Here is a 56777-nt window from a genome sequence, read left to right as displayed (position 1 = left end):
TTGCACCGAATATCGCGTCGCAGAACCAGCAGCAGGCGATGCCGCGGCCCGAGGACAACACGCGCGTCATCCCGGTGATTCCGCCGAGTCAGCGCGTGCTGACGCTGCCGCAAGCGAGCCGCGATTTTTTGGGTCGATGGGGCGGGCATTTGCAGCGCACCCACAAATACGGCCGCGCCGATTTTCCTGACGACATGGTCGCGAGCCTAACCTTTGGCGACCGCGACGGAAGCGTCGTGCTTGCAACTGACGTCATCGGAAATCGCGACTCGAATGTCCTCCAGACTTCGGCTGACTCTGACGGACCACGCGCGGTCACATTGACCGTACAGAGCCTTGACATCAGCACGCGGCCGGCGCTGCGGCAGGTGAATAAGCTCAGCATCCGGCTGACCTCGAACAACGAATTGGAAGGCGTTCAGCGCGTCGATTTCTATATCACCGGAATTTCGGAGCCGCTCGCCGAAGTAGAGTACGAAGGAACGTTGACGCCGCTCACACCTGAAGCGGATCGGCAGCTGCAGGCTGAGGTCGAAAGCACGGGCAAGGTGCCGATCGGCAAAATTCGCCAGGGAAACCCGCCGCCGCAGGATCAGTATTAGCGCGCAAATTGTCGTCGAAGTGCGGCGGGTGCGAGGTCTCCAGCGTCGGACCTCTCCCTTGCCCTCTCCCAAGATAAGGAGAGGGATTCAGAGAAGAGGAGAGGGAGCCGACAAAACTACTTTAGCGCGCGGACGGAGAAGCCTCTTTCGTTGCAACACAGCAGCGAGCGTTTACCGTCGACCGTGGTTTCGAGGACTACTTCGCGGCCCCATAGGCGTTGCAGGTAGCTGATCGTTTTCTCGGCATATTCCAGCAGCAGGTCGCGCCCGTCGTGATAGTGCTTGCAGTAGAGCGTGCGGGCCTGGCCGAAGTCGGCGTCTTCGACCTTGATCACCGGGATCGAGTTGGTGCCGACGCCCTTGATCAGCGTTTCCTTGACCTCGCGCCATCCGTCGTCGTCGCCGACCTTGCTCACAACCAGTTCATCGCCGCGCGATTCGTACTCGAAGATGTCCATCTCGCGGATCAGTTCCGCGGTGAGATAGCGGCGCAAAAACGATGAGTCGCGCTCGGCCTCGCGCACCTCGAAGAGCTTTTCGTCGCCGCTCTTGGTCGGAGCGCCGTCGCGCTTGATCTCTTCCTTGGTCGGATTGGTCCAGCGCCGGTAGATATCTTCCCAGACCTTGAGGCCCAGGTGATACGGATTTATCTGGCCGGGGATCGGGCGCACAACCTGGTTGTGGCGCACGATAAACTCGAGGTGCAGGCCCTGCTCGAGCGCGAGCGACTCGACGATGCGATGGTGCCAGTAGCTGGCCCATCCTTCGTTCATGATCTTGGTTTCCATCATCGGGATGAAGTACTTGGCTTCTTCGTCGACGATGGTGAGGAGATCCTTTTCCCATTCGGCGAGAAAGGGATTGTGATCGCGGATGAAGAGCAGCAGGTCTTCGTCAGGCTCGAGCGGGACCTTGTGCAGGTCGGCGACGCTGACGTCTTGGCGCGCATGGATTTTCTGGAATGGATCGTAGCGCGGCTGACCGGCTTCGACGGCGCGATCGATCTGCTCCTTGCGATCGAGCTTGCGGATTGCCAGGTTGCGGCGGCATTGCCATGACAGCGCGTGAGCGGCATCGAGGATGCGCTCGACCTTCTCGACGCCGATCGACGGATCTTCGACATAGCGCCGCACGCGGAGCGCATGCGCCTTGAAGGTTTCAACCGTCAGCTCGGCGCGTGTCGATTTGTAGGTGAAATTGTTTTTGAAAAAGTCGTTGTGCCCGTAGACGTGCGCGATGGTCAGGATCTGCAGTAACAAGGTGTTATCGCGCATCAGGTAGGCGATGGCCGGGCTCGAGTTGATGACCATCTCGTAGGGCAGGCCGCTGACGCCGTGATCGTAAAGCGTCTTCAGCTTTTCGTACGATTTGCCGTAGGACCAGTGCGGGTAATGCGACGGCATCCCGGAGTAGGCCATGTAGCCGAGCATCCCGACGTGGTCGCAGAGCTCGAACTCCTGCGGATAGCAGTCGAGTCCGAACGCATCGACCTTCTCGCGAATGAGCTTGTCCCATTCGACAAGGTCGGTGAGTTCGTAGTTAGAAGAGCGAAGCTGTTTTTCGATTTCGAGCGTGCTCATTCCTTGACCCTGTCCTTCGCGAGGAAGGCCTTGAACGATGGCCAGATATCTTCCTTGCGTTCGATCAGCACGGTGTGAAAATTGGGTGCCTGGATGCGACGGAACACGTTGAGCATCGAAGATTCGTAGTATCGCGAGCCGAGCGGTTTGATCTCGCCGTAGCCGAAGAGATTGCAGATTTCCGAGAGCTCCTCGGCGGACTTGAGCGCCGCGGGATTATCGGAATCGAAGTTGTCGCCGTCCGAGCAGTGGAACGCATAGACGTTCCACAGCGACGGATGGTAGCGCTCGGCGATTATCTGCAGCGCGCGCGTGTAGCCCGACGAGATAAACGTGCCTCCCGATTCGCCCTTGTGGAAGAACTCTTCCTCGGTGACCTCGAAAGCCTCGGTATGATGCGCGACGAAAACGATTTCGACGTTGCGATAGCGCGTCGAGATAAACTGGTAGAGCAGAAAGAAGAAGCTGCGCGCGAGGTACTTCTTCATCGTGTCCATCGAGCCGGAGGTGTCCATGATGCAAATCACGGCGGCGTTGGACTCTTCCTTGGTATCGACCTCGATATGCTTGTAGCGCAGGTCGTTCTGATGGAACGGCTGGCGGCGTTTCACCGGCTGGAGCGCGCCGATATTGGCGCGAGGCTGCGTATCGTCGGCCTCGTCGAGCATCTCCTCGGCTTCGGCCTCGAGCTCTTCATCGGGCGATACGCCGCTCGCGTTGTTGGCGCCGTTGCGGCGATTGGCCGCCAGCACGCGCATCACGCGCTGGCGCGCGGTGCGGCGCTTGTCGAGGCGCACGCGGATTCCGACCTTGCGGTAGCCTTTGCGCTTGGTGGAAAAATCGGACTGAATTTCGCGCAGCGCGCGGCGCTCGAGATTGGGCAGCTCGAGATCCTCGAACATGATGTCGATAAGCTCTTCGAGCGTGACGTCGGTCTCGTAGTAATCGACGCCCGGCCGATCGCCCGCGCGCTCGTCGCCTTTACCGGGACCGTCCTTGCCCTGTTTGCCGACGACCTGGCCCGGCTGCGAGTCGCCGTCGCCCTGCGCCGCGCCGGGGGAGTTTTCGCCATAGACGAAGCGATACTCCTTGATGCCGCGCAGCGGGACCTTGATGACGCGGTCCTTGTCTTTGCCGATGATCGATTCCTCGGCAATGATGTCGGCGATGTTCTCGCGGATCGACTCGCGCACTTTCTGCCGATGCCGCAACCGATCACCCGCCGAGCGATCCGATCGCTCCGCATCAGATGGCCGATACTCCCGGAAAATTGTGTCGCCGTCCGTCGCCATCAGAGGGTCACCTCGAGTCGAATTATACGCGCCCGACCGAGCATTCGCATCGTCAGAATCGCTCTCCTTGGCGCAGGTTGGCAGCCCTTCCCGATGCGGAAACGGGCTCGGAGTTTGGATGCCTGATGCTCGTGCCGCAGCTTCGTTTGCAATACAGCCAGCGACCGCGTCGAAGTATGCTCTCGAAAAAAGCGTAGTACCCTATGGGCAATCGATTTAAAAAAAGAACAACCAAACCCCTGTCCCCTTCCCGCATCGGGAAGGGGGACTGTGCGGCGAGCATGTTTTTGGGAATCTGCAATTATTGTGCGGCGATCATTGGCCAGCAGCGAAGAAACTCGCGGGCGTTCGCTCGCTACATTGGTTGACGGCGCACGATCTGCCGCCAAACCGCTCTCGTACTTGCGCGAATGGCGCATAACTAGGGCGAGCTTCTGGCTCCCCTTCCCGATGCGGGAAGGGGCTGGGGGTTAGGTTGGATGCCCGATTTCCGCTTCGTCGCTTCGCTCTCGATCCAATCCACAATCGAATCGAAGTCCCGCTCGATGCTTTCGTTCGGAATCCGAAGGACGCGAATTCCAAGACTCTTGAGCGTGAAATCGCGGCGTCGATCACGCTGCGCATGAAGATCGTGCGAAGCCGAATCTAATTCGAGCACGAGCCGAGCTGCATCGTAGTAAAAATCAACGATGAAGTCGGCGATCACTTGTTGTCGACAGAAGTGAAGGCCATTGAGGGCATTTCGCCTGAGCGCGGCCCAGAGCTTTTGCTCTTGCGGCGTCATCCGCCTTCGCAGCGACTTGGACATCGCATGCTTCGCAGCGGAGACGTTTTGTGTTCGCACCACCTGGTGCGGGCGAGGTTCAGACAACCAACCTAACCCCTGTCCCCTTCCCGCATCGGGAAGGGGAACTTTTGTTCGATGCGCTTTGATGTGCGCGGTAGTTGGTTCAGCCTACTCCTCAATCCTTCCAGAGATTGTTGGCGGCGTATTTCAGGACTACGTCTACGCAGGATTCGCAGTAGCCGTTTTCCAGCAGGTTCTTCACCATCGAGTTGTACTTTTCGCCTTGCTCTTCGTCGCGAGTGCGCGCCTTGGTGATGATGCGTGAGATGTCGCGGACCGAGGTCATCAGCTTCTTTTCGATCGCTTCCTTGAGCGGCTCGTAGCTGCGATAGCTGACCTTCTCGCCGCGGCGCGACGTTGCCCACAGGTATGCGATCACTTCCTGGCGGAAGCCGTCGGCGGCCGATCCGATGATCGCGATCTGCTCTTCGATCGATTTCAGGAAGCCTTCGTCAGGCGCCAGCTCTTCCTTGGTATTGCGATCGCGCACCTTGGTCTTGTTGACGTAGGCTTCGGCGTGATCGAGGTAATTCTGGAACAGCGATTCCGCCTGCTCCTGGTAGGAGTAAACGAATGCGCGCGTGATCTCCTTCTCGAGCAGCTCGAGGTACTCCTTGTGCAGCGTGTCCTGCAGGAACTCGAGATACTGCTTGCGCGTATCGTCGGGCAGGTCGGCTTCCTTGGTCATCGAGATCAGCGCCTCGCGGACGTTGATCGGATTGATGCAGTTGCCACTGACGTTGTCCGACAGCGCGTTGTCGAGCGCCTTCATGATGAAGCGCGTTGAGATGCCGTTCATGCCTTCGCGCTTGGTGTCTTCCTTCAGCTCCTGCACGTCGATCTTTTTCGTGCGCCCCTTCTCGACGACTTCTTCGCCGTTGTAGAGCCGCAGCTTGGTCATCAGATCGCACTTCGAGGTCGGCTCGAGGCGCGACAGGATCGCGAACATCGAGGCCATCTCGAGCGTGTGCGGCGCGACGTGGGCGCGGAAGTCGGAGTTCCGGATGATCTTCTGATAGATCTTCACTTCCTCCGACAGTCGCAGGTTGTACGGCACCTTCACCACGACGATACGATCGAGGATCGCTTCGTTGGTGTGATCGGCCTTGAACTTCTGCCATTCGGCTTCGTTGGAGTGCGCGATGATGCAGGTGTCGACGTACACCATCCCGTGGCGGCCGGGCGCCGGGATGACTTTTTCCTGCGTCGCCGTGATCATGGCGTGCAGGTACTCGGTCTCGTTTTTGAAAACTTCGATAAACTCGACCACGCCGCGATTGCCGACGTTGAGCGCGCCGTTGAGCTCGAGCACGCGCGGGTCGCCTTCGGAATATTGATCGAGTTTCGAGATGTCTTCCGAACCGATCAGCACCGAGGTGTCCTGGTTATTCGGATCGACCGGCGGCACCACGCCGACGCCTACACGGTTGCGCTTTGAGAAGTTGCGCGCGATGACGGGGAATTCCTCGTAGCGCTGGTTGAACTCGGTGCGCAGGCGGTAGCGGCAAACGGGGCACAGATCGCCCTCGATATGCACGCCCAGCATCTTCTCGAATTCCTTGCGCAGATGGCGCGGGATGAGATGCAGCGGCTCCTCGTTCATCGGGCATCCTTCGATCGCATAGATCGAAGACGCCTGCTCGAGGCCGCGCTGCACGCGCTCGACGAGCGAGCTCTTGCCCGAGCCGACCGGGCCCATGAGATACAGCACCTGGCGGCTCTCTTCGCCCTTGAGCGAGGCCGAATGAAAATAGCGCACGATCTGCGCGATCGTGCGCTCGATGCCGAAAAACTCGTCCGCGAAGAAGTTGTAGACCTTGAGTGGCTCGTCCTTGTACAACCGCTTCGTGCGCGGGTCATCGGTGTCATGAATGTTGCTCGAGCCGGGATTCATGATCAGGTCGTAAATCCGCGCGTGCGCAAGCTTGGTCATGAGAGGATCGGCGCGTGCGACATCGAGGTACTCGAGCAAAGTACCGCGCCACTGCTTGGATTCGCGTGCCGCGCGGTCTTCCTTGATCACACGTTCATACGTGCTGAGGTCGGCCATCGGCTATCTCCTTGATTTGCGGGCGTGTGAAAATGAAAGAAGTGTCGCGGAAGATGACGACTCCGTGCCGGGCTGCGAGAGATCTGAAAAAGCCCATGCTGAAAAAAAGTATAACCCTCCGGTGCAGCAGCAACAAGTAAATGATGAAGAAAACGCGAAACGATATCCACGCGCTGTCCACATGCGCGCGCGAGATTGTTGAAGTCGTTGATTGCGTCTCTCAGGTAGCCGAGGCTTCTGCTTGATCGTACATCCGCGCGGGCACCGCCACCGTTTCGCCCAGCGCCAGCCGCCCGTTGTTGCTCTGGACTTTCGCTGCGAACGCCTGGTCATCGTGAGCGAACGATAGCCACCATCCGCGCTCCACAGCGCGACCTAGATAGTGGGCCTTCTGCTCCATCGTCCGCAGCGCATCGAGATCGTAGGACTGATTCCACGCGCCGCGCATGTGCGACCTGGTCGGCACGATATCCGCCAGATGCACGAAGCCCTGGCCGCCGCCGCTCACCACCACAACCTGGTGATCGTGAGTATGTCCGCCAGTCACGATCGCTCGCACGCCGGGAACAATCTCCAGGTCACCTTCGATCGCCTCGACTTGATCGCGCACCGTCGCGAGAATCTCGTCGGCGTGACGATAGGCGCCGCGCAAGCGTTCGTTGGGATGCGCGACGGTGTCGAGCTCGCCTTTCTGCACGATGAAGCGGGCGCGTGGAAACGACGTTTCGAGCACGCCCGACGCGCGCCGCCGGATCGCGCCGCCGCAATGATCGAAATGAAGATGCGACGCGACGACGTGGGTGATGTCGCCCGCCTCCATGCCGAGCGCGCGCAGATGATCTGGCAGCCATCCGTCGCGATGGGCGAAGATCTTGCGCTCCGTCTCGGTCAGCCGGTTGCCGATTCCCGTATCGACCAGAATCGCGTCGCTGCCTTTCATGATTAGCGGGCAGGTGAGGTTGAGCCGGATGCGATTCTGCTCGTCGGGCGGATAATCGCGCTTCCACAACTCGCGCGGCACGACGCCGAACATGCATCCGCCGTCGTTGCGCCAGAGGCCATCGCTCAGAAACGCGATCGTGAATTCGCCGACCTCGATTTTGGGAGGAGCTTCAGCCATCTGCCGCCCTTAGGTTCCCGAGAGCCAGAGTCCGAGCACCAGCGCGACGCTGCCAAGCGCCACCATCGCGAAGTGCGCCCGCACCATGCGTCTGATTGCGCCGGGCAACGCGCCGCGATTGCCGACCACGAGCATTCCACGCGCACGTGTCGCCGCGCGCACTGTGATTGCGAGCGCCGCCGCCATCACCCCGAAGATAGCAAGCTTGGCTGTCAGTACGAACACGAACGCGGCGCGCATGTGATCATGCATCATGGAGTAGAAAACGATATTGGCTGCGCCGGTCACGATCACGATCGCCGCGGCCACGCTCGCGAGCCGATTGATACTGCCGATCGTGCGGCGCACGAAGTCACTTTGTTCGCTGGTGCCGTCTTCGATCGCGAGGCCCGCGATCACAAAACACGCGCACGCAGCGATCCAAATCGCGCCCGCGCCGGCGTGAATCCACAGAATACTATTTCGTACCAAGGCGACCCCCGTCCCCTGGATTAAAGCCTAATCTGACCAGCATCTTTTTTACAGATGCTGCGTGGAATTGGCGCGCTACGATGCTTTGAGCTATCAAGCAGCATCCGGCCGCGGCCGCAGGAGCCTCTCGATGCTTAGTCCATGGATCAGCGCCAGCGAGTTGCGCGAACTCGTAATCAAAAGAGAAGTCAGCCCACGCGAGGTCGCAGATTTTTTCATCGCGCGCACGGAAAAGCTCAATCCCAGGCTCGGCGCCTTCATGACGATCGCGCCGCAGCATGCCGCGGCCGACGCCGAGCGAATCGCGAAGATGAGCCCCGAGCAGGCGCGCCAATGCCCGCTCTACGGCGTCGCTTATTCGCTCAAAGATCTCACGTGGACCAAAGATCTCCGCACCACGATGGGGTCGAAGAACTACGAGAATTTCATCCCGCCGGTCGATACCGATTACGTCGTGAAGCTCCGCAATGCAGGCGGGATCCTGCTCGGCAAGACCGCGACGCCGGAGTTCGGCGGGCGTCCGACGACCGAAGGCGGGCTATGCCCACCGGCTCGTAATCCGTGGAACCTGGCGCACACCGCGGGAGGATCAAGCGGCGGCGCTGCCGCTGCCGTAGCCGCGGGCCTCGGGCCGCTCGCTGAGGGCAGCGACGGCGGCGGCTCGATTCGGATCCCGTCGGCGTGCTGTGGCGTCGTCGGCCTCAAGCCATCGCGCGGCCGAATCAGCTATTCGCCGATTGCGGGCGAGGCGTGGGCGGGATTCGCCACCTCGGGTTCGATCGGCCGCACCGTGAAAGACGTCGCAATCATGCTCGATGTCATGCACGGCCCGACGATCGGCGATCCTTACTGGGCGCCTGCCCCTGCGACCACGTTCGAGGCGGCAGTCTTGGCGCCGCCGCCGCGTAAGCTGCGTATCGGCATGATCGCGAAAACCTCAACCGCCAAAGTCGATCCTGAAACCGTCGCCGCGCTCGAGTCCGCCGCCAAGACCTTCGAGTCGATGGGCCATCGCGTCGAGCCGCTCGACGTCGATCCGGCCGCGATTCTCGCCGATGCCGTCTCGCGTCTCATTGTGGCAGGCGTCGCCTCGACTCCTGTCGAGAATCCCGAACTGATGGACCCGGTCGTGCGCGCCACGTGGCAAGCCGGACAAAACGTCACTGCGAGCGAGTACATCAACGTTGTGATGCAAATGCATAATCTCGCGCGCGAGGTCATCCAGAAGTTGCATCCCTACGACGCGATTATCACGCCGACGCTGTCGCGGCCCGCGGTGAAGCTCGGCAGCCTGCCGTCGAGCCCCGAGAAGTTCGAGGAGCTGTTCGAATGGCTGCCGTTCACGTTCCCATTCAACGCCACCGGTCAGCCGGCGTTCTCGCTGCCGAATGGATTTTCGAAAGATGGTCTGCCGATCGGGCTGCAGATTGTCGGGCGTCCCGCCGACGAGCTGACGATCATCGGGCTCGCCGCGCAGTTCGAGCAGGCGCGCCCGTGGAAGGACAAGCATCCGCAACTTGATTAACTCGCGATGAGGCAGTTGTGATGATCGATCCATTTATCGAAGCAACGGAACTGCGCGCGCTCGTTCTGAAGCACGAGCTGCGGCCGCGCGAGGTCGCCGAGTTTTTTCTCGCGCGCGTCGAAAAGCTGAATCCGCAACTTGGCGCGTTTATCACGATCACGCCCGAGCGCGCGCTGGCCGACGCCGACCGTCTCGAAAAACTCAGCCGCGACGAAGCGGCGAAGCTGCCGCTCTTCGGCGTTCCCTATTCACTCAAGGATTTGCTCTGGACCAAAGAGATCCGCACGACGTTCGGCTCGAAGAACTTCGAGAACTGGCATGCGCCGCAGGATGCCGACCTGGCGATCCGGCTCGCCAATTCCGGCGGGATCCTACTCGGCAAAACCAGCACGCCCGAGTTCGGTCTGCGCCCGACGACAGAAGGCGGGCTCTGCCCACCGGCGCGCAACCCGTGGAATCCTGAATACACCTCGGGCGGTTCGAGCGGCGGAGCGGCCTCTGCCGTCGCATCCGGGATGCATCCTGTTGCGCAGGGCAGCGACGGCGGCGGATCGATTCGCATCCCGTGCGCGTGCTGCGGCCTGTTCGGCATCAAGCCGTCGCGCGGCCGCGTCACGTTCGCGCCGGAGAAGGCCGAAGGATGGGGTGGGCTCTCGACGATGGGTCCGATCGCGCGCTCGGTTCGCGATGGCGCGCTGATGTTCGATGCGATGGTGGGATCGGCTGACGGCGATTTTTATCGCGCGCCTGCGCCGGCGCGGCCGTTCGTCGACGCTCTGAAGACCCTCCCAAGTAAACTTCGCTTCGCCGCGATCACGAAGTCAGTTCTCGGCGTCGCCGATTCCGAAGTGCTGGGCGCGTTCGAATCCGCATGCGCGACGATGCGCGAGTTGGGTCACACGATTGAGCCAATCGAGCTCGATCCAAGTCTCATCAATCGGTATACGCGCACCGTGATCGGCTCGTCGGTCTCGGCGCTCCAAATCGAAAATCCCGACCTGCTCGATCCCGTCGTGCGCGCGAGTTACGACTGGGGCAAGAAAATCAGCGCGGCTGAATATCTGCGCGCGCTTGCCAGCCTTCAGAACCTGGCGCGCGAGATCGTGCAGGCTCTGATTCCGTACGACGCGTTGCTCACCCCGACCCTCACGCGGCCGCCGATGAGAGTCGGCACGCTGCCGTCGTCGATCGAAGCGGCGGCCGACGAAATCTACTCGTGGAACGCATTCCTGTTCCCCTACAACTCGACTGGCCAGCCCGCGGTCTCGATTCCGTGCGGCTTCACGAAAAGCGGCCTGCCGCTGGCGTTCCAGGTCGTGGGCCGGCCCTATGACGAAGCCGGTTTGATCTCGATCGCGGCGCAGTTCGAGGAGGCGCGCCCTTTCCAGCAGAATCGGCCTCCGATTGGCTGACCCCCCGATTGCCTCACGTTCGGCGCTTCCTCATTATTGCCGCACGCGCCGTTTGTCAGCGCGTCGGAGGTTCCTGATGTCGCGTGATGTTATCGCGATACTCGATGAGATGACCGCGGAGCGCAGCCTGCTGCGCCATCCGTTTTACCAGGCCTGGACGGCGGGCACGCTGCCGCTCGAGCGCCTGCGCCACTATGCGATTCGTTACTACCCGCACGTCGAGGCGTTCCCGCGCTATCTAAGTGCGCTTCACTCGCGATGCACCAATCTGGCGACGCGCCAGGCGCTGCTGGAAAACCTGATCGAGGAAGAGCGCGGCACGGAAAACCATCCCGAGCTGTGGCTGCGCTTCGCCGAGGCGCTCGGTGTGTCACGCGAAGCGGTGACCGAGGCTGCGCCATCGCCCGCCGCGCGTGAACTGGTCGATGCCTATTTGAGTGTTGCGGCGACGGCGCCGCTCGCGGGCGGACTCGCCGCGCTTTACGTCTATGAATCGCAGATTCCCGCAATTGCGATCGCCAAGATCGACGGCCTGCGCACGTCATACGGAATCAGCGACGAACGCGGGCTTGAGTTCTTCGCCGCTCACGAGCAGGCGGATCAGATGCACGCCGAAACCGATGCGGCGTTGATCGCGCGTCACGCGACGAGCGATGCCGATCGCCTGGCCGCGGTCTACGGCGCCGATCGCGCGCTCACCGCGCTGTGGTCGATGCTCGACTCGATGTGAGCACGGCTCACTCGGTCGCGAGCGCCGCGCCTGACCTGATCATCGCTTCGATCGCGCCTTCGGAATAGCCGAGGTCAGCCAGCACTTCGCGCGTGTTCGCGCCGATCGCAGGAGCGGCCGCGGGCTTACGCTTCGGGCTACCCTCGATGAAGATCGGGCTGTTGATGGTCTCGATCGTTCCGCCGGGCAAGTCGAGATCGATCACCGCCTGCGAGGCGCGCAGCTGCGGATCCGCCACGACATCGTCGAGCAGCGGGATCGGCGACCACTTCACGTCGTACTCGTGAAAGATCTTGCGCAGCTCGGCTAGTGTGCGCGATTCGAACTGCGATTGCAGCAACGCGTGGAGCTCCGCTGCGTGCTCGGTGCGCGCTGCATTGGTCGAGAACATCTCGTCGGTCGCGAGCTCGGGCATCCCAAGGCCCGCGCACAGCCGCGGAAATTCATTCTTCGGATCGAGCAGCGCGAGCAGCACGATCTTGCCATCTGCGCTGATATATCCGCCCGCGAGCGGATTCGCCGGATGCTTCGCGCCGGGTGTCGCCTGCGGAAATTCGGCCTTGCAGAACTTCGCCTGCAGGTCGCATCCGTTGGCCCACGCGCCGCTTGCCATCAGCGACGTGCTGACTTTCGTGCCGCGGCCGGTGCGCTCGCGCTTGTAGAGCCCCAGCATGATCGCGCCGAAAAGCGCGGATGCCGTGGGATGGTCGCCCATGCCCGGCCGCGCCTGACCCGGAGTGCCGTCGCGCCCGGTCACGCTCATCATCAGGCCCGAGCGCGCCCAGTATGCGAACGCATCGAAGGCCGGCATCTCGGCATCGTCGCCGGTGTCGCCGTAGCCGGTGATATGCGCGTAGATGAGGCGCTCGTTGAGCGGCCGCAGCTCATCCCACGTCAGATGGAACTTGCTCAGGATCGGTGTCTGGTAATTGGTGACGAATACGTCGGCCGTCTTGACGAGATTGTTCAGCACCTCGCGCCCGGCAGGCCGCGATAGATCGAGCCCGAGACTTTTCTTGTTGCGCGCGGTAAGGAGCCAGCACCAGTCGTGTTCGGACTTGGCGGTGCCGGGCAGGAGCGAGAAGTTGCGCCACTGGTCGCCCTCGGGCCGTTCGATCTTGATCACCTCGGCGCCGAAATCCGACATGATCGTCGCGGCCGCTGGTCCGGCGACATACGTCGCGCAATCGATCACGCGAATTCCCGACAGCAAACCTTTTTCTTCCACGATTTTAACCTCCGCGGCAGGACGCATCCGTAAGAACTTCTTAATACGGCGGCGTTCGATCTTAAAGCGCCGCGCGTAGGTCTAGCTGCGTTTTACGCGCACGCCGTGGCGGAAAGCGTTGCCGATCGCGCGGATGAACATGACGCCCGGGTTGACCCCGCGCATCCTGGGATTCGTTGCGCCGCGGATGTAGTCGAGCATCTCACTGGCCGGAACTCGTCGCGCGATTTCCTCGGCGGACGAGAATCGCACGCGCAGGCCGGGATCGACGACGAACGTCGCCGGAATCGCGATACCGCCTTTCTCGTTCGCGTTGAGCAGGCCCCATCCGATGATCGTCTTGCGCGTGGGGTCCGACAGGATTGGGAAGCGAATCTTGAGATCATCGCGCACCGTCGCCGATCGCCCTGGCGGATCGACTGAGATCGCGATTACCTCGACACCAGCCGCAACGAAGGCATCGTATGAGGCCGCGTGGTCCGCCAACTGGCGGAGACAGAAAGGTCACCAGTGCCCGCGATAAAAAATCACGACACAGGGCCGATCGCGTGTCAGCTCTGAGAGCCGTCGCGGCGTATTCGCGCTGTCGATTAGCTCGAAGTCGGGCGCAACGTCGCCGCTCTTTATCGTCGGCTGCTCTGTCATGCGATCATCCTAGCAGCGCGGAGCGCTCACGGCTTCAGCGATTCCAGCGTCACATCGGGCGGAAGCTTTGCCGCGGCGATGTCGAGCCGATCGTTGTGCAGGGGAAGCGCAATCGCGTTCGTATCGTCGATCTTCCATTCGTAGATGGGCGGTGCGGCAGGCTTGGACGGATCGATGACCGTATGATTGTCGAGCTTGCCCGTGGTGCCTTGCCATCCCGCTTCGAGCGACCAGTTCATCGCGGTGTCACGCGCGGCCTTCTCCTTCAGATGCACGCGGATTCGCTGCAGCGTGTCGCCCTCGCCGGAGAGCGTGATCAAGCCGACGGCAGACCGATCCTTGCCCAGCACCTCGTCATCCACGGGCGTCAATGTGAGGTAGAGCGCGATCAGCCGGCCGCGCGCGGGCTTGCCGAGGATCGTGTAGGTCGTGAATGGCGCGCCCTCGGAGCTTACGTACATCGTCTTCAGCGTGCCAAGATTCAGCTCGTCCCTGGCGCTGCTTTCGGCACAGCATCCGTAAGTGATCACGGTGATGCCTTCGGGCGAGTCGAGCTTGATTTCGTCACCCGGCATTGTGCGCGAGACCAGCGGCGAGCCGAATTCGCCTTGGACGATCGGATGGATGACGAGGCTAACTGTGCCGGTCTGATCGCCGTTGGCGCCGATATCGTCGTTGACAAGCAGTTTATGCTCGACGGCGCCTTCGACTACCACCGTTCGCGTCGCGCGGTGATCCTCGAATTGCGCGAGCTCAAAGTTGTGCGAACCCGCGTGCAGATAGAGATGCTTACCGTCCTTGTTGAGCGACGCGGTCGCCGTGCCGCTCAGGATGTCCGCGGCATGAGCTGGCATTGCGCAAGTGAACGCCCAGGCTGCGAGCAGAATCGACAAGGCGCGAGCGAGGTTCAGGAATTTGCGGATTTGCACGCGGCTCCTACTCGTGGCTTTGCGGCGGGTTGCCCTTGAGGCGATAAACGATCCCGGTCTTGGTGGTGCCGAGCGAAATCCAGTCAGCCGCCGCGCTCTGCACTTCAATGAAGAATTTGCGCACGCGGTCGAGCGCCTTGTCGTGCAGGTCGTCGAAGCGCTTGAACTTGCACTCGAAAGAAAACTCGCCGATGAGCAGCTTGTGATCGCCGCGCTCGCGCCATAGAGCGGCGTTGGACTTCGCGGTCACGCCCTTGCCGAAGTCGAGCACGCCGAGGTCCTGCAAAACCTCCTCGACGATCGTGTGATTCACGAGATCGATCTTCCTGGCCGATTTCTTCAAATTGTTCAGCGCGGGAAAGAATTCCGCGAGCTGTGCCAACGACGTGCCGTGCATGTCGCGCTGCAACTCGAACTCGACGTTGTGCGAGTACAGCAGGCGAGCGCCGCCAATCTTGTCCTTGAGCGGCAGCGCCTCGGCTTTGAACTTGACCTTGTACTCGCCAAGGACATTCGGACGGACGTCCATGTCGGCGGCGGTCTGAAGGTCCGGATGGCGGAACTTGAAGACTATCTCCGGATTACCGATCGGAAAGCCGTCCTCGTATGAGATACGCCGGCGCAGGATGAACGAGTGGTTGTAGAGCGCGAAATCCTTGCTGTCGAGGAAAATGACCTCGCGGATTTTAGGCCGCGTTCCTTTGAACTCGTCGGTAGAGAATTCGATGTCCATGTCCTTCGCGGTGCGGCCGACGACCTTGCCGAAATCGTGAAACGTCGGCGGTGCCGTGAAGCGGTCGGGTTTCAGGATCAGCTTGCACTCGAGATAGTGGACCGTATCGAGCGGATGCCCGTCGCTGTAGGAGCCCTGTTTGACGCGTTGACTCTGCGGATCGTTCACAACCTGTGCTCTTTCAGCCTTTGCCATCGTCGCTTTCCCCCGCGATTATCCAAGATCACAGACGCTGCAAAATATAGTCGAAGAACCGTCGTCGTCCTATTGAACCAAGGTAGTAAGTCTAGGCTGATACCGCGCGATACGTTATGGTGCGCGCGCAACGCCATTTCGCCAATCGAACGAATGCGCCCGGAGGGAGGATTCGCGATGAAATCTACAATTCGTAGGCTTTCGCTGCCTTTATTGTTGATCGTCCTCGCCGGCTGTGCCACCACCACCGTCAGCAACCAGACGCCGATGGTCTCCGGCCACGTTCAGCGGCCGAACATGATCTGGGTTTACCCGTTCGTGGCAAATCCGTCGGAGGTGCCGTCGGATTCTTCGCTGAGTGGTCAGACGAGCGCGCCAACCAAACCGATGACCGCGGAGGAGGAACAGGAAGGCCGCGAGCTCGGCGCTCAGATTGCCACACAGCTGGTCGCCGACATCAATGCGATGGGCATGTCTGCGACTCTCGCCGCACCCGGCTCGCGCCCGCAGATCGGAGACGGCGTCATCCGCGGTTATCTGGTTTCGGTTGACAACGGCGGCGCGGCCAAGCGCTTCATCGTCGGATTCGGCGCCGGTGCATCGGAACTCGACACTATCGTCGAAGGCTTCGCGGTGACTCCAACCGGATGGAAAAAAATGGGGCAGGGCGAGCTCAACGCGTCGGGCAGCAAAACTCCCGGCATGGTCGCGCCGGCGGCGCTCGCTATCGCGACCGGCAATCCCATCGGCGTGATCGTCATGGGCGGAATGAAAGTTTACGGCGAAGCGAGCGGCAGGAACACCGTCGAGGGACGCGCGAAGGCGACCGCCGACAAGATCGCGGCGCAGCTCAAGATCAGATTCCAGGCCCGCGGATGGGTGAGCTGACGACTGCGCTCAGCGAAACGCCGGGGCAACTTCCTCGGCGATAAGCTTCATATTGGCCTCGATATCGTCCTGGCGGCAGGCCCAGCTCACCATGATCGTGCGCGCTCCGGCATCGACATATTCCGTGAGCCGCTTGCGGCAATCGTCGGGATTTCCGTACAGCGCGTAACGTCCCGCGATCTTGGTGAAGTCCTGCGCGTAGTTCTTGCCGAGTGCACGCGCCGCCTGCTCGCGAGCCTCGTCACGATCGGGATAAACCGACGCGAAGATGAAAAGTCCGGGGCGGAACTTGCTCATGTCGCGCCCCGCTTCCTTGCCGAACTGATTTATTTTCTCGAGGCTCTCGTGAAGCATCTCGGGCGTGTACATGTACGGCAGCCATCCATCGCCGTATGTCGCCGCGCGGCGCATCGCAGGCTCCTTGCGGCCGGCGACCCAGATTGGAGGATGCGGTTTCTGCACGGGCTGTGGATCGATGGTCACGCCATCGAAGGTGGTGTACTTACCGTCGAACTTGACCTTCTTTTCGGTCCACAGTTTCGTCACGACCTCGAGCGCCTCGTTGGTGCGCGAGCCGCGCTGCTTGACCGGAACGCCGCACGCCTCGAATTCTTTCGGGAACTCGCCGCCGATTCCGATCCCCATGTGATAGCGGCCGTTAGAGGCAACATCGAGCGCCGCGGTCATCTTGGCCACCACCATCGGCGTGTAGAGCGGGAGCAGCACCACGGTGCTCATCAGCTTGATCTTGGTCGTCGCGCCGGCCGCGACCGAAAGCCCAATCAGCGAATTCGGGACCGGTCCGTGAAACATCATGTGCTCGCCGGAGCCGAGGTAGTCGAAGCCAAACGCTTCCGCCTTGCACGCGAAATCCGGGATGTTCTTGATCGAGGGAAGCGTCGCGCCGAAGTCAATTGATGCCATTGAAAGTCCTCCGTGCCGAAAACCGATGCGTGCGATAGTGCGGAAAACCGCCGAAAAGTTCCAGCGAGTGAAACCTCGGGATCCCGCCGTCGCGCCGTTAACCCTGTAGAATTTCATTGCTCCGGTTTCAAGCCCGGCGGCGAGATTGCTGGAGATGCGATGAAGCGGATGCGCCTGAAGTTCTTCTTGATCCCGATGTTCCTCGTCACCCTTGGAGCTTCGCTCGCGCACGCCCAGGCGCGGTCGCTGATGCGCGCCGTGCTCCTGCCTGAACTGATCCCGAGCGTTACGCGCCAGCTCGTGCCCATGACGGTGCAGGTGCCCGGTGGCCAGACAGTACGCATCGTAGGGCTTGTGTACTGTGGGTCGGACAGGCACGGCGGTGCCAACGCGATCGGAATCGTAACGCCGAATCAAGGGACGCCTTTCTCGCCGGTACTCGCGCCGGCTGATTGCAACCAAACGCTGCCAACGATTGCCGCGCGCGCGATCGCGATGCCAGGTGGGCCTGACGGGCTGCAAGCGATCCGGGCCCACGTGACTTGGGCACCATGGCAACTGCGGCTCGATCTTTCCAACTCCGCCCAAGCCGCCAAGCCCGGCTTCAGTGCGCCTGCGCTCACGGGATTGAGTCGACTTGCGACGTATCCAACCTCGAATCTGAAACTGCTCCCGCCGCCGGGCGATCAATACCGCTTCGATGCGGCAGTGGGATTTTCGGGTTCAACAATTCTTGTTGCGATTTTTGACGCCGGTCAGATCGTCAATCTCGAGGACTATCTAACTCCCGATGCGTCGCTCAGCCGCGAGATTGCCGGTGTTCCCGCTGGAGCCAACCTCCTTGCCGACGCGCAATACGGCTTCATCAACGATCTGTTGCGCATCTACGCGCCGCAATACGAGGTGCCGATCCAGGTCGAGGGCATGGCGCAAACGATGGTGGCGAAAAACGTGCGCGTCGCGGGCGGCGACAACACGATGACGGCGACTGGGCAGCTCGTGATGGGACCGATCTCATACAATACCGCTGTGCGATGCGAGGGCGCCGATCTCACGATTAGTCAAATCACGCTGGAACCTGTCGTCACGGCATGCGACAGCGACGATATGATCGAACGCCTCAAGTGCCAGGGCCAGCAGGCTGCGATGGCCGGGTCGAGCAGCGCCGTCGCCGCCGCACTCACGAACTACTACCAGGGTCACAATTTCCACTACTCAGCGGTCGATCGCCCGCTGCATTTCACAATCGGTGAACAGGACTACCTCGCGACGTTCGAAGCAATGAAGTCGAGCTCGCAGGGCACAACCATCAGCGAAGTCGGCCGTGTATCGATAGAAAGAGCCAAATGATTCCGGCGTCCTGCACGACTTCGGCGTCGGCTCATCGGTCAGCGCGCTATCCCGAGCTGGCCCAGCGCGAGTTTTGCCGCAATTGGAATCGCGGCCGCAACCGGCGCTGAGACTTCTGCGCGGTATCGAGAGGGTCGTTCGATCGTGATGCCGACGATCGTGATCCGTTGCGGCATCGCCGACCGATCGAGGGTGCGCGCGAGTTCGATTGCTTCGAGCAGGCCAATGCCGTGCGTCGAGAGTGGCCGCCCGTCTGCGGCGTTGTGTTGTGACGGATCGATCTCCACGACCCGGCCGGTTTTGGCGCCGTCAACCAGCGCATCGATGAAGACCACCTGCTTTATTCCGTCGCTTAGAAGATCGATCGCCGCCGACGGCTCGGCGCGCTCGATGATCTCAATATCGGCGGGCACCTCGAGGGTGCCGAGGTGCCGGGCGACGGCGATTCCGACGCCATCATCGCCGGCGGTGTCCTGGCCGATGCCGATAATTCTCGCGCGCGGGCGGTTCATTCGCGTTCCATCGTGAGTTTCAGAAAATGCGTTGCGCAGGAGATGCAGGGATCGTAGTTGCGGACCGCGCGCTCCGCGAGCCGCGTCGCCTCGGCGTGATCGAGCGTGAGCATGCGTGGCGCGATCTCGCGCAGGTCGTCCTCGATTGACGGCTGGTTCTGCGAGGTTGGCGGAACGATGTTGGCGTCGTCGATCAGGCCCGCCTCATCGATCCTGTAACGATGGTAAAGCGTGCCGCGTGGCGCCTCGCTGAGACCGTAACCGGTGCCGGCGCGAGCCTTAGCCTCGACGTGCGCGGCGCCTTTACCATCGTAGTTTTCAATAATCGTTATAGCCTGCTCGAGCGCTTCGATGGTCTCGATGCATCGCACGAGGATGCTCCTGAACGGATTGCGGCAAGGCGCGGCGAGGCCAACGCCCCGGGCAGCCTCGGAAGCCACTTTGGTGAGAAGATCGAAATTCAAATTGAAGCGCGCGAGCGGACCGCATACGTAGTGATCGCGCGCTTTTATCACGGACTGCAGCGCATTCGAGTGTGACACCTGGCGCTCCTCGAAAGCCTCGTCGTATTGGTTCGCCCCGATATCGAGGCCCTTGTTCGACTGCAAGCGATTGCCGATAAACGGATAGTTGCGCTCGCCGCGGAGCGCCACGAATTCGTAGTCGCGTTCGAACTCCGGGAACTCGAAGTGCGACATCCATTCGAGCGCCTCGCGTGCGCTCTCGCGCGCGGCCGTCAGATTCGGGATGAGCGCGCGCAGCTCGGCAGGCGCGGGCAGCGAGTAGAAGCCCCCAACGCGAACGTTGATCGGATGAACTTCGCGGCCGCCCAGCGTGCGAATCAGCTCGTTGCCCGCGCGCTTGATCGCAAGGCCGCGGCTGACCGCATCGCGATGCGACTTCGCCATCTCCAGCGCGCCGTCGAAACCGAGAAAGTCGGGCGCGTGCAACATGAACATGTGCAGCGAATGGCTTTCGATCCACTCACCGCAATAGATCAGGCGGCGCAGATCGCTGATGTGATCCGGGACACGAATCGCGAGTGCATCTTCGACGGCGGCGCACGCGCTCATCTGGTAGGCGACCGGGCAGATTCCGCAGATGCGCGCGGTGAGATCGGGCGCTTCCGCGAAATGGCGCCCGCGCAGGAACGCCTCGAAAAAGCGCGGCGGCTCGAAGATCCTGAGCTCGACGTCGCGCACCTGGTCGCCGCGGAAGCGGATACGCAGCGCGCCTTCGCCTTCGACGCGCGCCAGGTAGTTAACTTTGATCGTCTTCATGTGAGTGCGCGCGGCGAAACGCGGGTGCGTTGACGTTGAAAGTGCGCAGTACGCGTTTGATCGCGTCGGGCGGCGTCGAAAGTTGCGCCCAGGCGTTCATGAGCGACGGCACGTTGGGTGCTTCGTCGGGGCCGTAGCAGCCGTAGCATCCGCGCGCGAACGACGGGCAGAGCGCGCCGCATCCGGCGTGAGTGATCGGGCCGAGACACGGCGTGCCGTGCGCGACCATGACGCAGACTGTGCCGCGCCGCTTGCATTCGACGCATACGCTGTGCGCCGGAGTTTGCGGGCTGCGGCCATTGATAAATGAGCTGATCACGTCGAGCAATTGGCGCTTGTTGATCGGGCATCCATGGAGCTCGAAATCGACCGCAACGTGATCGGCGATCGCGGTCGAGGTCGCGAGCGTTTCGATGTAGTCGGGGCGTGCGTAAACGAGCGACGCGAATTCCTTTACGTTGCCGAAATTGCGCAGCGCCTGGATTCCGCCCGCGGTCGCGCAGGCGCCGATCGTGACGAGAAATCGCGACTCGCTCCTCACGCGCCGGATTCGCTGCGCGTCGTGCGGCGTCGTGATCGAGCCCTCGACGAGCGTCAGATCATATGGGCCGCGGATCGTCCGGCGCGTGGCTTCGAGGAAATGAGCAATCTCGATCGACTCGCCGAGCGCGAGCAACTCATCCTCGCAGTCCAGCAGGCTCAACTGGCAGCCATCACACGATGCGAACTTGAAGACTGCGAGTCGCGGCCGCCGCGATTTCCGACCGTTGCTCAATTTACAGCTCCCGCACGCCGAAGAACGGCGCGATGTCGCTCAGGCGGAACACCGGACCATCCTTGCACATGAACGATCCCGCCATCATGCAATGGCCGCAGAAGCCGAGCGCGCATTTCATGTTGCGCTCGAGCGAGATGAAGATGTTCTCGCGCGGCATCCCGCGGCGGCTGAGCTCGCGCTCGGCGAAACGCATCATGACTTCGGGGCCGCACATCAGAGCGATCGTCTCGAGCGGATCGAAGCTCGCCTCGGCCAGCAGCTCGGTGATCACGCCGATGCGGCCGCGCCATGCGAGGTCGCCGTGATCGACGATCGTCCGCAGGTGAGTGCGCGGCTGCTGCCATCCGGCGACTTCCTTGTCGTAAAGAAGATCGGCGGGGTTTCGTGCGCCGTAGAGTATCGTCATGCGTCCGTAGCGATCGCGATTGCGATGCACTGTGTAAATCGCGGGACGCAACGGCGCGAGGCCGATTCCGCCGGCGAGCAGAAGCAGATCGCATCCGCGGCGCTGCGCTTCTTCGAGCGGCCACGCGCTGCCGAAGGGTCCGCGCACGCCGACCATCGCGCCGCGCCGCAAGTCCGCGAGCGGCCTGGTGACCGAGCCGACGGCGCGAATCGTATGCACGAGCTTGCTGGGAGTTGCGGGCTCACCGCTCATCGAGATCGCAACTTCGCCGCCGCCGAACAGGTACAGCATGTTGAACTGCCCGGGTTTGAACGTGCGCGCCTCGGGATCGTGAAGCTGAAGCGTGACAGTGTCGGCAGTTTCGCGAATGACACGCCGGACTTCGAGGAAGCGCGGCGTCATCGGATCGAGCGACAAGTTTACGAGGCTGTCCATGGCGCTCTAGCGATCCGAGCGATACACATCGAGCAGTTGGAGGCGCGTTCGTTCGAGCCGCTGATGCACCAGGTAAAGCAGCCGCTTCACGATTTCATAACCGAGATCGTGATCGGCTTCGCACTTGTTCCTGAGGCACGCGCCGTCGAACTGGATCGCGCGAACGGGAGTCACCGCGCGCGCATCGAATTGCCATCGATAGGGTGGATACAGCCACGACCATCCGAGCACTTCGCCTTCTTCGACGGTCTGAATCTGCTTGGCGCCGCGCCCTGGAACATCGATTTCCAGTACCACTCGCCCGCTGCGAATCAGAAACGAAGCATTCGCATCGCTGCCTTCGCGAACGAGAAATTTGTCCGCGCCGAACCGAACATTGGCAGCGCAGCCGGTGAGAAACTTGATCTTCGCGTCGTCGAGGCCATGGACGAACGGATGGCTGCGGATGATGCGGCTCAGATCTTCCATGCCACCTACACGGCGCGGCCCTTCGCCCTCGTTCGCAGGTCGGACGCGCGAATTGCCGCCGCCTCTTCGGTGATATCGATTCCGACTGGACACCAGGTGATGCAGCGGCCACATCCGACGCATCCCGAGCTGCCGAACTGGTCGATCCACGAGGCGAGCTTGTGCGTCATCCACTGACGGTAGCGCGATCGCAGCGAGTTGCGAACGCTGCCGCTGTGAACATGGGAGTGATCGAGCGTGAAGCAGGAATCCCATTGGCGCACGCGCTCGGCGGTGCTGCCGGTCAGGTCAACGTGATCTTCAACGGTCGTGCAAAAGCAGGTCGGGCAGACCATGGTGCAGTTCGTACACCCGAGGCATCGGCTGGCGACGTCGTCCCATCGCGAATGCTCGAGGTTTGCGTACAGCAGATCTTTGATTTCGGCGGTATCAAGCGTGCGGCCCATCTGCTGCGAGGTTTTCGCGACTACCTCGCGAGCCGCGGTGATTCGATCCTCGCCAGCTTCGTCGCTCGAGATGCGACTCAGAATGCGCGCGCCCGCTGCGCTGCCAGCTTCAACGAGAAAGCCGTGGGAGCTTCCATCGATCAATTCGGTGAGCGCGATATCGTAGCCGCCGCGCACCTGCGGTCCGGTATTCATCGAGGCGCAGAAGCAGGTGCCGCCGGCGACGATGCAGTTGGCGGCCACGATAAAGATGTTCGCGCGGCGGCGCGCGTAGTGTGTATCGACCGACGCGCCGGCGGTCAGCACTTTATCCTGGATCGCGATCGCGGCCAGCTCGCAGGCGCGGACGCCAAGCAATGCGAGGCGCGGTGCTTCACCGTCGCCGTCTTCCAGTGTGATTCGGCCGTCGGAGCTGCGATTGGCCGACCAGAGGCGCAGCGTTGGGAGATGGAGATACTTCTTCCAGGAATGCGGACCGACGGCGTATCCGAATATGGCAGCGTCGCGGCGCTTTTCGAGGCGATAGCGGCCAGGCTCCTGGATGTCAGTAAATCCTACCGGCAGATCAGCTTGGGATTTGATTTCGCCATAGACGATCGCGCCTTCCTTGATGGTGGGTCCGACGACCTGGTAGCCGTCGGCGGCCAGCGCGCCAATTAGCGGCTCAAGATTCGCTGAGTTCAGGTAGCGAGGCCGATGTGTGTCCGCGTCCATAGGCGCCGCGATCATACGGCTAGCAAACCGTTTGCGCAAAATTTAATTGCCGGTCGCTTCAGCGGTAGCCCAGCAGCTTCGCGCTATGCAGCAGCTCATCCTGGAACTTTGGATGCGCGATCCTGATCAGTGCTTCGGCGCGCTCGGCGATCGACTTGCCGAGCAGGTTAGCGACGCCGAACTCGGTGGCGATGTACTGGGTGTCGGCGCGCGGCACCGTCGTCGGGCCTTCGAGGCGCGGGACGATCCTGGATATCGCGCCCTTGCCGGCCGTCGAGTAGGCGGCGAGAATCGATTTACCGTCTCGCGAGAGCTGAGCGCCGCGCACGAAGTCGAGCTGGCCACCCGGCGCGCTGTATTGTCTGCCCATCACGGATTCCGAGTTTACGGCGCCGTCGAGCGCGACTTCCAGGAACGCGTTGAGTGAAACGACCCGATCGTTCTGCGCGATCACGTGCGCGTCGTTCACGTAGTCGACGGGGTAAGCTTCCATGCTCGAGTTGTCATTGAGCAGCTCATAGAAAGCCGCGTCGCCTGCCGCCAGAGTGTAGACGTTTTTATACCGGTTGACATTTTTGAACTTGTTGGTGACTGCGCCCGACTGAATCAGCGCCCCCAGCGAGGGCATCATCAACTCGGTGTGGATGCCGAGGTCCTTGTGATTGTTGAGCGCGCTGCAGACGGCGTTCGGCACGCCGCCGACCCCGATCTGGAGCGTCGCGCGATCCGGCACCAGCTCGACAATGTGGCGGGCAATTGCCTCGTCGGTCTCGGTGCCCGGGCGGGGAGGAACTGAAAATAGCGGGCTCTCATTTTCAACGATCGCATCGACTTCCGAGATATGCACCGCGCAGTTGCCGAACACGCGCGGCATCTTCGGATTGACCTCGATGATGAGTTTCTTTGCCGCGCGCGCGGCCGGCACGGTGTAATCGCCGTTGGTCCCGCAGCTGAAAAATCCGCCCTTGTCCATCGGCGCGACCATCACGACGAAGGCGTCGATTCCGATCTGCTCGAGCGTCCGCGGCATCGCGCTGAAGTTCCCGGGCATGTAGGAGATGACGCGCCGATTGTCGAGCAGGCCCTGCTCCGCGAGCGTGCGTTCGACGATGGTGGGAAAGAACGGATGCGGTTTGATCACGTTCATGTACTGGTATTTGAGGATCGTGAATGCCGCCGCTGCGACCGAATGCGAATAGTAAACGCGCAGCTCCTCGATCTCGTGCGCCTTGATGCGCTCTTCGAGAGCCATAAGCAGGGCAGGGGGTTCGCTGATCGCCATTCCCATCGAAAGGTTGCCACGCTTGGGAATAAGTGCGACGGCGGCCTCAGCAGTCATCAGCCTGGATTTGTATTCAGCCTCGTACATGGGTGCCCTTTCTGCGGGAGATTTCTACTCGAGTTAGCTATATGCGTGCCAGTTTGATCATTCCGAATTCCACGTTGTGTTAATGACCACAGGCAGTTTAAGTGTATCGATCGGATACACTTCTTTTTCGTTGACCCTAATGGGGCGATGCGGTGAGGTTAGATGCGTTAGTCGATCGATCGGCTCATCCAAAGAATCTGCTTTCGAAATCAGGAGTTGATCTTTATGTACGAGGAAGATCCAAGCGCGAATCTCGCCAAGTCTCCCCTCAGTGCCGAAGAATTGAGTGCGATCGATGCCTACTGGCGCGCGTGCAATTACCTCTGCGTCGGGATGCTCTATCTGCGTGATAATCCGCTCTTGCGCGAACCACTCAAAGTCGAGCACATCAAAAAGCGCCTGCTGGGCCACTGGGGATCGGATCCGGGGCAGTCGCTGGTCTGGGTGCATCTCAATCGGCTCATCAAGAAGTACGATCTCAACATGATGTACATCTCCGGACCGGGCCACGGTGCGCCGGCCGTCCTCGCGAACGCATACCTCGAAGGTACTTATTCGGAGGTCTATCCGGATCGCAGTCAGGATCTCGAAGGGCTGCGTCATTTCTTCCGGCTCTTTTCGTTTCCGGGCGGAGTCGGCAGTCATTGCACTCCCGAGACTCCAGGCTCGATTCACGAAGGCGGGGAGCTCGGCTACAGCCTCTCGCACGCATATGGCGCCGCGTTCGATAATCCCGACCTGATCGTGGTACCGGTCGTTGGCGATGGCGAAGCTGAAACGGGACCGCTGGCGACGTCGTGGCATTCGAACAAGTTCCTCAATCCGATCCGCGATGGCGCTGTGCTGCCGATCCTTCACTTGAACGGTTACAAAATCGCCAATCCAACCTTGCTCGCGCGAATTCCGCACCAGGAGCTGGAAAGCCTGTTCGTCGGATATGGCTACACGCCGTATTTCGTCGAGGGCGACGATCCAGCGCAGGTGCATCAGCAGATCGCTGCGACGCTCGAGCACTGCATCGCGGAGATCAGGAGCATCCAGGACGAAGCGCGCTCCAGCGGCGAGGCGCGGCGCCCGCGCTGGCCGATGATCGTGATGCGCACGCCCAAGGGCTGGACCGGGCCAAAGGAGCTCGACGGACATCGCATCGAGGGTTTCTGGCGCGCGCACCAGGTGCCGATCCTGGATGTGACAACCAATCCGGCGCATCTTGCGGCACTCGAATCGTGGATGCGTTCTTATCGGCCGCAGGAACTGTTCGATGAATCGGGGCGGCTGATTCCGGAGCTCAAGAAACTCGCGCCCGCCGGAACGCGGCGCATGAGCGACAATCCTCACGCCAACGGCGGGCTCTTGCGCACGCCGCTGCGGCTGCCGGATTTTCGCGAATACGCGGTGGATTTCGCCAAGCCCGGGCAATCACAGGAATCCAGCACTCAGGTCATGGGCGAGTTCCTGCGCGACGTGATGCGCGACAACATGAAGACGTTTCGCGTTTTCGGTCCCGACGAGACTGCCTCCAACAAGTTGCAGGCGATCTACCAGGCGAGCAAGAAAACCTGGCTCGCCGAGATGAGACCTGAAGATCTCGACGGCAGCGAGCTTTCCGTCGACGGCCGTGTGATGGAAATGCTGAGCGAGCACACGCTCGAGGGCTGGGCCGAAGGTTATCTTCTCACTGGCAGGCACGCGGTCTTCGCGACCTACGAAGCGTTCGCACACGTCGTCGATTCGATGGTGAATCAGCATGCGAAGTGGCTGGAAAAAGCGCGCATCGAAGTCGAATGGCGGCGGCCGGTCTCATCGCTTAACATCCTGATCAGCTCGACGGTCTGGCGGCAGGACCACAATGGCTTTACGCATCAGGATCCCGGCTTCATCGACGTGCTCACCAACAAGAGTCCACTCGTCACACGCATCTACCTTCCACCCGACGCGAACTGCCTGCTGTCGGTTGCCGATCACTGCCTGCGCAGCGTCGACTACGTCAACGTGATCGTTGCCGATAAGCAGCCGCATCTGCAGTTCCTTACGATGGATGAAGCGGTGAACCATTGCACGAAAGGCATCGGGCTTTGGGACTGGGCATCCAATGACCAGGGTGCGGAACCCGATGCAGTCATCGCCAGCGCTGGCGATGTCGCCACGGTCGAAGCGCTGGCGGCGGTGGCGCTACTGCGCGAGCATATTTCCGACATCAAGCTGCGCTTCGTCAATGTTGTTGATCTGTTCAGGATGCAGCCTTCGGCGGAGCATCCGCACGGCATGAGCGATCGCGACTTCGACACCTTGTTTACAACCGACAAGCCGGTGATTTTCAACTTCCACGGTTATCCATGGCTGATTCACAAGCTCGCGTACCGGCGCGCCAATCACAACAACCTGCACGTGCGCGGCTACAAGGAGTTCGGCAGCATCAACACGCCGCTCGAGCTCGCCATTCACAACCAGACCGACCGCTTCAACCTGGCGATTGACGTAATCGATCGCGTGCCGCGTCTGCGCTCGGTCGCCGCGCACTTCAAGGAATGGCTCAAGGATCAGATCAGCGAGCATCTCCGGCATGCGGCCGACCAAGGCACGGACAAAACGGAGATCACCGACTGGAAGTGGCCGTTCGAGCTCTGATCACTGGAGCATTGCGCTTCGGATGATTTGCGCGAACGAATCGGCCTGGAGGCTGGCGCCGCCGACGATCACACCGTCGACGTTGTCGCGCGCCAGCACCGCGTCGATAGTGCTGGCCGTGATGCTGCCGCCGTAAACGATTCGCGTCGCGTGGGCGACGGCGCGGCCATAGCGTTCAAGTAACGCGCCTCGAATCGAGCCGTGAATCAGTTCGACGTCGCCCGGCTTGGCGTTGCGGCCGGTGCCGACGGCCCAAACCGGCTCGTAGGCAATAACCACGCGCGCGATATCGAGATCGTCGACCTCGCTCAGCCCGCGCTCGACCTGCCCCAGCACGACCTCGAGTGCGCGGCCTCGTTCGCGATCCGCGAGATGCTCACCGACACAGAGAATCGGCGTGAGCCGGTGGCGTAGCGCGGCGCGCAGTTTTCGATTGGTAAGATCGTCGTCCTCGTGAAAAACGTTGCGGCGCTCCGAGTGCCCGACGATCACGTGCGTAACGCCGAACACCTTCAGCATCGGCGCCGAGGCTTCGCCGGTGAAGGCGCCGCGATCCTCGCAATACATGTTCTGCGCGCCGAGCTGAATCGACGATCCGGCAAGTTCCTGCGCGACGGCAGGCAGCGCCAGATTGGGCGGCGCCACGACCAGGTCGCGATCTCGCGCGAGTCGTGCCGATTCGCCGTCGATTTGCTTTCGGAGTGCGACCATGAGTGCGCGCGCCTCGGGCGCCGTAAGATTCAACTTCCAGTTGCCGACAAATATTCGTCGGCGCGCGCTCTGTATGGTTTCTGATGGCATTTTGTTATCCGACTTCCAGCCGCCCTGGCGAGGTCATTCAGCAGCAAGCATGCCATCGGTGCAGGGCGTAACGCCGAGAAATTCCGTCGTTCGAGCACGGTCGTCGATTTTCGCGTGACCAGAAGTTGGCTCCTTCGGCGCCACAAAACGTATCGATCGGGCGCGCGGTACTGTGCAGGCCTGCTGCTCTCACCCGCGATTGCGAAAGGCTACAGCTACACGATCATGGACGTGAGCTACGCCGAGGGCGATCGCGTGATTCAATTCCGCGCACTCAAAGAGCTCTACGATATCGCCTGCCTGCTGCGTGACAACGAGCGTTTCGTCGTCGAATCCGTACACAGCCGTGCAACCAACGAGATCGCCGCAGTGGGTATGGACCTCGCGCCTCCACAACATCGCGAGCAAGTACACGGGCAAGGATGATCCGGTGGCTCTAGTACGCGCCCAGGGCAACTTCCCCGCCACGGGCGAGATTCTTCAGCCCTATCGCCTGCGCATTACGTCGCGGGCACGATGTGCGGAAGCAATAACGCCTCCCAGGAGGCTGCCGAGATTCGCATGCAAGGCTTCTCCGGTCCGGCGATGCTGTCATACTCGGAGCTGGAGTACGGTGGCGTCGTCGACAAGATGAATCAGCTCGACCAACGCTTCGCCGTTCGCCAGCAGCCGGGGACGAGCAAGGCTGCCTGAAAAAACCTGGTCTCGGTCTCGGTGGCCGCGGCATGGCGTGTTCATGTCCGCGGTCACGCTGCTATTGTGGGGTCTGATGCCTCTCCGCATTTATCCAACCTCGAAGGGAAGAAAGGCCTCATGAAAGATTCCAACCAGGAAGGCAGCCAGCGGCGGCAGGTTCTGCGCGACCTTCTGACCAACCTCCGCATCAAGGAAACCGACCGGGTACGTGCGTTGCGTGAGGATCGCTCCGGCGATGTTTCCGAGGACCCGGGCGACACACTTGATGAGGCCCGCGCCGACGAGGACCTCGAGCTCCACGCCGCGTTGATCGATCGCGCCGAAAATCGGCTCACGGAGATCCACGAAGCGCTGAAGCGCCTCGACGACGGGACCTACGGTATCTGCCGCAAGTGCAAAAACGAGATAGAGCTCGAGCGGCTGAAGGCGATGCCTTTCGCTGAACTCTGCGGCAAGTGCGTCGGAATTCAGCGCGAGGATCGCGCACCGGGCGAAGAGAGCCGGGAATTCGAAAGTCGATGGCAGCCGCCCGAGGGTATCGAGAGTCGGCTCGGCGACAAGGAGCCGCTCGAAGAGCCCGATCGCCGCGCATCGGACCTTGCCGGAGAGAACTTTGTCCCCGCAGCGATCGCCGAGCCCCGGCGCCGCAGCGTAAGAAAGGCCGCGGCCAGGAAGAAGACCTCGGTATTGAAGAAAGCCGCTCCAATCGCGAAAAAACTCGCGCCTTTGGCGCTCGCCGCGAAGAAGAAGGCCGCAGCGAAGAAAGCGGCTACAACGAAAAAGAAGGTTGCTCTTAAAAAGAGTGCGGCTGCGCAAAGGAAGGCGCCGGCCGGGAAAAAGATCGCCGCGCGCGCCAAGCCGCTCGCGAAGAAAAAGATCGTGGCGAAGAAATCCACTGCAAGAAAGAAATCGCCCCGGCGATAACGCTCCGCCCAGATCTCTGAAAATAACCTCGCCCGCTTTTTGCGGACGAGGTTACTATCAGAACGGGCGTAGCACGCGTCCGCCCATGCGGCGCTTCGGCGCCATCTTTGGCCTACTCTTGCTTCGGTTCGCTGTGCTGAATTTCGATCTTTATTTCCTTGGGCGCGGATTCCTTCGGCATCGGACCGCTCAGCTCGAGGATTCCGTCATGATAGATCGCCTTGAGATCCTCGGCCTTCATTCCTTCGGGAAGTGAGACCGATCGCTCAAACGTCCCGTAACGAATCTCACGGCGGAAGAAGTCGCGCTTTTTGCTTTCGGTTTCGATCTTCTGTTCGCGCGAGCCCTTAACCGTCAGCACTCCGTCGGCGACCTTGATGTCGACGTTCTTCGGATCGATACCGGCCAGTTCTATCCGCACCGTGAACTTGTCGCCATCGACAAATGACTCGAGCGCCGGCTTCAGCGCCATTGAGTCCCAGTCTTTGAGGAACGAGCCGCCGCGCTCGAAGCCTACTTTTTCAAGCAGATCATCGAACTCGCGGCGAAAGCGCTCGATCTCGCGCGAAGGGTTCCATTTTTCAAGAAGTGCCATCGTCGTAAACCTCATTTGTTTTTTGGCAGCGTAGTGCGGCTGAGCATCAGCAATCAGGATGCCATCGAAAAGCTCAGCGGCGCGGCCAATCATTCGAGCGCCTTGTTTCGATCGGCGCCACAAGTTTGTCGCCTATCGGCGCGTCGCCTGCGCACTTCGAAGCAGTGGCATTGCGGCGCCATCGGTCGCAGCGCGGAAGCATTTGCGGCAATTGGTATATTGGCGTTCTTTGACATTATTACACGCAATCGCTAACTTTCCCTGCCAGCGTGGCACACGATTCGATCAGCAACCTCGTCATGGCGACCGATGACCGTCGAGCGGAAATCTCCGCGGTTGCCGATGAGGAGCCGAGGTTTGATCTTCAGAAGTATCTGAAGCAGAGCGGAAGCACGCGTCCCGAGACCTTCGACTGGAGCGACCCGGGGCCGCGGCTCGACGACGAAGCGCTCTTCTGCCTCGGCTACATGATGGATGTCGAGGTTCACACCATCATCTACCTGCGCGAGCTGCTCTCGACGACGGTGATCGAAGACCCTTCGATTACGGCCTTCTTGTCATGCTGGAACTACGAAGAGTTTCTTCATGGCGAAGTGCTGAAGAAGTTTCTTTCGACGCAGGGGATACAGGTCAATGATGCGAGGTTCACGGCGCTGCGGCGCGTCCCGGCCGCCGACCGCTTCGTGCAGGTCGGAGCCCGCCTGCTGTCGCGGATGACGCGTCATTTTCCTGCGGTGCATATGACCTGGGGCGCCCTTAACGAGCTGGTCGCCGTCCACTCCTACCGCGCGCTGGCCGAACGCGCACAGCATCCGCTGCTGACGACGATCCTGACGCGCATCGTTAAGGACGAGCGCCGGCATTTTTCGTTTTACTTCAATCAAGCGCGCGCACGCCTTCGTCCGCGCGCCGCGCAACGCCTGACGGTGGCTATCATCAAGGCGTTCTGGACGCCGGTCGGCCAGCCGATCCATGGCGAGCCTGCTACGCGGCGGCTGGAAGATTATCTTTACGCCGACCCCGAGGAAGGGCGCCGTCGCAGGGAAGAAATCGACGCGACGATCTCGCGTCTGCCAGGATTCGGATGGTTCGACATGGCGAGGAAGTATTGAGTATCGAGCAAATATCGATTTTCTCACCCTGAAGAATCAATCTACGACCTACCCCCTAACTCCTTCCCGCATCGGGAAGGGGAACCAGAGTTCGCGCGTCGTTTGTTCCTTGAATGCAAAAGAGCTGGGCCGCTTTTGCGACTCAGCTCTTTCGTTTTCAGAATCGATTTTCAGATCAGGAAAAGATCAGGCCCTTCATCTCGCCGTTGGCGCGCCACTCGCGCACCATGTTGTAAAACTCGACCGGGCCGCCGCCGTATTGCTCACTGACGAAGCCCTTGGTCGCGCCCGGCTTGCCTTCGTTGTTGTAATAGCCAGGAGTGCATTCCTGCAGGAAGCCGAGATTGTTGACGGCCTTCTGCTTGATGGTCTCGCACCACTCTGCTTCGGCCTCGGTCGTCGGCTCGATGCATCGCGCTTCGTTGGACTTCGCGTGCAGGATCACATCCGCGATATGCCGCGCCTGCTCCTCGAGCATGTGCGGGAAGTTCGCCGTGAGCGCGTTCTGCGTAAGGCCCATGTGGAAGACGTTGGGGAAGCCGGAGCTGTAGAAGCCGTGCAGAGTCCTCATCCCGTCCGACCAGTGATCGGTGAGCGACTTGCCGCCGCGCCCGAAAATCTCGAAGCCCGCGCGCCGCGTGTAGGCCGTGCCGACCTCGAATCCCGTGGCGAAGATGATGCAATCGACTTCATACTCGACGCCGTCGAACACGAGGCCCTTTTCAGTGATGCGATCGACGCCGCGTCCCTGCGTATCGACCAGCGTCACGTTGGGCCGATTGAACGTGGGCAGATATTCGTCGTTGAAGGTCGGGCGCTTGCAGAACTGCCGATACCAGGGCTTCAGCGCATCGGCCGTCTTCTTATCTTTGACGATGCTATCGACGCGCGCGCGGATCGAATTCATCTTCTTGAAATCCGCGAGCTCCATCATCTTGCCGATTTCTTCGGGCGAGGTGTTGGCGGGGCCGGTACGCGGCAGGATCGCGGCCAGGTTGCGGATGATGTCGGTCCATCCATCCTTCACGAGGTCTTCTTCCTGGAAACCGCCCGTCACCAGGATGTTGAAGTTATCCATGCGGCGGCGCTGCCACCCGGGCTGTAGCGACTTCGCCCATTCAGGATCGGTCGGGCGGTTGCCGCGCTCATCGACCGACGACGGCGTTCGCTGGAAGACGTAGAGATGCTTCGCGTGGCGGCCGAGATGCGGCACGCACTGGATCGCAGTCGCGCCGGTGCCGATCACGGCGATCTTCTTGTCGCCGAGCTTGTTGAGATTCCCGGTCGTGTCGCCGCCGGTGTAGTTGTAGTCCCAACGGCTCGTGTGGAAGGTGTGGCCTTTGTAACTCTCGATTCCCGCGATGCCGGGGAGCTTGGGCCGGTTGAGCGGACCACTCGACATGACTACGAAGCGCGCGCGCATCTCGTCGCCGCGATCGGTGCGCACGATCCAGCGACACTCTTCCTCGTTCCAGGTGATGTCTTTGATCGTGGTCTGGAAGCACGCGTTCTTGTAGAGGTCGAACTTCTCGCCGATACGCCGCGCGTGAGCGAGGATCTCGGGCGCGAAGGAGTATTTCTCTTTCGGCAGGTAGCCCGTCTCCTCGAGCAGCGGCAGGTAGATGTATGCCTCGATGTCGCACTGCGCGCCGGGATAGCGATTCCAGTACCAGGTGCCGCCGAAGTCGCCGCCCTTCTCGATGATGCGGATGTCGTTCACTCCAGCCTCGCGCAGACGCGCCGCGGCGAGCAGTCCGCCGAAGCCGCCGCCGATAACCAGAACCTCAACACTGTCCTTGAGCGGCAGGCGCGTGTAGCCGGGCTGGACGTAGGGATCGTCGATGTAACGGCTGAAGTCGCCCTTCACCTCGACATATTGCTCGTTGCCGTCGGGACGTACGCGGCGGTCGCGCTCGGCGCGATACTTCTCGCGCAGCTTATCGGGATCGAAATCCATACCCGAATTGCCGTTACCGGCAGAGGAAATGTTCTGAGCATCACTCATAGATCAAACTCTCCAAGGCGAGGCGGGAGCCCGCGAAATGTCGGCGCCGATCAGCGATCGCCGCACAATTTTCGATACTGGACTTAACGAAAACTTTCAAGGACAGCAAAACCGTCCGCTAGCGCAGGATCGATGAATGCAGTCGCGCGAGCGTCCCTGCTCACCATTAAGATCGCGCGCCGCGCTACTTCAGCGCCGAGAACGACGTCGGCGTCAGGATGCTGTTGGTGATGGAGGCCACGATAGGCCCATCCAGCTCGCTTTTGGCGCGCGCCTCGATCCATTCGGGATCCGCGCCGAAGGCGGCGAACCGCTTGTCGCGATCGGCCAGCGATTCCCACTGCAGCATGTAAACGAGGTCTGCGTTCGACTCGCCGATCGCGACCGTCCAGAAGCCGACCTGCTTGATTCCGTGCTTCTCGAACAGTCGGCACGTGATGTCATTAAAGCGTTTGATGATCGCGGGCAGGCGTCCCGGCACGCAGTGATAGACGCGAAGCTCGTAAACCATTGTGCATCTCCTCGCTGTTTCTTTTTCGCTCTTCGATTCCGTTTGGACAAGATTGATTAGATGAATGGAAACGACCGACCTTCAGCCTCGAGCGGCGCGCACAGCACTCCGCGCGATCAATGGCGGGCACGGTCGCGCGCGCCCACTACTTGGTGCCCATCATTGAGCGACTGTAATTGCCGGCTCTGAGGTCGCCAGCTTCGGCAGCACCTTGTCCGTGAAAGTCAGAAAGGTTTCGTGGCTGAGCGGAGCTGTGATCATGTAGTCGAGGCCGATCTCTTCGTTGAGCCGCGCGATCTGATCGGCGACGCGCTCCGCCGTGCCGTGGATTACCATCGAATCGACGTAGCGGTTGGCCATCGCATCGCTGTCGCCGCGCTCGCCGGTCGGATTGACGTAGGTGCGCAACAGCCACTTCGATCCCTCGCGCGCGATCTCTGCCGCCTTCGCATCGGTCGCGGCGATGGCGACCAGGCGCACCGTCGGAAGCACCCGGCCCTCCGAGCTGTGACCATGCTCGACGAGCAGCTTGCGCCAGGCCTGCATCTTTTCGCCGATAACCGACGTCGGCGAATGCGGATCGAGCATTATCGAATAGCCTTGCGATGCGGCCCACTCGATCGCAGGCGGCGAATAAGCCGCGACCCACATCGGAGGATGCGGCTGCTGCAGCGGCTTCGGCAGCACCTCGATATTGTCGAACGAATAGTACTTTCCCTTGTACGTGATGCGCTGGTTGCGCCACGCGCGCATCACTATATCGACCGCTTCCTGGAAGCGCGGATAGCTTTCCTCCGGCGTCATGCCGAAGGTCCTGAACTCTTTGGGATCGAATCCGCGTCCGGCGCCCCAATATACGCGTCCGCCTGAAAGTATATCGAGCAGCGCGATTTCCTCGGCGAGCCGCAGCGGATGATAGAACGCCGCCAGCGTCACTCCGGTCGCGATATGCAGCCGCTTCGTGCGCGCCGCCGCATACGCACCCATCACGGGAATCGATGGGCAGACGCTGTAATCATTGAAGTGATGCTCGGTGATCCAGACCGCGTCGTAGCCGCTGCGATCCATGATCTCGATCCGCTCGAGCGCGCGTTCATACACGGTCGCCAGCGTCGAGCGCCGATCAGGCCAACTGAAGAATTGCAGCACGCCGAATTTCATAAAGACCACCGCCCGCGCTCGGATTGTCGTCGAGGCGGACCGGAAGATCAAACGCGGCCATGCAGTCGCGCGTTGTTCCAGATGAATTGCGCCGCGTTCTCAATGATCGCGTCGCGGGCCATCTTCTTCGCTGCCGACCTTGATGCCGACGATGAGGCCTCGACCGATCAGTCCCTGTTCGTCCCAAGTCGCGCGCATCCCCGCGTCCGCGAAAGCGTTGAGGTACTGAATGCGCGTGAAGAGTCCGAGCTCATGATGCTGGCTGATGAACTCGATGCCTTCGCGAGTTCCGACCATGTATTGCTCGTCGAAAATCGAAAGGTTGTCCTTCACGCGATGAATGATCATCCGCGCGATCTTGAGATCGGGCGTATCGACAAATCGCCCATCCAGGTGTCCCGGTTTGAAGCTGCCGGGCTGAAGCCACGGCTCAACGATCAGCAGACCGCCGCTGCGGACGTGGCGCGCGAGATTTGCGATCGTGAGAGTCATTCGCTCAACCGTCTTCATGTACCCAATCGAGCTGAACAGGCAGGTGACCACATCGAAAGTGCGGCCGAGATCGAAGTCGATCATGTCGCCGCGATGTAACGGAACCCCGGCGAGCTTGGCGCGCGCTACCTCGATCTGATCCTCGCTGTTGTCGAGTCCTTCGACGTCGAAATCGCCGCGCAGAATTGCAAGGTGGCTGCCGGTGCCGCATGCCACGTCGAGCAGCCGCCGCCCTCCCGTCCGCAGGTTGAGGTTAACTGCCTTGCGCAGAATCTCCGCCTCAGCCGCGTAGTTCTTGAACGAGTAGATCGCGTCGTAGAACTTCGCCGATTTCGTGTACACCGCACCCGCTCCTGATGACCGGTTGTGACCTTAACATGAACTACACGAAGGCACCCAGCACCCGCTGCTCGCCGACCAGGCTGTGAGGCCGCGCTCTCGAGGTGTGCCATTTTCGAGCGAGTTGTCACGAAATCGAAACACCCGGCGCGAACGTATCGACTCCCACGCCCGCGTCACAAAGCAAACCAAAAGCTTGTGTGCGTCAGCACAGGCGCATCTCAGCACCTGGATGCCATCTGCCAACGCAATGGCATCGTGCTTGCCTTTCTAATCGTGCGGGCACGGGTCGGCATCGCAAATAGCAAATACGGAGAGAGCTGTGAAAATAGTCGGGCTAAAGGACGTAACGGTTAAGAAGAAACTATTGCTGCTGTCGGGGATATTCCTTGCTGGTCTCTTCATCTTCGCGGGACTTAGCTACGTCACGGTAAACGACGTGAAGATCGGGGGAGCGGCATATGAGCACGTCGCGCTACAGCAGAGAATACTGGACGAATATACGCCTCCTGATGAATTACTTCTCGAAGCGCGCCTTTCGGTCGTACTGATCGCACTCGATGTGCAGGACAAGAGTCTGGATAATCTAAGCGCGGACGTCGCCAGATTCAAAAAAGCGAAGGCCTCGTTCGAGGCTGGGCATGATTATTGGGCGACGCACTCGCCATCCGGTCCCGAGGGAGAGTTGATTGCCAAGTCCTATTCGGCGGCCAAGAATTATCTCGATCTGGCCGATTCCCAGTACATTCCGCTTGTTCAAGCCGGCAAGTTAACGGACGCGGCAAACGTTCGTAAGCAGTTGGTCGCAGCTTTCGCCGAACACGAAACGGCCAGCAAGGAACTTGGTGAGTTAGCCGAGGCCCAGGTCCAATCTCTCGAAAAACAGGCTGCGTCAATGGTGGCGTCGCGATCATTCATGCTGATCGTGGTGGCGCTCGCGGTGATCGGATTGGTTGGCGTTCTCAGCGTGGTCGTTTCGACTGGAATCGCAAATCCGTTGATCGCGACGATGAAGGTGCTGCATCAGATCGCCGGTGGAGACCTGACGCCCAGGCTCGAGATCGACGGCAAGGATGAAGTCGCGCAGATGGGCGATGCGCTCAACCGCATGGCCGATGAGCTGACGACTACCATGTCGGAAATCAACTCCGAGGTGCAGGTCTTGTCGAGCGCTTCGTCGGAGCTCTCGGCGACGAGTCAGCAACTCAAGACCAGTTCCGACTCCACCACGTCGCAGGCCAATGCGGTCTCCGCCGCCGCCGAGCAAGTTAGTCAGAACGTCCAGACAGTAGCTACTGCGACCGAGGAAATGACCTCATCGATCAAGGAGATCGCCAAGAATGCGTCGCAGGCTGCCGAAGTAGCAAGTTCTGCCGCGCAACTCGCGCAAAGTACCAACGCGACCATGACAATGCTGCGGGAGTCGAGCGGCGAGATCGGCAAAGTTATCAAGGTAATTACCGCGATCGCCGAGCAGACGAACCTGCTTGCGCTGAATGCGACGATCGAAGCGGCCCGCGCGGGCGAGGCTGGCAAGGGGTTCGCCGTTGTCGCCAACGAAGTGAAAGAACTCGCCAAGGAGACGGCAAAGGCGACCGAAGACATCAGCACCAAGGTCGAAAAGATCCAGCTCGATGCGAACAGTGCGGTAGCCGCGATTGACGAAATCACCGCCGTCATTGCGCGCATCAATGATATTCAAAATACAATCGCCAGTGCGGTCGAAGAGCAGACGGCTGCGACCAACGAGATCGCCCGCAACATCGCGGAGACTTCCAAGGGCAGCGTCGAGATCTCCAGCAACATCACCGGCGTTGCGCAGACTGCCAGCGATACTCAAGCTTCGGCGAGCGGCGCGCAGCAGGCGGCGGATGAACTGTTGCGCCTCGCGACGGCGCTCAGCGGCGTGGTTGAGCACTTCAAGATCGACGACGGCTCGTCGCATTCAAAAGCCCGCACGAACCGGCGATCCCGGACGGTTGGAGAAGCTGCCGCATAAAGATACGCGCGGTCTCGCGCGAATGAACAAGATGAAAAGGCTGGACTGAGTAGTTCAGCCTTTTTCATTTCCATTCACTGTCAGCGCGCGGCCTGGTCCTTGGGAACTACCACGATCTTGCCCTTCATGCCCGAGGTCTCGTGGGGCGCGCATACATAGTTGTAGATCCCCGGCTCGGTGAAAGTATGTGAGTAGGTATCGCCCGGATGCAGGAAACCGGAGTCGAACGCCTTGGCTCCGCTCGGCGTGCTCGCATCGCCAGGTTTCATAGCTTCGGAAGGATCGCTGGTCGCGTGATGTACTGAGTTACCGGCGTTTTTCCACTCGACCGTGTCGCCGACCTTGATCGTGACGTCCGGTGGCTCGAAACTGGCCGGCATATCCACCATTTTAATAATAACGGACGGTTTTTGTCCGGCGCGGACCGTGCCGGCCCCGACGATCACAGCGATAGCAGCCGTCGCTGCCGCGACCCGCTTGACTGTATTCGATATTGTTGTCTGCCTGCGGATCATTGCTAACCTCCAAAGTACATTGCCGAAGAATTAACGAACCGTCTTGAGGAACTCGGTGATTGCCCGGATGTTTTTCGCGGGCATATTCGACTGCGTGCGCATATGCATCGTGATCGCGTTCCATTGGTTGGGCGAAAATTCGGAACCGGGCCGCGCGTTATGGCACTGCGCGCAATAGATCGGCCACAACTGCGCCCCTTCCATTGCGAGCTTTCGTTGCTCCGCGCTGACTTCCTGTCCGGCGCGCGAGGTGGGGGCCACGGCCAGCGTCATTAAAGCCAGAATCGCGGTTATCTGGAGTGTTCTCATCATCGTCTTCTTCTGTATTTCAAAAGCCAATTGCGAACTGGGTAATCAGCGCGAAATCGTTCTGCGGATGATTGACCGCGGTAGAGGTGGGCGTCTGCGCACCGTTGAAGGTCAGGCTGTATCCGCCGCTTTGCGGCAATTCGAAATCGGCCTCGGTCTGCCAGACGATCGACGGCGCTATCCAGTAATCGAGTCCCAGCGCGACTTCGCGCGCGTGAGGAGAGAAAACCGCCGCCGAACCGCTGAAACCGAACGAGGGAGTGGTCGGAACCTCGTCGGCGACGACCGCGCGCTGATTAACCCCGGAGTACCTGACGAGTGGTTCGAGGCGATGGATCAGGTCATCGACTTTGTCGCCCATGTGCACCGAGGGTATCCCCTGCAGGAAGTAGCCCGCCTGCACGTACCATCCCTGGCGATTGTCGGCCGAGGGCGTGCCGGCTGGCATCTGCCGATACGTTTCTGCAAATTCGCCGCGCGCCTGGAGGTTTCCATTGAGGTAGGCGAAATCGACTCCCCACGAGTTGAACCACAGCGAATCCTGCCATTTGCCATCGTAGGTCGAGGCTCCCAGTTCGAGCCTGCCGAGGGGTGAGTCGAGGGGGAAAGGATAGACTCGGAACCGCGCACCCATCGCACGGCCGTTGGTGTTCACGCCGATATTGTTTTGTCCATTGAGCGCCTGTCCTGCGACGGGCTCCGGGAGCGAGGAGTCAAAGCTCGGTCCGTTTGCGGCCCAGGTAGTGTAGTCGAAATCCTGGCCGAGTTTCCCCCACTGCAGGCCGCCGCGGACCTGCATTCCTACATCGGTGGGAGGGATAATCGGATTGACGCCGTACATTAACGGCGCAGTAATGAAACGATTGACCCAGACTGGACTTTGATCCTCGTAGAAATCGCCGAACGGCTGGTCGAAAATACCGGCATTAATCTCCATATAGTCATTGAGAAAGAAATGAGCTGTGGCGACTGGCAATTCGAAGTCCGCGCCGGATCCTTGCGGCAGACTGGCTTCGATGGAGCCTTCGAAAAGAATCCAATCATTCAGGCGATATAGAAATATTGGCTCAAAGAGCAGCGAGAACGTGTTCTGAGCATTTTGGCGATCGTAAATGAACTCGCCCGCGGCTCCGCCGACCAACGTGAACTGATGCGTGCCGAGATAGCGATTGATCGCGGAATCGAATTCATTTGGTGAGATTGAGTCGCTCAAATGCTGTTCCATTTGCTGGAGTTGTGCGGTGGTCTCGCTCTGCAAATGAGTATTGGTTATTTCGAGTGCTTGTTCCTTATTACTCAGATCGTGATTGCTGCCTTCAACACCCTGTAATTTGCGTTCCAACGACTTGATTAGTTTGTCTTCGTCGTCGAGCCGCTTGCGCTGGGCCTGATCGTTCTGCTTGAGGATGACAATTTCATGTTTGATCGCGGCAAGATCGGAACCGCCGCCCGCCGCGTCGTCGGCGAGAACGGCGTGCGCCTGGGCAAAAAAGGTAAGAGCTATCCCCAGCAGCGCAAATGCGCCGCTCTTCCGCATGACCATTGATGTCCTCGCTCAGATCGAATGCCGCAGATCAGTGCCGGCACTCGTTGAACACGGAGGAATTGTAAATGGTTCCCGGTTTTCGATCCGGCAAATTTACACGCTACAGGTGTGATTCCGGCCCGATGAGGTAGTTGTCATCTCAAGGTCGAGATTGGGACGATGGGGCACTGGCCTAATTAGGCCACCCCACGATTCAAAATAGGACAGTAGCCGACGATGGCGCCTGGTTGATCCTCGTTCCTCGCTACACTAGCTTCATAAGATTGTGAAAAATGGGAAAGGCGAACGGCGCTTGGGCGCGAGTGGTGCAGTTTCCGACCTTGAGCGCTCGCGATTCTCCGAACGGTTGGCCGCCGTTCTTACCGAGTCCGGCTTTCCACGGATGCCCGCGCGGATCTTTACCGCGCTGCTCGCAACCGACTCCGGACGCCTGACAGCAGCGGAACTCGCCGCTCGTCTTCGCGTGAGTCCCGCCGCGATTTCTGGCGCAGTCCGCTATCTGGTGCAGGTGAACCTGCTTAGCCGCGAGGCAGAGCCGGGTTCGCGGCGTGAGCATTATCGCGTCCATAGCGAGGTCTGGTACGAGGCGATGGCCCACAAGGACGCGGTGCTCGACCGATGCGAGCGGAGCTTGCGTGAGGGCCTCGACGCTGTCGGACCGGAGAGCGCGGCGGGCCAACGAATCGCCGAGACGCTCGCGTTCTTCGAGTTTGTGCAGGCGGAATTGCCGCAGATCCTCGCGCGATGGCGCAAGGATAAGGCGCGCCTGATCGCGCGATCGTCGCGCAATGGTGGGCACCTCGACGGCGGTGTGCGCTCACGCTGAGCGCCGGTCAGGGATACGCGACGTCGCCCGGGCCGCGATGGGGCGGGGTGATTGCCGTGATTGTCGCAATCTTCCACGAAGCGCCGATGCGGCAAACGAAGTAGCAGGCGCGCACCTTCTCGAGCACCGAGTCGTCAGCCTTGTAGCGCGTCACGTCGGAAACGATCATCCCGAGATTGTCCGCGAGCGACCACGCTTTGATGCTGTCGATTCCCGACCTGGCCCATCCACGGCCGCGCAGCGCGACCATCGAGCGCTCGAAGCTGTTGCGATGCGCTTCGTCGTTGGCGATCGAGATCAGGCCGCGCTCGCCTGAAATGACTGCGTAGGGATGCGCGAAGTATTCGACGAATGCGTCCGTCTCCTGCCGGTTGAAGGCGTCGATGTAGCGACGATAGAAAGCCTCGAGCTCGATTGCGATCGCGCCGGCGTCAGGCATTGGCGGATATCCTCGTGTCTATTTCGGCGGAATTACGACATGCTCCTGCGCGACGAAAACTCGCAGCGCAGACATGTCGGTGAATTTTGGACCGTCGGCCGCGAGCGCCTTGCCGGCCGGCGAATCGAACGCCGCGCGCATCGCATCGGCGCTGTCGAACCATAACTGCGCCACACCGTCGAAGTGCGGCCGCGCGTAGAGATACGCATCGTCAACCAGATGCGACTGAACGTAGCGTCGCAGGCCGGGCAGCTTGCTGCCCAGTGTGCCGTGAACCTCAATCCAGTATTGGCGGAATTCGTCCAGCGACATCCCGTCAAGCTTCTTGAGTTGATAAACCCCTTTCACGAGCGAGCCGCCGGTCGGGCCGTCCACGATCGCATGGTCCTGCGTCGCCATCCATTCGACGCGCTTCAGATCGATGAAGTTGCGCTCGTCGGCCAGGGCGCCATTGAGGTAGTCAGGATTCGCCCGCAGCTCGGCCAGGGCCGCGAGCGAATCGACCATCACTTCTGCTTCGCCGTCGTATGACGAGTTCGATCCGGCATAGACGATTCGATGGCTTTGCACGTACATCCGGAGCTGCTTGATGCGCGTGACAATCGGGCCGTGCGTCTCGCGCCAGTAGCGATGGAATTCAACATCGCCCACCGCTTGCTTGCGCGTGATGAAGTAGTGAACGTGTATCATCGCATCCCTCCGGAGTTCCGCGCTCTCATTTCATTCATACGAAGGCTGGCTTGATTCATCAAACAGTTCGATCAGCGTGCTTGACCGGAAGGGTCTGAATGCACGAGCCTAGTACGAGGCGTAGCGCCCTTGGAGAAATGAGCATGGCAAAGCTGCCTCTCGCCGAAGTCCCGATTGTCGATTACGGAGCCGACCAGGCCGCGATGGAGCGGTATCGCCGCGACGGCGAGCAACGCGCGATGCGGCTCGGCAATCGCGGAACGCTACGCTTCGATTGCGATGGCAAGCTCGATGGCGAGATCGCCGCGGCATACTCGCGCTGCGGCTTCTACATCTTCGAAGGGTTGCTTGGCGCCGACGAGCTTGCCGATATCGAACGCGATGTCGTGGACATGCTGGAGCGCGCGCCCGCCACGAAGGGCGCGCCGCTCGATCGCCAGGGCCGGCCGGCGCTGAGCGCGGATTGCAAGGCGCCAAATATCAGTTGGGTGAAACCGCTTTCCGATCCGCTGGGCGGTACCTCGTTCGCCAACGGACGCCATCCCGTGAAGATGACCGAGCCGACGCCGCCCCGCGAAGCGCCCGAGTACGTGATGCAACTCGTGCTGGGCTCGCTGCAATTTTCCGAGGCGTGCCTGAGACTCTATGGACATCCGCAGTTGCTCGCGGTCGCGGCCGCCGTCAACGGCGAGGACTTTACGCCTTTCAACGAGGCGGTATGGATCAAGCAGCCCGGCCTCGGCGGCTCAGTTGCCTGGCATCAGGACGGATGGACGCACTGGGACAGCGCGACTCTGGACGAGGGCACGCACGGTTTCAACTTCATGGCGCAGCTCTATGGGTGCAACGCGGTTAACGGGCTGTGGGTTGTGCCCGGCTCGCATCGCCACGGCAAGGTCGATATCAAGGCGATGGTCGCGGCGGCCGGATCGGATCGACTACCCGAAGCGGTCCCGATGATTTGCGGCCCTGGCGACGTTGCTATCTGCAATCGGCAGGCCCTGCATGGCTCATTCGCGAACACCTGCGAGGAACCGCGCGTCACAATCAACTTCGGCTTCCACCGCCGGAAATCAGTGCTCGGAGTAGTCAGTGGCGGAGTGCATAATCCTGTCGCGGTTTATGACGATCAGCGAATTCGCGAACGCTCGCGATTGATCATGTATGCGATCGACGCGCGCCATCAGCGATTTCCCAATGAGAGGCCATACCAATATCAGCCCTTCGCCGGTCACGAAGATGAACACCGATGGACACCGCAATTGAAAGGCCGCCTCAAGGATTATAACCTGCTTGACCTTGGAATTTAGGGTTGCCAGCAGCGTTGCGCTCGGCGCCTGACGTTTGCGATGGGCACGGGAGTCTCATGCTCGAATGAAAATGAATATCCCACACGATCACGCGCTCGCCGCCATAACCCCACTGGTCGTCGACTTTCCCGAATGATGGGGAATAACCGGGTCCGAGGAACATCAGTCTCGTAAACGTTGAGCGAACCAGATTCGAGGGCCCGGCAAGCGCGCGCTTTCGGTCCGCGTCGTAAAGCACGGCGACATCAGGATAGTCAGCCTTGAAATTGTGATACTCCGTCAATGCGTTACCGCTCGCGACAATCGTCGCACCAGGTGGCGTTTCGTAAGTAGTGATCGTGCCTCGGCGGTCGCGACTCGAAAGCAGTCGCAGCATCGCGCTTGGATGCGGACCGGATCGAATCACGATGGTGTGAAGGCTTGCGCCCTGTCCGAGAGGAACGTCCCGAAGATTCTCCATCGGGCACTCCGCGGTCCCATTGCCGACGTCGAAGCATGGCAGCCACCGTTCAGAGAAATAGCCGTCTCCCGATGCCGCGTCAGGCTTGGAGCGGTGCAGGTCCCAGTTACCCATGCGCCGCCACGCGGGCATGTCGATCATCGAGGACGAAAGAACCAGGTACGAAGGAGGTGGCACACAATGAGTTAACGCCAGGACATCATCTATCGCGGGAGGCGCGAGGCCCACTTTTTCCAGGTATTCCCGAGCGGCAGCGCGATCGAGAACGGCGAGCGCCAGCAGAGTATCGCTCGCGCCAATGTCATTCATTCCATAGGCGCGCAATTTGCCGAATGCTGAGTCTGTGTCGCCGCCACCGCCGCATTCCAGCATTCGCAGCAGGCCGATCGACTGAGCGTCGCTCGGAGCGAGCAGAGATTTTGCCGTCCAGTATGGCGCATGAGTGCGAACTGAGCCGCCGTCATCGACGGTACGGCGCTCCGCGATATACTCAGTCCAATATCCATAATCCCACCAGCTGACAATTATTGCCTGGGGCGGCGACTCGGCCTTCAGCTTCGACAGGCTTGTCCACCATTCACTGGTTATTGCCGGGATATAGGCGCGCGCCCCGGCATATCCGTCGTAAACGGGGAATGTGAGTAGCGTAAGCATCCCTGCTGTCGATACCGACCTTACAATTAAATTCAACGCGTCAGATAACTTTCCGCAGCGCTCAGATATCGCGCCCTGGATTGCACCTATACTCGCTGCTACGCCCAACCCTGATGCCGGCAACAAAAGCAGAATAAACCGCACTCCCGCCAGGCTGATACCGTAGCCAGCGATGAACCAGATGGCGAGCGTGCAAGATAATACGTCGCTGGCCGCTTCGCCGCGGGCCGCATCGCGCGGCCAGGGCGCGCGCCATATCGTTCGCCACGCTAAACTTAAGAGCCCGGCGACACCGATCGCGAATAAGGTCATCCCACCAAAAGCTTTCGCGATACTTTGAAGGTTCGTGGATCTCAGCTCTTCGACGTTGGTCTCGTCATTGCCGCTGAGGGCGTCCGGCAATAGTGACTTGCGATCAGAGGCGCTTCTGGTAATTCCGAATCCGCCATCCGGCAGACTCTGCAACGGATCGGAGATAACCGACGATACCTCACCGGTGACAGTTGCCGCGGCGATTCCACCCGAAAGGCAGAACAGGGCGAGCACGATACTCACTATCCTTCGGTCGCGCGGCCTCAGAGAAGGTTCATTTCGATGCTGGCTCCTGAGAACATCGACGAGAAGTGCGATCGTGAGTCCGCCGGCAATTACGTAGTACGTGAAGATCCATCCTCTCCATGTGCCCGCGAATATTCCGATCGTCAGTCCTCCAGCGACCGACCATGCAATGCGGTGCCACGAGCGATCGGCCTCGAGAGCTTTGACAACCAGCCAGAGGATGAAGAGGGGCAGGACCACGTTCCACACATCGTTGTCGCTACCGATGCTGCGTTGCAGGAACAAGGGATTCAAACCGATGATGAGGGCGGAGGCCAGACCGCCGAGGTTTCCCCCGAGGCGTGCACCCAGGAGAAAAGCCGGAATAGTGCCAAGCATTCCAACGATAACTGGAACAAGAAACGCGCTCGCCGGCAGCGGATACCCGGGTGTAAAACGATTCATCAGCCAGTGAAGGCCCGCGATCGAGTAGACATGCAGCGAATATCGATATCGATTTGCTCTGCCGGAGGGAGCCTCGCCGAAGGCATCCCAGCATCGGCGATTGACGATCGAGTCGCAGACCGTTGCGCGATTCTCCAGATTTCTAGCTAACCTGAGCCAGTAGTAACTGTCCGCGTCGCCCAGTAGCACGTGAGTGCGGCGATCGTCGCCGACATATTCAAGCTGAGCCTTGATACCCGCGGCTATTTGCTGCTGAGCGCCTGGCGAGACCTTGAAGCGTTCAGATTTCTGGTCGAGCTCCCGAGCGTAGTCGTCGATCGAGCCGAGTTGCAGAGGAAGGAGCCTGATCCATCCGACGAGCAAGATCGCGCATATCAGCAGGAGCAGGCTGAAAGCGCGAGCGGCTATTTGCGGTTTTTTGTTGATATCGAGAAACGAGCGCGAACGGCGATTGCTCCGCAATCACCGTTCGCGCGTCACGAATACATTTGCTCGAAAACTACTGCCTGGTGCACTCGCCCTGCACCGGGACCAAAGCTACGTTGCCGGGCTTCGGATTGAAGTTTTCTTCTCCGACAGCAATGAGCTGAATTCCACCCGTAGCCCGCTGGATATCGAAAGTCTCCGTCAGCGAAGATTGTCCGCCGAGCAGGGCCATGCAGGCCATATCTCCCTGCTCGCTGTTTATCCCGCCGATATTCAGCACCAGAGTCAGGGTCGTCTCCGTGGCCGTGCCAGCCGGCAAAGAACCTCCAGTGATCGGCAGTCTGCAGCCTTCGAGATATTGGATTTCGGCGTCACCGGTCGTGACACTGCCGCGCGAGTCCGCCGAAAAACGCACCAGCTCATACAATGGTTCGCGCTCGTAGCCCGGTGATTTCACATGGCTGAGATTGCCTTCCATCTGCCGGGGCGGAACCGCATCGCTGGTACTGAAGCGGCAGAGGTACGTGGTATTGCCGAGTCCACCCAGGATCCCACCGAGACCCAGTGACTGCGCATGTGCCGTGGGCACGCAGAGCGAAGCGGCGGAAAGCCCCAAGCCAAGGGCCAAGCCAAGACGGGAGATTTTCATTGGTCCATCCTCCACGCCGGACAGTAACATCAATTTGTAATATTATCCAACAAAATGAATTAATTCGGCATTAACGAACTTTTGAGCAAATATCAGTCTAAGGTTGAGAAAGTTAGTCTCAACGGAGAAAGGAATAGTTCGAGGCAAAATGCCCGTCCTCTTGGCGAAACATCCTCCATTCTGTAGAACTTGGAAGATGCTCGATCGCGCCACACCGCCAGCACCGGGACTCCGATGAGTGCTGCGCTCGCGAATCGCACTCGCATCGCATCCATTTCGAGGTTGCGCGCAGGCCCGCGCGCTAAAAAGGTTCTTTTAATCGCCTGCGCGGTGTCGCTGGCGCCGCTTCTTCCGCTCGCTGTTCTTCGTTTCGTTCCTCCGCCGATTACGCCCTTGATGATCATCAGGGCGCATGACGGCTACCGCATCGAACGGCAGTGGGTGAGCCTTCGCGCTATTGCGCAGCCGCTTCGAAGAGCGGCGATTTATGCGGAAGACAATCGATTTTGCGAGGAGACTTCGGGCATCGATTTCGACGCACTCGATCAGGCAGTGGGTGTCTGGTTCGAGGGAAAACGTCCACACGGTGCCAGCACGATTACGATGCAGACCGCGCGCAATCTATTTCTGTGGCCGGGCCGTAGCTACCTGCGCAAACTCATCGAACTCTGGATCACCCCGCAGATCGCGATACTGTGGCCCAGGCAGCGCGTGCTCGAGGTCTATCTCAACATCGCGGAATTCGGTCCTGCTATATTCGGTGTGCAAGCCGCGGCGCGGCATTACTTTGGCAAGGACGCGTCACAATTAAGCGTGATCGAAGCGACCAGGCTAATCGCGGTCCTGCCCGATCCTCTTCATCGAACACCCGCGACGTTGGCTCCGCATGTATTGCGAGGGGCTCAACTGGCAACGCTTCCGGTTTTCGAAGGCGATTCTGAATTCGAGTGCGGAAATCCGTGACTGAATTCTCAGCAAGCGCTTGATCGCAAAGAGATAGTGCTTGGCTCAGCCGTCATTCGGCTCTGCCTGGGGTGGTGCTCGCATCTGTGGATAAAGCGGCGTCACGTTGATGCGATGCAGTTCCGAAATTGCTGAATGCCCAATCCAGTAAAAGCTCGCCGTCATTGGTGCGGCGAAAATCGCTCGGCGCTCCCATCACAGCGCAGATGAACTCGTCGTTCGCGGTACTCGCGAATGCAACCACGTGGAATCCGGCGGCCTGGACATGTCCCGTCTTGAGGCCGGCTACACGAGTGTCGAGGAAAAGCAATCCATTCGTATTCTGCTGCCGAACCCCATTGAATTTGAAGTAGTGTTGCGAAGTGTATTTCGTCGCTTCGGGATGCTCGCGGATTACCGCCTGGGCGAGGACCGCCATATCATGAGCGGTGGTATATTCGCCGGGTTCGGGGATTCCGTTGGGCTCTGTGAAATTGGTATTGGTCATCCCCAATCGAGCCGCCTCACTATTCATCTTTGCGACGAAGGTGCGGCTGTCGCCGGACAGAACATCTGCGATCGCAAGCGCCGCGTCGCATCCCGAATGCACCATCATTCCGTAAAGCAGATCCTCGAGCGAAACTGTTTGCCCCACTTTGAGATACATGCGCGACAGAGTCTGGTTCTTTGCGACAATTCCCACGTCCGGGCCGATAATTGCTTTCGAGTCCAATGAGACCTGTTTGGCACGGAGGGCATTGAGCGCGATGTAGAAAGTCATCAACTTGGCCAGACTGCCTGGTTGAATACGGTCGTTTGAATTGAGTTCGTACAGGACAGTTCCCGTGTGATTGTTGACCAGATACGCTTCCTTGGCGTCATACCTGAATCGGACCGGCACGTTGCCAAAGACGTGCGCGGTCGTACCGGCAGCGGGCGACGCTTGAGCCGCCGGCGCCACTGGTGGTGCTGACGGCGCAGTAGTCGAAGCACACCCCGCCGCAACCAGCATCAGAGCGCTTGTCAGGGCGGCGGTGGCGCGAGTCCACGTGCGGCGTACGTATAATGGAATGCGAAACCTCATGATGCACACGTCATCGAATTAGGCCTTCCATAGAAGCATCGCAAGAGTGTAGGCAAACTTTGCAGATTGTAAGAAGCATCCGTTCTGTCTGACCGAACAAACTACAGATTGGAGCCCGCACTCTTCCTTCATGGAGAAGGAGTGGGCTGATGCGAACAAAAATCAGTTCTGCCCTGTGTGATGCGTTCGAGCAGCGCGCCGGCTCGCACCTCGCGAGGTTCGAAGTCAAGCAGGTTCTGGTCCACTGCCCGGACGAGCCTGGCCAGCACCAAACTTGCGAAACCATAGGACAAACAAAATCAGACCGGCCGCCCGTCAACTACGACGCGCGTTCGTTTGCTCGAGGACGCCGAACGGCCGCCGGTCAGCGGCCGGCGGAGTTCTGCACCATCGCCACCTGGGTGAAGTCCGCAGCGCTCACGGAGCCCATGTTGATGTACCAACATTCGCGCTCCGGCGCATTTGGTTTGTCTACGCAAAGTCTCATTAGTGCAGGAGTAGACAAGCTTGAATCAGCAGTCATTAAATTCGAATCGCCAATGTATAATGTCCTGCGGTCATCGACGTACACAATCGAGACCCATGCTCGGTGCCTCGCAATAGCCTGGTTTCAAGGAGTGCAGAAAGCGGCGACACGGCGGTGCCTCATCTCACAGCCGTGGTAAAATCAACGACCGCTCGATGCGGAAAAAAATCGCGCTCACCGAAAATGGAATACTGGTGAATTTCGAGGTTCGAACTAACCCGACCAAAGCCAATCGATGTTAAAGTGCGAGTCGGATTTGGAAAGCCCTAAAAGTAAATCCGAGCTATACTGCAAATCATGGAGATCATTGCCAGGAAGCTCGATCATGTCGAGGCTCAACTCAATTATGCTGCGGATTCCGGCGCGGGTCGCAAGTTGGTATCGATTCACGACGCCCGTGCCGTCATCGATCAGCTGTCCCTGGAGCAGCAGGGATTTATCTTACGTCGCCACAAAACGGCGGTGAGAAATTTTTTCGACGAGAGGGAAGTACGCGCGGTCTACTACCCGGAGGTCGAACAACTTCTCAAAGAGGGCACCGGGGCTGCAAGAGCGGTTGCATTCGAGCATGACGTGAGATCCGCGTCGAAGGCCGAGCGCGCCGCGACAGGTGCACGCCAGCCCGTCAAATTTGTCCACGACGACTACACGGAGAAGTCTGCTCCGGAACGCGTGCGATTGTATCTGCCGGAGGAAGCCGAAGCGTTGCTTAAAGAGCGCTATGCCGTGATCAATGTATGGCGGCCGATCAGGGGTCCTGTGCTCGATACACCGCTGGCCGTTTGTGATGCGGAGAGTATCGTGGCCGCAGACCTCATACCCACCGAAGAAGGGGTTAAGCATCAAGTCTATAGATTCGATTTCAACCCCAACCACCGGTGGTACTATTTTTCTGCGATGACCACGAACGAGGTGTTGCTCTTCAAGTGCTTCGACTCGAACAAGAATAGCTCGGCCCGGATTACTGCACATAGCGCGTTCGACCTGCCCGCGACCGCGGCTCCGGCACCGGCGCGTCAGAGCATTGAAGTCCGCGCACTGGTTTTCTTTCCGCATGTCGCCGCCAACGCGGTATCGACTTGAGGTTCCGGGCTAACTCGCCCGGGTGGAGTTCGGCTTGGGCCTGGCCGCTAAATTGAGCAAGGCAAATCCAGATGCAGTCGAACTCGGCCGTTTGCCCGGGCATAAGCGGAGCAAGAACGTCACGTGACCTGGGCGAGCAGTTCTCGACTGTCGTCCAAGTTTTCGTCGAAGGGTCGCCTGGGCGCAATGGGATCGATAAGTGATGCTGGCATCCGACGAGTTCCTGTGGTTGATGCTTTTCTATTGTCCGGTTTGAGCCAGATCGCGCGATCCTGGAAGAATGGCGCAAATTGCCGGCCAGCTATTGTCGAGCCTCTGCTGAAGTGAATTAGGAGACGACCATGGATGTTATTGAAGCAATGGAAACCTGCAGTGCGGCACGTTACCTGAAGCCCGATCCAGTGCCGCAAGAATTGATCGAGCGTGTGATCTACGCCGCCACTCGCGCCTCGAGTCCGGGCAATAGCCAGGAATGGGACTTCATCGTTGTGCGCAACCCTGAAGCAAAGCAGAAAATCCGCGATCTACTCGCGCCGCGATTCAAGGCGAGGGGGGTGGGGGTACCAACGACCGGGGCGGCGCCCGTAACTAGTCGAATGATAGCGGGCGCCATGCATCTGGCGGAGACGCTGAATGAGGTCCCGGCCATCATCTTCGTCTGCGGTCCCGTAGCGTATCCGCCCAACGCGCCGATCGAGCAGTTTGTCTGGTCCGCGCTCTATCCGGCAGCGCAGAATCTGATCGTGGCCGCTCGCTCGCTAGGTTTGGGCACAACCTTCACGACCTTCCAAATGTTTATGGAAAGCGAGCTACGCGAGCTGCTGGGAATTCCCAAGGAGATAAAATTCGGCGCTATGATCCCTATCGGCTGGCCGCAAAACGATTTCGTCAAGGTTAAGCGCAGGCCGATCTCTAAGGTAATTCATTGGGATAAGTGGAGCGATTGACCGCAGTCAGCATCGCCGCTGCCCGCAACTGCATCTTACGATTAGGAGCACGTTCGATCTGAATGACCTGAGCGTTTGCTCTCGACATACGCGAGTAGTCAGTGTGCGACACCTGATCGCAGATCAGGCGGGTGCCTGTGACCTGCTGGAGGCCATTTGGAGCGGAAATGGGTTCTCCGGGCATCGCGAAGCGCGATGCCCGTGCCCGGCGCTGTTTACGGTTCAGAAGGCGTTGCCGCTGTTCAACGTATTCGACTTTACTAGTCGTTTCGTGTGTGGCACCGGTCTCTCGCGGCCATCTCGGAGGCCCGCGCCAGTGCTAGTGTGTCGATATACTCGCGGATGATCGTCACTTTGCCATTTCGAACGGTAATGGCGAAGACCCAATGGTCCTCGAACGTCCCATTCGTGGCTTTGATTCTCCCCATAGCGGAGCCGACGACCAGAACCCGGTCTCCTTGCGCTATGAACTCGGGGGGCTCTGGGAAGGAAGTTTCCACCGTTTCGTTAGCCTTCTGAAGTAAGTTCTCCAATCCCGCGTGCCCGCGGTGCGTGCCGGCCAGCGGCCAGTCCTCGCCCGGAATGATCCACTCAATATTTTCGGCGGACAACGCCAGCAAACTTTGCTTATCACGGCGGCCGAGTGCCGCAAGAAAATTCTTCACAATCTGGACATTCTTTTCGATGCTCATCGAAATCTCTCCTTTTCCCTTACTTCGAGTGTGTCCGATCTAATCGGACGTTTCGGACCCATCCTCCTCGGCCAGATCACACGGGCGACGATCGATTACTGCTCCTTCTTGAACAAATCCTGGAAGATGAGCTGACCCCAGGTGCGGCCGCGTGCGTGCACCAGAGCGCCACCCTCGTTGAGCTTTCCCAGCTTGACGGGTGCGAACCCGAGTTGTTTAGCCAAATTCGCCACGGGACCGATCGCGTCTTCATCGTCGCTTGACAGAAAGACAACTCGGTGGCCGCCCTCGACGATCGGATCGGCAGCCAGGGTAGCCGCGGGCAGGTGATTAAAACCTTTGACGAACTTAGCGCCGGAGAACGACTTCGCAACGAAGGCGGAGGACGGGAGACCGTCCAGCTCCTCGGGTGGAATTAACGCGTTCATCGCATCGATGACCGTCTTGCCTGTCCAGCTCGGGAGGGCCTGCGCAACCTCGCGATGTTCGCCGAACGGGACCGCCAAGATGACTGTGTCGGCCTCGAGTGCATCACGCAGCGACTTGGCGACCACCGTGGGGCCAATCGCCCGAGCCTGCGGCGCCAACACTTCGGGCGGCCGGCGGCTCGCGACGGTTACATCGATGTTTTTACGGGCGAAGGCGTGGGCGAGGGCCTGGCCTATTTTGCCGAATCCTACAATCGCATAGCTCATAGTGCTTCTCCGATCCGTGTTGATATTGATTCCCCCGCCTTTCAGATGGCCGACAAGCCGCCGTCGACGGACAACTCCACCCCGTTCACGAAGCTCGAATCGTCTGAAGCAAGAAACAGCGCGACCGTCGCGATTTCCTCAGGTTGACCCATCTTTCCCCGCGGGATTAGGGACTCGAACATCTCCTTCGCCTCCTGGGTGAGAACTTCTTCCTGCATCGGTGTGGCGATCGGCCCCGGGCCCAGTACGTTTACCCGGATCTTCCTGTCCTTCAGTTCGTTGAGCCACGTGCGTGCGAAGGAGCGCAACGCTGCCTTGCTCGCCGCATACACGCCGAAACCTGGAAAACCCTTCACCGAAGCAACCGATCCGGTCATGATGATCGAGGCACCATCGTTGAACAGCGGCAACGCCTTCTGAACCGTAAACAGCGTGCCGCGCGCATTCAGGCCGAACGCGGCATCGAAGTGCTGCTCGGTAATCTCGCCCAGGTTGGCGGCTTCGCCCGTGCCGGCGCTCGCGAACAGGACGTCGATCTTGCCCTTTTCTCGCTTGACCGTATCGAACAGACGGTCGAGGTCGTCGAGATTTGCCGCGTCGCCGCGTACGCCGGTGACATTCCGGCCAATCAGCTTGACGGCCTCGTCGAGCGCCTCCTGCCTCCGGCCCGTGATGAAGACGTAGGCCCCTTCTTCGACGAAGAGCTTTGCCGTGGCGAGGGCCATGCCGGAAGTCGCGCCGGTAATCACAGCGACCTTATTCTTCAGTTTTTCCATGTGACTGATCTCCTAACAATTGGTCGATTGAATCAGCGTCCGCGGAAGCCCCGCACGAAATCGGCAAGTGCTGCGCCGACCTCCGACGGGCTGGTTTCCCGAACAAAGTGCAGGCTCTTGACGGTCAGCTGCGTCAGCCTGCTCGATGCGCCGTTTTCGCCGAAAATGCTGGCGCTGATCTTTAGTAGTGTTTCCATCAACCAAAATGTAATATTCATTCAGCGGATAGAAAAGTTCAAAAATAAGCCCATATCCATCGAGGCATCCGATAATGACGCCAAACCCTTCCATCTCTCTTGAACAATGGCGGGCACTCGTGGCTGTCGTCGACGAAGGCGGCTATGCCTGCGCGGCCGAGTCGATACATAAGAGCCAATCGTCGGTGACGTACGCGGTGCAGCAGATCGAGAAGTTACTGGGCGTGAAGTTGTTTCAACTCAAGGGACGCAAGGCGATGCTCACGCCCGCGGGCCAGATGCTCTACTTACGCGCGCGGGTTCTGCTCGATGAGGCCGCGAGCCTGGAAGGAGCCGCGCATCGTAATTCCGCCGGATGGGAGGCGGAGATCACCATCGCCGTCGAGATAGTTTTTCCGACATGGCTATTGCTCAAATGTCTCGACCGCTTCGGAAGCGAGTCTCCGCATACTCGTATCGAGGTGATCGAGACCATGATCGGCGGAGCGCCTGAGGCGTTGCTGGAGCGCAGGGCTGACCTTGCGCTCACGCCTCGCGTGCCGCCGGGATTCACCGGAGAGTCCCTGATGCGGCTCGCCTTTGTCCCGGTCGCGAGTCCGAACCATCCGCTGTTCAAACTCGGACGGCGCGCCACGATGAACGATCTCCGCAAGCATCGCCAACTCGTAGTGCGCGACACCAGCATCAAGCGCGACAAACGCGGCGCCTTGCTCGAGGCGGAGCAACGCTGGACCGTCGGGCACATGGCGACCTCGCTCCAGGCGGTGCGAATGGGCTTCGGTTTCGCCCGATATCCCGAAGAGAAGATCCGCGAGGAGGTTGCCGCCGGCGAGCTGAAGGTGTTGCCGGTGCAAGGAGGCGGCGACATGTTTGCTGAAATCTACCTCGTGCTTGCCAACCCCGAGGACGCAGGGCCCGGCGTTAAACGTCTGGCGGAAATTTTACGCGAAGGCGCCCGCAGCGAATCCGACAAACGTCGCCCAGGCGGGCGAAGATCAAGGCCTCTTCACCGCTAGGCCAAGCGCCTCATGCGTAGTTAGACCGATCTGTCGCAACTCCAGATCTAGATCGGTGTTCGCGAGCCCAATGCGCGGTCGCAAAGTGAAGCCAAAGAGTGCAGCGATTTGGCGGAGAGGGAGGGATTCGAACCCTCGGTCCCGGTTACCCAGGACGCCAGATTAGCAATCTACTTCCGGCCCGCGAACACCAGGACCTTAGCAAGACTCTTTGAGACAGAAAACCCTTGCGGCAGTGCGATTTGCCGTATCCAGACTGGTCGAGAAGTGTCTCATCGAGTCTCGCCAGATCTTGTTCAGTCCGGGAAGTTTTCCCCACCCTGTGCCCACCCGGCTCGCTTTTCTGACAAACCGCAGGAGAGAGTTCTATGAACTCGAATCCCTACGTCGAAGCGCATCGCGAATGGGACGAACGCTACGCCGATCTCGTCCTCGGCAAGCGCAACTGGCAGATCGCCGCCGGAGCACTGCTTCTGCTGAGCCTGATTCTCGCCGCTGGAGTTGTTTGGCAGAGCACTCGCAGCCGGTTCATCCCGTACGTGGTCGAGGTCGACAAGCTCGGGTACGGGCTCACGGTTCCCAAGCCTCTGATTCCGAGCTCTGATCCGGCGCTCGTTGATCGCATGGAGCGCTACGAGGTTGCGAGCTTCATTCGGAATTCGCGCTCGGTAAGCAGCGACCCTAGCGCCGAGCAGCACATGCTCAACGACATGCTTGCGCATGCGAAAGGTTCGGCCGACAAATACCTCGACGAGTACTTCCACTCCGACAACTTCGCGCACAATCCCTTCAAGAAGGCTGAACAGCAAACAATCTCCGTCCAGATCGATTCCATCCTCGAGTTGTCCGCACACAGTTTCCAAGTGAGATGGACGGAGCAGGCCCGCGACCGCACGGGCGCAACGGTTGACGCAGCAACGCATTGGGAAGCGGCGCTTCAAACGCAAATTTCGCCCCCCGGCTCCGACGACGCGATCGTAAGCAATCCGCTGGGATTTTACGTGACGCAGATCAGCTGGGCCGAACAGCAGAGCTAGGAATCCGACGGACGGAGGTCAGTTCGATGAAGCGTATTGGCACCGCGGGCATTTTGGCTTTGGCGCTGACGGTCGGAGGGTGTTCGGCACAGCAAAGCCACCAGAATCAATCTCAAGCCTCGAACGTAGCGCCCATCGAGCCTGAAGCCGCACCAGAGGCGGAGGCGACGCCGAAGCCTATCACAGCGGCGGAATTACTCGCGCAGCAGCCGACAGAGATTCAGGCGGCGTTCAAAGAGCACGATCAGAACGGCGAGTGGGCAACCTACAAGACTCCGCGGTACGTGCTCTATCCCTTCAACCAGGGACCCGATCCCATAGTCGATTGCGAGCCATTGCGAACGACCGACCTGCAATTACAAGCCGGTGAAACAATCACCGACGTGGCGATGGGCGACACGGAGCGATGGATGGCAACGCCGGCATCGTCGGGCGATCCGACAAACCCCACGCCACATCTCGCGGTGAAGCCTCAGGCGCCAGCGATTGTGACGAACCTGACCATCTACACGACTAAGCACATATATCACCTACAGCTCCGATCGCGTGGGGGCCACGCCATGCAGGAGGTTGAGTTCTACTACCCCGACGATCTTCTGAACGCGATGCATCAAGCTGACCAGGCTGCCGCCCAAAGCACGAAAGTTACCGCTGCTGATCCGCCGACGAGTCCGAGCGAGATCAGACCGATCGCTGCAGTCGATCCGCGTCACCTCAATTTCGATTACGACGTCTCCGGTCCGCAAGTGGCTTGGAAACCGATC

The 56777-nt window shown here is 60.1% G+C and carries 58 protein-coding genes and 1 pseudogene (1 of these 59 running past the window's edge); 21 read left to right on the top strand and 38 right to left on the bottom strand.

Annotation, left to right across the window (positions count from 1 at the left end; genetic code table 11):
* On the top strand, positions 1-602 hold the 3' portion of the coding sequence (locus VMA09_15985) for a hypothetical protein (GenBank protein HUA35109.1). It extends 118 nt beyond the left edge of the window; the window shows 602 of its 720 coding nt (coding positions 119-720); the start codon falls outside the window, past its left edge; its stop codon occupies positions 600-602.
* A 116-nt stretch (positions 603-718) separates the two neighbouring features.
* Here VMA09_15985 and VMA09_15980 read toward each other — a convergent pair whose 3' ends face one another.
* The 6 genes from VMA09_15980 to VMA09_15955 form a co-directional block, all read right to left on the bottom strand.
* Positions 719-2182, bottom strand: coding sequence for a SpoVR family protein (locus tag VMA09_15980; GenBank protein ID HUA35108.1), 1464 nt, complete (start codon positions 2180-2182; stop codon positions 719-721).
* Entirely contained in the window at positions 2179-3474 is a 1296-nt protein-coding gene (locus VMA09_15975) for a DUF444 family protein (GenBank protein HUA35107.1), read from the bottom strand. Before VMA09_15975 ends, VMA09_15980 begins: the two co-directional genes overlap by 4 nt.
* 421 nt (positions 3475-3895) lie before the next feature.
* On the bottom strand, positions 3896-4282 hold the full coding sequence (locus VMA09_15970; protein HUA35106.1) for an endonuclease domain-containing protein: 387 nt from the start codon (positions 4280-4282) through the stop codon (positions 3896-3898).
* Positions 4283-4436: 154 nt separating this feature from the next.
* Entirely contained in the window at positions 4437-6371 is a 1935-nt protein-coding gene (locus VMA09_15965; protein HUA35105.1) for a hypothetical protein, read from the bottom strand.
* A 220-nt stretch (positions 6372-6591) separates the two neighbouring features.
* Complete coding sequence (locus tag VMA09_15960; protein ID HUA35104.1) at positions 6592-7491, bottom strand: MBL fold metallo-hydrolase; 900 nt, start codon at positions 7489-7491, stop codon at positions 6592-6594.
* Positions 7492-7500: 9 nt separating this feature from the next.
* Positions 7501-7962 (bottom strand): hypothetical protein, encoded by a 462-nt coding sequence (locus tag VMA09_15955; protein HUA35103.1) that lies wholly within the window; start codon positions 7960-7962, stop codon positions 7501-7503.
* A gap of 130 nt (positions 7963-8092) precedes the next feature.
* On the opposite strand from VMA09_15955, the gene VMA09_15950 reads away from it, so the two are divergent.
* The 3 genes from VMA09_15950 to VMA09_15940 all read left to right on the top strand — a co-directional run bounded on the left by VMA09_15950 (position 8093) and on the right by VMA09_15940 (position 11629).
* Positions 8093-9487 (top strand): amidase, encoded by a 1395-nt coding sequence (locus VMA09_15950; GenBank protein HUA35102.1) that lies wholly within the window; start codon positions 8093-8095, stop codon positions 9485-9487.
* Between the two features lie 20 nt (positions 9488-9507).
* The gene (locus tag VMA09_15945) at positions 9508-10899 is read left to right on the top strand and encodes an amidase (GenBank protein HUA35101.1); all 1392 of its coding nucleotides are present in this window, start codon (positions 9508-9510) and stop codon (positions 10897-10899) included.
* A gap of 76 nt (positions 10900-10975) precedes the next feature.
* On the top strand, positions 10976-11629 hold the full coding sequence (locus VMA09_15940; GenBank protein ID HUA35100.1) for a CADD family putative folate metabolism protein: 654 nt from the start codon (positions 10976-10978) through the stop codon (positions 11627-11629).
* Positions 11630-11636: 7 nt separating this feature from the next.
* Here VMA09_15940 and VMA09_15935 read toward each other — a convergent pair whose 3' ends face one another.
* The 5 genes and pseudogenes from VMA09_15935 to VMA09_15915 all read right to left on the bottom strand — a co-directional run bounded on the left by VMA09_15935 (position 11637) and on the right by VMA09_15915 (position 15359).
* Positions 11637-12857 carry a CaiB/BaiF CoA-transferase family protein gene (locus tag VMA09_15935; GenBank protein ID HUA35099.1) on the bottom strand — a complete coding sequence of 407 codons (1221 nt, stop codon included), beginning with the start codon at positions 12855-12857 and terminating at the stop codon, positions 11637-11639.
* Between the two features lie 81 nt (positions 12858-12938).
* Positions 12939-13349 (bottom strand): annotated as a pseudogene (locus VMA09_15930) (redoxin domain-containing protein).
* 12 nt (positions 13350-13361) lie between these two features.
* A complete protein-coding gene (locus VMA09_15925) occupies positions 13362-13502 on the bottom strand; it encodes a hypothetical protein (protein ID HUA35098.1) in 141 nt (46 codons plus the stop codon).
* Between the two features lie 26 nt (positions 13503-13528).
* Entirely contained in the window at positions 13529-14431 is a 903-nt protein-coding gene (locus VMA09_15920) for a hypothetical protein (protein HUA35097.1), read from the bottom strand.
* Positions 14432-14438: 7 nt separating this feature from the next.
* Entirely contained in the window at positions 14439-15359 is a 921-nt protein-coding gene (locus tag VMA09_15915; protein ID HUA35096.1) for a hypothetical protein, read from the bottom strand.
* Positions 15360-15536: 177 nt separating this feature from the next.
* On the opposite strand from VMA09_15915, the gene VMA09_15910 reads away from it, so the two are divergent.
* Positions 15537-16247, top strand: coding sequence for a DUF4410 domain-containing protein (locus tag VMA09_15910; protein HUA35095.1), 711 nt, complete (start codon positions 15537-15539; stop codon positions 16245-16247).
* Positions 16248-16256: 9 nt separating this feature from the next.
* Here VMA09_15910 and VMA09_15905 read toward each other — a convergent pair whose 3' ends face one another.
* Positions 16257-17171 (bottom strand): LLM class flavin-dependent oxidoreductase, encoded by a 915-nt coding sequence (locus VMA09_15905; protein HUA35094.1) that lies wholly within the window; start codon positions 17169-17171, stop codon positions 16257-16259.
* 159 nt (positions 17172-17330) lie between these two features.
* On the opposite strand from VMA09_15905, the gene VMA09_15900 reads away from it, so the two are divergent.
* Complete coding sequence (locus VMA09_15900) at positions 17331-18521, top strand: hypothetical protein (GenBank protein ID HUA35093.1); 1191 nt, start codon at positions 17331-17333, stop codon at positions 18519-18521.
* A gap of 38 nt (positions 18522-18559) precedes the next feature.
* Here the strand turns inward: VMA09_15900 and VMA09_15895 are convergent, their stop codons facing one another.
* Genes VMA09_15895 through VMA09_15865 form a run of 7 tightly spaced genes read right to left on the bottom strand, consistent with a single transcriptional unit; the run spans position 18560 to position 24929 of the window.
* Positions 18560-19033 (bottom strand): hydrogenase maturation protease, encoded by a 474-nt coding sequence (locus tag VMA09_15895; protein ID HUA35092.1) that lies wholly within the window; start codon positions 19031-19033, stop codon positions 18560-18562.
* Positions 19030-20313 carry a Ni/Fe hydrogenase subunit alpha gene (locus tag VMA09_15890; GenBank protein HUA35091.1) on the bottom strand — a complete coding sequence of 428 codons (1284 nt, stop codon included), beginning with the start codon at positions 20311-20313 and terminating at the stop codon, positions 19030-19032. Before VMA09_15890 ends, VMA09_15895 begins: the two co-directional genes overlap by 4 nt.
* Positions 20294-21088: a hypothetical protein gene (locus VMA09_15885; GenBank protein ID HUA35090.1), complete on the bottom strand. Its 795-nt coding sequence runs from the start codon at positions 21086-21088 to the stop codon at positions 20294-20296. Before VMA09_15885 ends, VMA09_15890 begins: the two co-directional genes overlap by 20 nt.
* 1 nt (position 21089) lies before the next feature.
* The gene (locus tag VMA09_15880; protein HUA35089.1) at positions 21090-21932 is read right to left on the bottom strand and encodes an FAD/NAD(P)-binding protein; all 843 of its coding nucleotides are present in this window, start codon (positions 21930-21932) and stop codon (positions 21090-21092) included.
* Positions 21933-21938: 6 nt separating this feature from the next.
* The gene (locus VMA09_15875; protein ID HUA35088.1) at positions 21939-22400 is read right to left on the bottom strand and encodes a cyclic nucleotide-binding domain-containing protein; all 462 of its coding nucleotides are present in this window, start codon (positions 22398-22400) and stop codon (positions 21939-21941) included.
* Between the two features lie 5 nt (positions 22401-22405).
* The gene (locus tag VMA09_15870) at positions 22406-23560 is read right to left on the bottom strand and encodes a 4Fe-4S dicluster domain-containing protein (GenBank protein HUA35087.1); all 1155 of its coding nucleotides are present in this window, start codon (positions 23558-23560) and stop codon (positions 22406-22408) included.
* 58 nt (positions 23561-23618) lie between these two features.
* Positions 23619-24929, bottom strand: coding sequence for an acetyl-CoA hydrolase/transferase C-terminal domain-containing protein (locus tag VMA09_15865; protein ID HUA35086.1), 1311 nt, complete (start codon positions 24927-24929; stop codon positions 23619-23621).
* Positions 24930-25154: 225 nt separating this feature from the next.
* Here VMA09_15865 and VMA09_15860 point away from each other — a divergent pair, with 225 nt between their 5' ends.
* On the top strand, positions 25155-27557 hold the full coding sequence (locus VMA09_15860) for a phosphoketolase family protein (GenBank protein ID HUA35085.1): 2403 nt from the start codon (positions 25155-25157) through the stop codon (positions 27555-27557).
* Here the strand turns inward: VMA09_15860 and tpiA are convergent, their stop codons facing one another.
* Positions 27558-28358, bottom strand: coding sequence for a triose-phosphate isomerase (gene tpiA / locus VMA09_15855; protein ID HUA35084.1), 801 nt, complete (start codon positions 28356-28358; stop codon positions 27558-27560).
* 114 nt (positions 28359-28472) lie between these two features.
* Between tpiA and VMA09_15850 the strand changes: the two genes are divergently transcribed.
* The 3 genes from VMA09_15850 (at position 28473) to VMA09_15840 (ending at position 29978) form a co-directional block, all read left to right on the top strand.
* Positions 28473-28784, top strand: coding sequence for a fructose 1,6-bisphosphatase (locus tag VMA09_15850; GenBank protein ID HUA35083.1), 312 nt, complete (start codon positions 28473-28475; stop codon positions 28782-28784).
* 90 nt (positions 28785-28874) lie between these two features.
* On the top strand, positions 28875-29051 hold the full coding sequence (locus VMA09_15845; GenBank protein HUA35082.1) for a fructose 1,6-bisphosphatase: 177 nt from the start codon (positions 28875-28877) through the stop codon (positions 29049-29051).
* A 120-nt stretch (positions 29052-29171) separates the two neighbouring features.
* The gene (locus VMA09_15840) at positions 29172-29978 is read left to right on the top strand and encodes a TraR/DksA C4-type zinc finger protein (GenBank protein HUA35081.1); all 807 of its coding nucleotides are present in this window, start codon (positions 29172-29174) and stop codon (positions 29976-29978) included.
* Between the two features lie 112 nt (positions 29979-30090).
* On the opposite strand, the gene VMA09_15835 is transcribed toward VMA09_15840, so the two are convergent.
* Positions 30091-30573, bottom strand: a complete 483-nt coding sequence (locus VMA09_15835; GenBank protein HUA35080.1) for an Hsp20/alpha crystallin family protein — start codon at positions 30571-30573, stop codon at positions 30091-30093.
* A gap of 15 nt (positions 30574-30588) precedes the next feature.
* Here VMA09_15835 and VMA09_15830 point away from each other — a divergent pair, with 15 nt between their 5' ends.
* Both VMA09_15830 and VMA09_15825 read left to right on the top strand, forming a co-directional pair.
* Positions 30589-30828, top strand: a complete 240-nt coding sequence (locus tag VMA09_15830; protein HUA35079.1) for a hypothetical protein — start codon at positions 30589-30591, stop codon at positions 30826-30828.
* 14 nt (positions 30829-30842) lie between these two features.
* Positions 30843-31685 (top strand): acyl-ACP desaturase, encoded by an 843-nt coding sequence (locus VMA09_15825; GenBank protein HUA35078.1) that lies wholly within the window; start codon positions 30843-30845, stop codon positions 31683-31685.
* A gap of 175 nt (positions 31686-31860) precedes the next feature.
* Here VMA09_15825 and VMA09_15820 read toward each other — a convergent pair whose 3' ends face one another.
* The 4 genes from VMA09_15820 to VMA09_15805 form a co-directional block, all read right to left on the bottom strand.
* On the bottom strand, positions 31861-33690 hold the full coding sequence (locus VMA09_15820) for an NAD(P)/FAD-dependent oxidoreductase (protein ID HUA35077.1): 1830 nt from the start codon (positions 33688-33690) through the stop codon (positions 31861-31863).
* 184 nt (positions 33691-33874) lie between these two features.
* Positions 33875-34201: an NIPSNAP family protein gene (locus VMA09_15815; protein HUA35076.1), complete on the bottom strand. Its 327-nt coding sequence runs from the start codon at positions 34199-34201 to the stop codon at positions 33875-33877.
* A 159-nt stretch (positions 34202-34360) separates the two neighbouring features.
* Entirely contained in the window at positions 34361-35362 is a 1002-nt protein-coding gene (locus VMA09_15810) for an LLM class flavin-dependent oxidoreductase (protein HUA35075.1), read from the bottom strand.
* Between the two features lie 99 nt (positions 35363-35461).
* The gene (locus tag VMA09_15805; GenBank protein HUA35074.1) at positions 35462-36196 is read right to left on the bottom strand and encodes a class I SAM-dependent methyltransferase; all 735 of its coding nucleotides are present in this window, start codon (positions 36194-36196) and stop codon (positions 35462-35464) included.
* Between the two features lie 319 nt (positions 36197-36515).
* Here VMA09_15805 and VMA09_15800 point away from each other — a divergent pair, with 319 nt between their 5' ends.
* The gene (locus VMA09_15800) at positions 36516-38192 is read left to right on the top strand and encodes a methyl-accepting chemotaxis protein (GenBank protein ID HUA35073.1); all 1677 of its coding nucleotides are present in this window, start codon (positions 36516-36518) and stop codon (positions 38190-38192) included.
* 80 nt (positions 38193-38272) lie between these two features.
* Here the strand turns inward: VMA09_15800 and VMA09_15795 are convergent, their stop codons facing one another.
* Genes VMA09_15795 through VMA09_15785 form a run of 3 tightly spaced genes read right to left on the bottom strand, consistent with a single transcriptional unit; the run spans position 38273 to position 40553 of the window.
* Positions 38273-38707: a plastocyanin/azurin family copper-binding protein gene (locus VMA09_15795; GenBank protein ID HUA35072.1), complete on the bottom strand. Its 435-nt coding sequence runs from the start codon at positions 38705-38707 to the stop codon at positions 38273-38275.
* A gap of 30 nt (positions 38708-38737) precedes the next feature.
* Positions 38738-39016: a hypothetical protein gene (locus tag VMA09_15790; protein ID HUA35071.1), complete on the bottom strand. Its 279-nt coding sequence runs from the start codon at positions 39014-39016 to the stop codon at positions 38738-38740.
* A gap of 19 nt (positions 39017-39035) precedes the next feature.
* Positions 39036-40553: a hypothetical protein gene (locus tag VMA09_15785; GenBank protein ID HUA35070.1), complete on the bottom strand. Its 1518-nt coding sequence runs from the start codon at positions 40551-40553 to the stop codon at positions 39036-39038.
* Positions 40554-40944: 391 nt separating this feature from the next.
* Between VMA09_15785 and VMA09_15780 the strand changes: the two genes are divergently transcribed.
* Entirely contained in the window at positions 40945-41388 is a 444-nt protein-coding gene (locus VMA09_15780) for a MarR family transcriptional regulator (protein HUA35069.1), read from the top strand.
* A gap of 7 nt (positions 41389-41395) precedes the next feature.
* Here the strand turns inward: VMA09_15780 and VMA09_15775 are convergent, their stop codons facing one another.
* Both VMA09_15775 and VMA09_15770 read right to left on the bottom strand, forming a co-directional pair.
* Complete coding sequence (locus tag VMA09_15775) at positions 41396-41827, bottom strand: hypothetical protein (GenBank protein ID HUA35068.1); 432 nt, start codon at positions 41825-41827, stop codon at positions 41396-41398.
* A gap of 18 nt (positions 41828-41845) precedes the next feature.
* Complete coding sequence (locus tag VMA09_15770; protein ID HUA35067.1) at positions 41846-42517, bottom strand: EthD family reductase; 672 nt, start codon at positions 42515-42517, stop codon at positions 41846-41848.
* Positions 42518-42660: 143 nt separating this feature from the next.
* Here VMA09_15770 and VMA09_15765 point away from each other — a divergent pair, with 143 nt between their 5' ends.
* Positions 42661-43827, top strand: a complete 1167-nt coding sequence (locus VMA09_15765) for a phytanoyl-CoA dioxygenase family protein (GenBank protein ID HUA35066.1) — start codon at positions 42661-42663, stop codon at positions 43825-43827.
* Here VMA09_15765 and VMA09_15760 read toward each other — a convergent pair.
* Both VMA09_15760 and VMA09_15755 read right to left on the bottom strand, forming a co-directional pair.
* A complete protein-coding gene (locus VMA09_15760) occupies positions 43793-46405 on the bottom strand; it encodes an STT3 domain-containing protein (GenBank protein ID HUA35065.1) in 2613 nt (870 codons plus the stop codon). The two genes, VMA09_15765 and VMA09_15760, sit on opposite strands and share 35 nt — an antisense overlap.
* Positions 46406-46442: 37 nt before the next feature.
* Positions 46443-47018, bottom strand: a complete 576-nt coding sequence (locus VMA09_15755; GenBank protein ID HUA35064.1) for a hypothetical protein — start codon at positions 47016-47018, stop codon at positions 46443-46445.
* 234 nt (positions 47019-47252) lie between these two features.
* Here VMA09_15755 and mtgA point away from each other — a divergent pair, with 234 nt between their 5' ends.
* A complete protein-coding gene (gene mtgA / locus VMA09_15750) occupies positions 47253-47981 on the top strand; it encodes a monofunctional biosynthetic peptidoglycan transglycosylase (GenBank protein ID HUA35063.1) in 729 nt (242 codons plus the stop codon).
* Between the two features lie 52 nt (positions 47982-48033).
* Here mtgA and VMA09_15745 read toward each other — a convergent pair whose 3' ends face one another.
* Both VMA09_15745 and VMA09_15740 read right to left on the bottom strand, forming a co-directional pair.
* Positions 48034-48921, bottom strand: a complete 888-nt coding sequence (locus VMA09_15745; protein HUA35062.1) for a D-alanyl-D-alanine carboxypeptidase family protein — start codon at positions 48919-48921, stop codon at positions 48034-48036.
* Between the two features lie 487 nt (positions 48922-49408).
* On the bottom strand, positions 49409-49531 hold the full coding sequence (locus VMA09_15740) for a hypothetical protein (GenBank protein HUA35061.1): 123 nt from the start codon (positions 49529-49531) through the stop codon (positions 49409-49411).
* Between the two features lie 336 nt (positions 49532-49867).
* On the opposite strand from VMA09_15740, the gene VMA09_15735 reads away from it, so the two are divergent.
* Positions 49868-50653, top strand: a complete 786-nt coding sequence (locus tag VMA09_15735; protein HUA35060.1) for a CmcJ/NvfI family oxidoreductase — start codon at positions 49868-49870, stop codon at positions 50651-50653.
* Between the two features lie 341 nt (positions 50654-50994).
* On the top strand, positions 50995-51600 hold the full coding sequence (locus VMA09_15730) for a nitroreductase family protein (protein HUA35059.1): 606 nt from the start codon (positions 50995-50997) through the stop codon (positions 51598-51600).
* A gap of 260 nt (positions 51601-51860) precedes the next feature.
* Here VMA09_15730 and VMA09_15725 read toward each other — a convergent pair whose 3' ends face one another.
* The 4 genes from VMA09_15725 to VMA09_15710 all read right to left on the bottom strand — a co-directional run bounded on the left by VMA09_15725 (position 51861) and on the right by VMA09_15710 (position 53981).
* Positions 51861-52292 (bottom strand): nuclear transport factor 2 family protein, encoded by a 432-nt coding sequence (locus tag VMA09_15725; protein ID HUA35058.1) that lies wholly within the window; start codon positions 52290-52292, stop codon positions 51861-51863.
* Between the two features lie 95 nt (positions 52293-52387).
* The gene (locus VMA09_15720) at positions 52388-52987 is read right to left on the bottom strand and encodes an NADPH-dependent F420 reductase (protein HUA35057.1); all 600 of its coding nucleotides are present in this window, start codon (positions 52985-52987) and stop codon (positions 52388-52390) included.
* Positions 52988-53028: 41 nt separating this feature from the next.
* Positions 53029-53763: an SDR family oxidoreductase gene (locus tag VMA09_15715; GenBank protein ID HUA35056.1), complete on the bottom strand. Its 735-nt coding sequence runs from the start codon at positions 53761-53763 to the stop codon at positions 53029-53031.
* Positions 53764-53795: 32 nt separating this feature from the next.
* The gene (locus VMA09_15710) at positions 53796-53981 is read right to left on the bottom strand and encodes a hypothetical protein (GenBank protein HUA35055.1); all 186 of its coding nucleotides are present in this window, start codon (positions 53979-53981) and stop codon (positions 53796-53798) included.
* 53 nt (positions 53982-54034) lie between these two features.
* Between VMA09_15710 and VMA09_15705 the strand changes: the two genes are divergently transcribed.
* The 3 genes from VMA09_15705 to VMA09_15695 all read left to right on the top strand — a co-directional run.
* Positions 54035-54976 carry a LysR family transcriptional regulator gene (locus tag VMA09_15705; protein HUA35054.1) on the top strand — a complete coding sequence of 314 codons (942 nt, stop codon included), beginning with the start codon at positions 54035-54037 and terminating at the stop codon, positions 54974-54976.
* Positions 54977-55344: 368 nt separating this feature from the next.
* Positions 55345-56013: a VirB8/TrbF family protein gene (locus VMA09_15700; protein ID HUA35053.1), complete on the top strand. Its 669-nt coding sequence runs from the start codon at positions 55345-55347 to the stop codon at positions 56011-56013.
* A gap of 26 nt (positions 56014-56039) precedes the next feature.
* A partial coding sequence (locus VMA09_15695; GenBank protein HUA35052.1) for a TrbG/VirB9 family P-type conjugative transfer protein occupies positions 56040-56777 on the top strand: 738 nt, incomplete at its 3' end.

It is taken from the genome of Candidatus Binataceae bacterium, assembly GCA_035508495.1.
Classification (GTDB): Bacteria; Desulfobacterota; Binatia; order Binatales; family Binataceae; genus JASHPB01.
The sequence above is the reverse complement of the archived record's forward strand: the minus strand, read 5'-3'. Positions and strand labels throughout refer to the sequence as shown.

Bases quoted from the DNA above. Each gene is read 5' to 3' on its own strand.
- VMA09_15980 (HUA35108.1), bottom strand. From the start codon at position 2,182: ATGAGCACGCTCGAAATCGAAAAACAGCTTCGCTCTTCTAACTACGAA.
- VMA09_15975 (HUA35107.1), bottom strand. From the start codon at position 3,474: ATGGCGACGGACGGCGACACAATTTTCCGGGAGTATCGGCCATCTGAT.
- VMA09_15970 (HUA35106.1), bottom strand. From the start codon at position 4,282: ATGTCCAAGTCGCTGCGAAGGCGGATGACGCCGCAAGAGCAAAAGCTC.
- VMA09_15965 (HUA35105.1), bottom strand. From the start codon at position 6,371: ATGGCCGACCTCAGCACGTATGAACGTGTGATCAAGGAAGACCGCGCG.
- VMA09_15960 (HUA35104.1), bottom strand. From the start codon at position 7,491: ATGGCTGAAGCTCCTCCCAAAATCGAGGTCGGCGAATTCACGATCGCG.
- VMA09_15950 (HUA35102.1), top strand. From the start codon at position 8,093: ATGCTTAGTCCATGGATCAGCGCCAGCGAGTTGCGCGAACTCGTAATC.
- VMA09_15945 (HUA35101.1), top strand. From the start codon at position 9,508: ATGATCGATCCATTTATCGAAGCAACGGAACTGCGCGCGCTCGTTCTG.
- VMA09_15940 (HUA35100.1), top strand. From the start codon at position 10,976: ATGTCGCGTGATGTTATCGCGATACTCGATGAGATGACCGCGGAGCGC.
- VMA09_15925 (HUA35098.1), bottom strand. From the start codon at position 13,502: ATGACAGAGCAGCCGACGATAAAGAGCGGCGACGTTGCGCCCGACTTC.
- VMA09_15915 (HUA35096.1), bottom strand. From the start codon at position 15,359: ATGGCAAAGGCTGAAAGAGCACAGGTTGTGAACGATCCGCAGAGTCAA.
- VMA09_15910 (HUA35095.1), top strand. From the start codon at position 15,537: ATGAAATCTACAATTCGTAGGCTTTCGCTGCCTTTATTGTTGATCGTC.
- VMA09_15905 (HUA35094.1), bottom strand. From the start codon at position 17,171: ATGGCATCAATTGACTTCGGCGCGACGCTTCCCTCGATCAAGAACATC.
- VMA09_15900 (HUA35093.1), top strand. From the start codon at position 17,331: ATGAAGCGGATGCGCCTGAAGTTCTTCTTGATCCCGATGTTCCTCGTC.
- VMA09_15895 (HUA35092.1), bottom strand. From the start codon at position 19,033: ATGAACCGCCCGCGCGCGAGAATTATCGGCATCGGCCAGGACACCGCC.
- VMA09_15890 (HUA35091.1), bottom strand. From the start codon at position 20,313: ATGAAGACGATCAAAGTTAACTACCTGGCGCGCGTCGAAGGCGAAGGC.
- VMA09_15880 (HUA35089.1), bottom strand. From the start codon at position 21,932: ATGGACAGCCTCGTAAACTTGTCGCTCGATCCGATGACGCCGCGCTTC.
- VMA09_15875 (HUA35088.1), bottom strand. From the start codon at position 22,400: ATGGAAGATCTGAGCCGCATCATCCGCAGCCATCCGTTCGTCCATGGC.
- VMA09_15870 (HUA35087.1), bottom strand. From the start codon at position 23,560: ATGGACGCGGACACACATCGGCCTCGCTACCTGAACTCAGCGAATCTT.
- VMA09_15865 (HUA35086.1), bottom strand. From the start codon at position 24,929: ATGTACGAGGCTGAATACAAATCCAGGCTGATGACTGCTGAGGCCGCC.
- VMA09_15860 (HUA35085.1), top strand. From the start codon at position 25,155: ATGTACGAGGAAGATCCAAGCGCGAATCTCGCCAAGTCTCCCCTCAGT.
- tpiA (HUA35084.1), bottom strand. From the start codon at position 28,358: ATGCCATCAGAAACCATACAGAGCGCGCGCCGACGAATATTTGTCGGC.
- VMA09_15845 (HUA35082.1), top strand. From the start codon at position 28,875: ATGTGCGGAAGCAATAACGCCTCCCAGGAGGCTGCCGAGATTCGCATG.
- VMA09_15840 (HUA35081.1), top strand. From the start codon at position 29,172: ATGAAAGATTCCAACCAGGAAGGCAGCCAGCGGCGGCAGGTTCTGCGC.
- VMA09_15835 (HUA35080.1), bottom strand. From the start codon at position 30,573: ATGGCACTTCTTGAAAAATGGAACCCTTCGCGCGAGATCGAGCGCTTT.
- VMA09_15820 (HUA35077.1), bottom strand. From the start codon at position 33,690: ATGAGTGATGCTCAGAACATTTCCTCTGCCGGTAACGGCAATTCGGGT.
- VMA09_15815 (HUA35076.1), bottom strand. From the start codon at position 34,201: ATGGTTTACGAGCTTCGCGTCTATCACTGCGTGCCGGGACGCCTGCCC.
- VMA09_15810 (HUA35075.1), bottom strand. From the start codon at position 35,362: ATGAAATTCGGCGTGCTGCAATTCTTCAGTTGGCCTGATCGGCGCTCG.
- VMA09_15795 (HUA35072.1), bottom strand. From the start codon at position 38,707: ATGATCCGCAGGCAGACAACAATATCGAATACAGTCAAGCGGGTCGCG.
- VMA09_15790 (HUA35071.1), bottom strand. From the start codon at position 39,016: ATGAGAACACTCCAGATAACCGCGATTCTGGCTTTAATGACGCTGGCC.
- VMA09_15785 (HUA35070.1), bottom strand. From the start codon at position 40,553: ATGCGGAAGAGCGGCGCATTTGCGCTGCTGGGGATAGCTCTTACCTTT.
- VMA09_15780 (HUA35069.1), top strand. From the start codon at position 40,945: ATGCCCGCGCGGATCTTTACCGCGCTGCTCGCAACCGACTCCGGACGC.
- VMA09_15775 (HUA35068.1), bottom strand. From the start codon at position 41,827: ATGCCTGACGCCGGCGCGATCGCAATCGAGCTCGAGGCTTTCTATCGT.
- VMA09_15770 (HUA35067.1), bottom strand. From the start codon at position 42,517: ATGATACACGTTCACTACTTCATCACGCGCAAGCAAGCGGTGGGCGAT.
- VMA09_15765 (HUA35066.1), top strand. From the start codon at position 42,661: ATGGCAAAGCTGCCTCTCGCCGAAGTCCCGATTGTCGATTACGGAGCC.
- VMA09_15755 (HUA35064.1), bottom strand. From the start codon at position 47,018: ATGAAAATCTCCCGTCTTGGCTTGGCCCTTGGCTTGGGGCTTTCCGCC.
- mtgA (HUA35063.1), top strand. From the start codon at position 47,253: ATGAGTGCTGCGCTCGCGAATCGCACTCGCATCGCATCCATTTCGAGG.
- VMA09_15740 (HUA35061.1), bottom strand. From the start codon at position 49,531: ATGAGACTTTGCGTAGACAAACCAAATGCGCCGGAGCGCGAATGTTGG.
- VMA09_15735 (HUA35060.1), top strand. From the start codon at position 49,868: ATGGAGATCATTGCCAGGAAGCTCGATCATGTCGAGGCTCAACTCAAT.
- VMA09_15730 (HUA35059.1), top strand. From the start codon at position 50,995: ATGGATGTTATTGAAGCAATGGAAACCTGCAGTGCGGCACGTTACCTG.
- VMA09_15725 (HUA35058.1), bottom strand. From the start codon at position 52,292: ATGAGCATCGAAAAGAATGTCCAGATTGTGAAGAATTTTCTTGCGGCA.
- VMA09_15720 (HUA35057.1), bottom strand. From the start codon at position 52,987: ATGAGCTATGCGATTGTAGGATTCGGCAAAATAGGCCAGGCCCTCGCC.
- VMA09_15715 (HUA35056.1), bottom strand. From the start codon at position 53,763: ATGGAAAAACTGAAGAATAAGGTCGCTGTGATTACCGGCGCGACTTCC.
- VMA09_15710 (HUA35055.1), bottom strand. From the start codon at position 53,981: ATGAATATTACATTTTGGTTGATGGAAACACTACTAAAGATCAGCGCC.
- VMA09_15705 (HUA35054.1), top strand. From the start codon at position 54,035: ATGACGCCAAACCCTTCCATCTCTCTTGAACAATGGCGGGCACTCGTG.
- VMA09_15700 (HUA35053.1), top strand. From the start codon at position 55,345: ATGAACTCGAATCCCTACGTCGAAGCGCATCGCGAATGGGACGAACGC.